Origin of the sequence: Anaerosolibacter sp. (assembly GCF_029240175.1) — a bacterium.
GTDB lineage: Bacteria > Bacillota > Clostridia > Peptostreptococcales > Thermotaleaceae > Anaerosolibacter.
Genome location: NZ_JARBTM010000010.1, coordinates 57,672 through 98,753 on the forward strand (window position 1 = coordinate 57,672; position 41,082 = coordinate 98,753).

At 37.4% G+C, this 41,082-nt stretch carries 45 protein-coding genes (1 of these 45 cut by a window edge); 3 read left to right on the top strand and 42 right to left on the bottom strand.

All coding sequences use genetic code 11. From position 1 onward, the window contains the following. From murA to K0R93_RS08925, 18 genes are all read right to left on the bottom strand, one after another. Window positions 1-290: the 5' portion of a UDP-N-acetylglucosamine 1-carboxyvinyltransferase gene (murA, locus tag K0R93_RS08840; RefSeq protein ID WP_300300109.1), read on the bottom strand. Its footprint begins 964 nt before the window's first position; only the first 290 of its 1,254 coding nucleotides appear in the window; the start codon lies at window positions 288-290; its stop codon lies off the left edge, out of view. A gap of 162 nt (window positions 291-452) precedes the next feature. Then, window positions 453-1,559, bottom strand: coding sequence for an undecaprenyldiphospho-muramoylpentapeptide beta-N-acetylglucosaminyltransferase (murG, locus tag K0R93_RS08845; protein ID WP_300300111.1), 1,107 nt, complete (start codon window positions 1,557-1,559; stop codon window positions 453-455). A 4-nt stretch (window positions 1,560-1,563) separates the two neighbouring features. Continuing rightward, a complete protein-coding gene (gene spoVE / locus K0R93_RS08850) occupies window positions 1,564-2,667 on the bottom strand; it encodes a stage V sporulation protein E (protein WP_330685113.1) in 1,104 nt (367 codons plus the stop codon). After that, window positions 2,667-4,031: a UDP-N-acetylmuramoyl-L-alanine--D-glutamate ligase gene (gene murD, locus K0R93_RS08855; protein ID WP_300300114.1), complete on the bottom strand. Its 1,365-nt coding sequence runs from the start codon at window positions 4,029-4,031 to the stop codon at window positions 2,667-2,669. The genes spoVE and murD overlap by 1 nt, the downstream gene beginning before the upstream one ends. Window positions 4,032-4,066: 35 nt before the next feature. Continuing rightward, window positions 4,067-5,038: a phospho-N-acetylmuramoyl-pentapeptide-transferase gene (gene mraY, locus K0R93_RS08860; protein ID WP_300300116.1), complete on the bottom strand. Its 972-nt coding sequence runs from the start codon at window positions 5,036-5,038 to the stop codon at window positions 4,067-4,069. Window positions 5,039-5,042: 4 nt separating this feature from the next. Continuing rightward, a complete protein-coding gene (locus K0R93_RS08865) occupies window positions 5,043-6,440 on the bottom strand; it encodes a UDP-N-acetylmuramoyl-tripeptide--D-alanyl-D-alanine ligase (protein ID WP_300300119.1) in 1,398 nt (465 codons plus the stop codon). Further along, a complete protein-coding gene (locus K0R93_RS08870) occupies window positions 6,437-7,900 on the bottom strand; it encodes a UDP-N-acetylmuramoyl-L-alanyl-D-glutamate--2,6-diaminopimelate ligase (protein ID WP_300300121.1) in 1,464 nt (487 codons plus the stop codon). The genes K0R93_RS08865 and K0R93_RS08870 overlap by 4 nt, the downstream gene beginning before the upstream one ends. Window positions 7,901-8,106: 206 nt before the next feature. Continuing rightward, window positions 8,107-10,101, bottom strand: a complete 1,995-nt coding sequence (locus tag K0R93_RS08875) for a stage V sporulation protein D (RefSeq protein WP_300300123.1) — start codon at window positions 10,099-10,101, stop codon at window positions 8,107-8,109. 33 nt (window positions 10,102-10,134) lie between these two features. Further along, window positions 10,135-10,632, bottom strand: coding sequence for a cell division protein FtsL (locus K0R93_RS08880; protein ID WP_300300125.1), 498 nt, complete (start codon window positions 10,630-10,632; stop codon window positions 10,135-10,137). Between the two features lie 29 nt (window positions 10,633-10,661). Continuing rightward, window positions 10,662-11,597: a 16S rRNA (cytosine(1402)-N(4))-methyltransferase RsmH gene (gene rsmH, locus K0R93_RS08885; protein ID WP_300300127.1), complete on the bottom strand. Its 936-nt coding sequence runs from the start codon at window positions 11,595-11,597 to the stop codon at window positions 10,662-10,664. A gap of 57 nt (window positions 11,598-11,654) precedes the next feature. Then, complete coding sequence (mraZ, locus tag K0R93_RS08890) at window positions 11,655-12,086, bottom strand: division/cell wall cluster transcriptional repressor MraZ (RefSeq protein ID WP_300300129.1); 432 nt, start codon at window positions 12,084-12,086, stop codon at window positions 11,655-11,657. A 327-nt stretch (window positions 12,087-12,413) separates the two neighbouring features. After that, window positions 12,414-12,551: an aspartyl-phosphate phosphatase Spo0E family protein gene (locus tag K0R93_RS08895; protein ID WP_300300131.1), complete on the bottom strand. Its 138-nt coding sequence runs from the start codon at window positions 12,549-12,551 to the stop codon at window positions 12,414-12,416. A 202-nt stretch (window positions 12,552-12,753) separates the two neighbouring features. Next, window positions 12,754-13,488, bottom strand: coding sequence for a prolipoprotein diacylglyceryl transferase (gene lgt, locus K0R93_RS08900; RefSeq protein WP_300300133.1), 735 nt, complete (start codon window positions 13,486-13,488; stop codon window positions 12,754-12,756). A gap of 85 nt (window positions 13,489-13,573) precedes the next feature. Further along, window positions 13,574-14,863: an EF-P 5-aminopentanol modification-associated protein YfmH gene (yfmH, locus tag K0R93_RS08905; protein WP_300300135.1), complete on the bottom strand. Its 1,290-nt coding sequence runs from the start codon at window positions 14,861-14,863 to the stop codon at window positions 13,574-13,576. 1 nt (window position 14,864) lies between these two features. Continuing rightward, entirely contained in the window at window positions 14,865-16,145 is a 1,281-nt protein-coding gene (gene yfmF, locus K0R93_RS08910; protein WP_300300137.1) for an EF-P 5-aminopentanol modification-associated protein YfmF, read from the bottom strand. Between the two features lie 106 nt (window positions 16,146-16,251). After that, complete coding sequence (locus K0R93_RS08915) at window positions 16,252-17,439, bottom strand: hypothetical protein (RefSeq protein ID WP_300300140.1); 1,188 nt, start codon at window positions 17,437-17,439, stop codon at window positions 16,252-16,254. An 84-nt stretch (window positions 17,440-17,523) separates the two neighbouring features. Further along, window positions 17,524-17,988 (bottom strand): YhcN/YlaJ family sporulation lipoprotein, encoded by a 465-nt coding sequence (locus tag K0R93_RS08920; RefSeq protein ID WP_300300142.1) that lies wholly within the window; start codon window positions 17,986-17,988, stop codon window positions 17,524-17,526. A gap of 22 nt (window positions 17,989-18,010) precedes the next feature. Next, complete coding sequence (locus K0R93_RS08925) at window positions 18,011-18,214, bottom strand: hypothetical protein (protein ID WP_300300144.1); 204 nt, start codon at window positions 18,212-18,214, stop codon at window positions 18,011-18,013. A gap of 171 nt (window positions 18,215-18,385) precedes the next feature. Between K0R93_RS08925 and ychF the strand changes: the two genes are divergently transcribed. Further along, window positions 18,386-19,480 carry a redox-regulated ATPase YchF gene (gene ychF / locus K0R93_RS08930; protein ID WP_300300147.1) on the top strand — a complete coding sequence of 365 codons (1,095 nt, stop codon included), beginning with the start codon at window positions 18,386-18,388 and terminating at the stop codon, window positions 19,478-19,480. Between the two features lie 32 nt (window positions 19,481-19,512). Here ychF and K0R93_RS08935 read toward each other — a convergent pair whose 3' ends face one another. The 19 genes from K0R93_RS08935 to K0R93_RS09025 all read right to left on the bottom strand — a co-directional run bounded on the left by K0R93_RS08935 (window position 19,513) and on the right by K0R93_RS09025 (window position 34,040). Further along, the gene (locus K0R93_RS08935; protein WP_300300149.1) at window positions 19,513-20,502 is read right to left on the bottom strand and encodes a CAP domain-containing protein; all 990 of its coding nucleotides are present in this window, start codon (window positions 20,500-20,502) and stop codon (window positions 19,513-19,515) included. 44 nt (window positions 20,503-20,546) lie between these two features. After that, entirely contained in the window at window positions 20,547-20,693 is a 147-nt protein-coding gene (locus K0R93_RS08940; RefSeq protein ID WP_300300151.1) for a hypothetical protein, read from the bottom strand. Continuing rightward, on the bottom strand, window positions 20,680-22,035 hold the full coding sequence (locus tag K0R93_RS08945) for a CapA family protein (protein WP_300300153.1): 1,356 nt from the start codon (window positions 22,033-22,035) through the stop codon (window positions 20,680-20,682). Before K0R93_RS08945 ends, K0R93_RS08940 begins: the two co-directional genes overlap by 14 nt. A gap of 157 nt (window positions 22,036-22,192) precedes the next feature. Continuing rightward, window positions 22,193-22,861 (bottom strand): deoxyribose-phosphate aldolase, encoded by a 669-nt coding sequence (deoC, locus tag K0R93_RS08950; RefSeq protein ID WP_300300155.1) that lies wholly within the window; start codon window positions 22,859-22,861, stop codon window positions 22,193-22,195. Between the two features lie 20 nt (window positions 22,862-22,881). Beyond that, on the bottom strand, window positions 22,882-23,445 hold the full coding sequence (gene pduL / locus K0R93_RS08955) for a phosphate propanoyltransferase (RefSeq protein ID WP_300300222.1): 564 nt from the start codon (window positions 23,443-23,445) through the stop codon (window positions 22,882-22,884). Between the two features lie 174 nt (window positions 23,446-23,619). Then, window positions 23,620-23,925, bottom strand: a complete 306-nt coding sequence (locus tag K0R93_RS08960) for an MTH1187 family thiamine-binding protein (protein WP_300300157.1) — start codon at window positions 23,923-23,925, stop codon at window positions 23,620-23,622. 4 nt (window positions 23,926-23,929) lie between these two features. Continuing rightward, the gene (locus tag K0R93_RS08965; RefSeq protein ID WP_300300159.1) at window positions 23,930-24,508 is read right to left on the bottom strand and encodes a flavodoxin family protein; all 579 of its coding nucleotides are present in this window, start codon (window positions 24,506-24,508) and stop codon (window positions 23,930-23,932) included. A gap of 109 nt (window positions 24,509-24,617) precedes the next feature. Next, a complete protein-coding gene (locus K0R93_RS08970) occupies window positions 24,618-24,959 on the bottom strand; it encodes a rubredoxin-like domain-containing protein (protein WP_330685118.1) in 342 nt (113 codons plus the stop codon). A 100-nt stretch (window positions 24,960-25,059) separates the two neighbouring features. Further along, window positions 25,060-25,320: a YkuS family protein gene (locus tag K0R93_RS08975; protein ID WP_300300164.1), complete on the bottom strand. Its 261-nt coding sequence runs from the start codon at window positions 25,318-25,320 to the stop codon at window positions 25,060-25,062. Window positions 25,321-25,525: 205 nt separating this feature from the next. Next, on the bottom strand, window positions 25,526-25,699 hold the full coding sequence (locus tag K0R93_RS08980; RefSeq protein WP_300300166.1) for a hypothetical protein: 174 nt from the start codon (window positions 25,697-25,699) through the stop codon (window positions 25,526-25,528). Between the two features lie 109 nt (window positions 25,700-25,808). Continuing rightward, window positions 25,809-26,348: a hypoxanthine phosphoribosyltransferase gene (hpt, locus tag K0R93_RS08985; protein ID WP_300300168.1), complete on the bottom strand. Its 540-nt coding sequence runs from the start codon at window positions 26,346-26,348 to the stop codon at window positions 25,809-25,811. Window positions 26,349-26,460: 112 nt separating this feature from the next. After that, window positions 26,461-27,000 carry a cob(I)yrinic acid a,c-diamide adenosyltransferase gene (locus K0R93_RS08990; RefSeq protein ID WP_300300171.1) on the bottom strand — a complete coding sequence of 180 codons (540 nt, stop codon included), beginning with the start codon at window positions 26,998-27,000 and terminating at the stop codon, window positions 26,461-26,463. Window positions 27,001-27,259: 259 nt separating this feature from the next. Then, on the bottom strand, window positions 27,260-27,595 hold the full coding sequence (locus K0R93_RS08995) for a YkvA family protein (RefSeq protein WP_300300174.1): 336 nt from the start codon (window positions 27,593-27,595) through the stop codon (window positions 27,260-27,262). Between the two features lie 115 nt (window positions 27,596-27,710). Continuing rightward, window positions 27,711-28,439 carry an ABC transporter ATP-binding protein gene (locus K0R93_RS09000; RefSeq protein WP_300300176.1) on the bottom strand — a complete coding sequence of 243 codons (729 nt, stop codon included), beginning with the start codon at window positions 28,437-28,439 and terminating at the stop codon, window positions 27,711-27,713. Beyond that, window positions 28,433-29,206 carry an ABC transporter ATP-binding protein gene (locus tag K0R93_RS09005; RefSeq protein ID WP_300300178.1) on the bottom strand — a complete coding sequence of 258 codons (774 nt, stop codon included), beginning with the start codon at window positions 29,204-29,206 and terminating at the stop codon, window positions 28,433-28,435. The genes K0R93_RS09000 and K0R93_RS09005 overlap by 7 nt, the downstream gene beginning before the upstream one ends. 3 nt (window positions 29,207-29,209) lie before the next feature. Then, complete coding sequence (locus K0R93_RS09010; protein WP_300300180.1) at window positions 29,210-30,100, bottom strand: branched-chain amino acid ABC transporter permease; 891 nt, start codon at window positions 30,098-30,100, stop codon at window positions 29,210-29,212. Window positions 30,101-30,112: 12 nt separating this feature from the next. After that, a complete protein-coding gene (locus K0R93_RS09015; RefSeq protein WP_300300182.1) occupies window positions 30,113-30,991 on the bottom strand; it encodes a branched-chain amino acid ABC transporter permease in 879 nt (292 codons plus the stop codon). Window positions 30,992-31,041: 50 nt separating this feature from the next. Continuing rightward, window positions 31,042-32,223 (bottom strand): ABC transporter substrate-binding protein, encoded by a 1,182-nt coding sequence (locus K0R93_RS09020; RefSeq protein WP_300300185.1) that lies wholly within the window; start codon window positions 32,221-32,223, stop codon window positions 31,042-31,044. Window positions 32,224-32,453: 230 nt separating this feature from the next. After that, the gene (locus K0R93_RS09025) at window positions 32,454-34,040 is read right to left on the bottom strand and encodes a DEAD/DEAH box helicase (RefSeq protein ID WP_300300187.1); all 1,587 of its coding nucleotides are present in this window, start codon (window positions 34,038-34,040) and stop codon (window positions 32,454-32,456) included. A gap of 171 nt (window positions 34,041-34,211) precedes the next feature. On the opposite strand from K0R93_RS09025, the gene K0R93_RS09030 reads away from it, so the two are divergent. Continuing rightward, a complete protein-coding gene (locus tag K0R93_RS09030) occupies window positions 34,212-34,691 on the top strand; it encodes a hypothetical protein (protein ID WP_300300190.1) in 480 nt (159 codons plus the stop codon). Window positions 34,692-34,741: 50 nt separating this feature from the next. Here the strand turns inward: K0R93_RS09030 and K0R93_RS09035 are convergent, their stop codons facing one another. Next, entirely contained in the window at window positions 34,742-36,298 is a 1,557-nt protein-coding gene (locus K0R93_RS09035; RefSeq protein WP_300300192.1) for an ABC-F family ATP-binding cassette domain-containing protein, read from the bottom strand. A gap of 312 nt (window positions 36,299-36,610) precedes the next feature. Further along, on the bottom strand, window positions 36,611-37,921 hold the full coding sequence (locus tag K0R93_RS09040; RefSeq protein WP_300300194.1) for a hypothetical protein: 1,311 nt from the start codon (window positions 37,919-37,921) through the stop codon (window positions 36,611-36,613). A 220-nt stretch (window positions 37,922-38,141) separates the two neighbouring features. On the opposite strand from K0R93_RS09040, the gene K0R93_RS09045 reads away from it, so the two are divergent. Then, on the top strand, window positions 38,142-39,083 hold the full coding sequence (locus K0R93_RS09045; RefSeq protein ID WP_300300196.1) for a hypothetical protein: 942 nt from the start codon (window positions 38,142-38,144) through the stop codon (window positions 39,081-39,083). A gap of 106 nt (window positions 39,084-39,189) precedes the next feature. Here K0R93_RS09045 and K0R93_RS09050 read toward each other — a convergent pair whose 3' ends face one another. The 3 genes from K0R93_RS09050 to K0R93_RS09060 are packed head-to-tail and all read right to left on the bottom strand — an operon-like array spanning window position 39,190 to window position 40,765. After that, window positions 39,190-39,585 (bottom strand): GNAT family N-acetyltransferase, encoded by a 396-nt coding sequence (locus K0R93_RS09050; protein WP_300300198.1) that lies wholly within the window; start codon window positions 39,583-39,585, stop codon window positions 39,190-39,192. A gap of 48 nt (window positions 39,586-39,633) precedes the next feature. Next, entirely contained in the window at window positions 39,634-40,467 is an 834-nt protein-coding gene (gene hisJ / locus K0R93_RS09055) for a histidinol-phosphatase HisJ (protein WP_300300200.1), read from the bottom strand. Window positions 40,468-40,507: 40 nt separating this feature from the next. After that, a complete protein-coding gene (locus K0R93_RS09060) occupies window positions 40,508-40,765 on the bottom strand; it encodes a hypothetical protein (protein WP_300300203.1) in 258 nt (85 codons plus the stop codon). Window positions 40,766-41,082: the final 317 nt, after the last annotated feature.

Sequence of the window (41,082 nt, forward strand, 5' to 3'; positions counted from 1 at the left end):
AAAAATATGGAAGATCTCATTTCACGAACCAAGCCCTCGGGGATCTCATGGGATGACAATGTACTCGTATCAATAGTTATTACGGAATCTTCAAAGCGAATCTGACATCCAATAGATCTTAATATTTCAATCATCGTATGAACATCTTTTAAGTTAGGACAGTCTGTCAGCACACTTACTTTTCCACTCAATACCGTGGCCGCAAGTATAGGTAGCACTGCATTTTTTGCGCCACCAATGCGTATTTCTCCTTGTAATCTATTACCACCATGTATCACAAATTTACTCACATATTTCACCTCCGAGAAGTCCTTAACATTTATGCAAATTACCTGTATTGTAGCATTCATTTGACTTAAAGAACAAAACACAATATATTACTCATAATATGCATAATTCTAGGAGGTGTTACATTAACTTATTTACCTTTCGTTGTATCAATCATTTACCAATTACTCATTTATAAGCTTAAGAATATCCGCATAGATTAAATCTGTAGCATTGGCCTTTGATAACGCCTTGCTTCTCCCTGACATTTTTGTTAACCTTTGTGGATCTCTTATAAATAAGTGTAATAAGTCAACTATATTCTTATCATTTAAATCTTTTTCAAGCAATAATACTGCAGCACCATTTTTCTCGAGCACCCTTGCATTATATTCTTGATGATTGTTTGTCACATGGGGAGAAGGTATCAAAATAGAGGGTAAGCCCATGGCAGTAATTTCTGCTAGTGTTATGGCTCCCGACCGACTTATGATTAGATCTGACGCCCCCATCAACTTCGGCATATCATGAACATAAGGTAGTATTTTAAGATTTATACCGTGAGATAGGTTTGCATCTTTAAACTGTGCCATCATTTGATCATAATGTCTCTCTCCCGTAATATGATAAAAGACTATTTCTTTTCGGTCACTAAATCGTTTCATTACCTGAAGCATTACTTCGTTGATTTTTTCTGCACCCCGGCTACCACCAAAAGATGTGACAACAATCTCATCATTTTTAATTCCCAATTCATTTCGGAATACATCTCTATCAAAATGAATAAATTCCTTTCGTACTGGATTTCCTGTAATAACAAGCTTGCTGCTATTTGCAAAGTATGTACTGGATTCTTCAAAACTAATCAATATCTTATTTACAAACTTACTGAGTATTTTATTCGTTACTCCAGGTATTACATTTTGTTCGTGAATTACAGTTTTAATATTCATCAACGATGCTACGAAAACCACAGGACCGCATACGTATCCGCCTGTTCCTATGACAATGTCTGGCTTAAAGTTTTTAATGACGGTTGCCGCCTCCTGAAGACCCTTAAAAAGGTCCTTGACTGACTTCACTGTATCTATAGATAATTTTCTCTGAAAACCACTGACAGTAATGGTTTTTAGCTCATATCCTGCTTTAGGTACCAAATCGCTTTCTAAGCCTTTTTTTGTACCAACAAACAAGATATCACTGTCTTTCATGCTGCTCTTAATTTTATTAGCAATTGCAATTGCAGGATAGATATGCCCACCTGTTCCTCCACCTGTAATAAGTACCTTCATTTCTTCAGCTCCTATCTAAATTTGCATATCTCGAGATATTTAACATTACTCCTATGGCGGTCATAAAAATCGCCAATGAAGTTCCACCCCAGCTGATAAAAGGAAGGGGTATACCTGTTACAGGCATAGAGGATGTTGCAACAGCAATATTAATGATTACCTGTACAGCTATCATAGCTGTAATGCCAGTAGCTACGAGACAACTAAAAAGGTCAGGTGCATTAATAGCAATGCGGACGCCTCTCCAAATTAAGAGTAAGTACAAAATAATTACTGCCACACAACCAATAAAGCCTAATTCTTCTCCAATAATGGCAAAGATAAAATCATTTTGGGGTTCAGGAATGTATAAGTATTTTTGAATGCTTTTTCCAAGACCTACCCCAAACAAACCTCCTGATCCAAGGGCAAGAAGGGATTGAATTACCTGATACCCTGTATCCCTGGCATCAGCAAAGGGATCCAAGAAACCAGTCAATCTTCGCATTCTATAAGGCTCTGCCAAAATCATTACAGCCAAAAGACCTATGCCCCCTGCACCCATAAAAGTTAAATGACCCCATCTCATCCCTGTCACAAACATCATTGCAACAATTATTGCTGAGATTGTAACTGCGGTACTTAAGTTTGGCTGGAGAATAATTAATCCAAAATAAAGTCCTATAATCCCTAAATAAGGCACTACACCCTTAAGAAAATTTTTTATCTTCTCAGGATTTTTAGATAGGGATGCTGCAACAAAGAAAATGGAGCAAATTTTCGCTATTTCAGAAGGCATTACTGTAAATCCGCCAATGCCTAACCATCTTTTTGCACCATTATATTCTATTCCAAGGGGCGTTAAGACCAAAATCAACAAGACAAGGCTTAGAATAAACCCTAATGGTGCAAGCTTTTTATATCTCCAATAATCAAAATTCATCGTGAACAGCATTCCACAAAGACCAACTACAGCCCAAAGCAAATCTCTTTTTAGAAAATGATATCCATCTCCTAGTCTGAAATATGCATAGGCATAGCTTGCACTGAATACCATGATGATCCCTATGACAACAAGAATAAGCACTGTGATCATTAGGGTAAAATCGCTGGATTTCCGTTTGGTCATTATAGCGACCTCCTCAAACTTTCTACACAATCTTTAAAATGTCTTCCTCGATGTTCATAGCTCTCATACATATCCCAGCTTGCACAGGCTGGAGATAAAAGCACCGTATCTCCCTTGATAGATTGTTTATAGGCCTGCTTAACTGCTTCCTCCATACTGCCTACCATTGTGCATGAAACAAAGCCAAGTTGTTCCGCTGTTTCTTTAATTTTATTAGCGGTTTCACCTAATAAAATCATATGCTTAACCTTACCTTCAAAGGCCTCAATGAGTTCATCAAATTCACTTCCCTTATCCATTCCACCGGCAATTAAAATAATTGGTGTTTCCATCCCTTTTATTGCAGCTATTGATGCATCAGGATTGGTACCCTTTGAGTCATTGATGAAGCAAACACCCTGGATTTCAGCTATAATCTCAGTTCGATGTTCAACACCTTTGAAAGACTTGAGTGTATTGGCAATACTTTGAATATCAATACCACCCCAATACGCTAGTGCAGTAGCCGCTAGTGCATTTTCCAAATTGTGGTTTCCCGGGATATTTAATTCCTTCGTACTACAAACAACCATTGGTTCTTTTCCTTTTTCCTTTACAACAATATCTCCATTTACCACGAAAACACCTTGATCAAAACTAGACTTACGACTAAAAGGAATGACTTGAGAAGTTGTTTTACTTGCCAATGCGTATGTTTCCTCATTATCAGCGTTCAATACAACAAAATCACATGCCTCTTGATTTTTGAAAATATTTGCTTTCGCGGCTATATAATTCTCCATCGTCTTATGTCTATTCAAATGATCTGGTGTGATATTTAATATTGCAGCAATATGAGGTTTGAAATCTATGATGCTTTCCAACTGAAAGCTGCTTACTTCTGTTACCATAACTGCCTCTTTACTTGCTTCTAATGCCTTAGATATGGCGGCTACCCCTATGTTTCCTACCACATAGGTTTCTTTTTCTGCATTATGAAAGATCTCACCAGTCAATGCAGTTGTCGTAGTTTTGCCATTTGTACCTGTGATGGCGATAAATTTCCCCTTACACAATCGATAAGCGAGCTCTAACTCCCCAACGATAAGAATTCCGTTTTCTTTTGCTTTATGTATAAATGGTAAATCAGTGGGTACACCAGGGCTTAGTACAAGAATATCATATTGAGTTACATCTTCCGGGTGACCTCCGAGGATATATCTTACATCATACATGCTTAAAGCACTTATGATTTCACGTAACTGTTCTTCATTTTTAACATCATTTACTGTGACCTTTGCACCCTGTCGGATGAGCGTATTTACCGTTGGTATGCCAGAAGTAGCTAATCCCACAACCAAGACTCGTTTATCTTTTAATATCATCAGATGCACCTGCTTTCATCTATATTATGTTTATTCTAATTTAGCCCAAAAAGTCCTACAATACATAGTAAAAGCGTAACAGACCAAAAAACAACAACGACCTTTGTTTCCTTCCAACCGGATAATTCAAAGTGATGATGTAATGGACTCATTTTAAATATTCTCTTCCCTGTTAGCTTAAAGGAAGCGACCTGCATCATCACGGATAGCGCTTCAGCAAAATAAATTCCACCTACAATTGGAATAAATAAAGTTAAGTTCATTAAAATAGCTATGGTAGCAATAGCGCCTCCCAAGGCCATTGATCCCGTATCTCCCATAAAGACTTTAGCTGGATGGGCATTAAACCTAAGAAATCCTAGACATGCACCGGTCAATGCACCACAAAAAACAGCTATGCTTGGAAATCCCCAATTCATGGCAACAAGGCTAAAAAATGAAGAGATGATAAGGGTAACACCCGCCGCTAGTCCGTCCAGTCCATCTGTTAGATTTACACCATTTGCTGTAGCCACGACAACAAAGGCAATAAAAGGAACATAAAGTAATCCTAGATCTAAATATTTACCTGCACCCTCCACAAAAGGTATTAATATCTTCGTACCTGAAATCGAAGCATCGGCTTGATATAATGCAATCAGTACTGCAACTACAATTTGGCCCAATAATTTCTGATAGGCTCTCAATCCCAAATTCCTTTTCAAAACGACTTTAATAAAATCATCTATAAATCCAATAAGGCCAAAACCAATCGTTGCAAATAAAACCATATATAAATCTTTGTTTAGTGTTCCTGAGGTCAGGGCTGTAATCGTAATTGCAGCAATCATGATCAATCCACCCATGGTTGGTGTACCGGATTTGGCCATATGCGACTTTGGACCTTCATCCCGTATGCTTTGCCCAACCTTTAGTCTATGTAACAATGGTATTGCAATTGGTCCTAAAATCAACGTGATAAGAAATGCAATAACAATTGTTACCACAAGCTGTGAGTACTGTATCATTTACTTAGCTCCTCTCTTGTATATACTCAACAATCTCTTCCATTTTCATCCCCCGAGATCCTTTGACAAGGACTGCATCTCCGCATTTTAAAATCTCTTTCAGTATTTCTATAGCTCCATGATTGTCTTTGCATATGAATATATATTTCTGATCAAAGCCATGTTCTTTAGCACCTGCAGCAATATATCGGGCACTATTACCTACAGCTATGAGCATGTCAAGCTTGTGTCCATTCATAATTTCCGCACCTACTTGATAATGCCCTCTTTCAGTATATTCACCCATTTCCAGCATATCACCAAGACAAGCAATTTTTCTATTTGCAATCATTTTATCTAATACTGAAATAGCAGACATCATTGAGTCAGGACTAGCATTATAAGCATCATTGATTATTTTAATCCCTTCACTTGTTGAAAGGATATTTAATCGCATCTTGCTTCCGCCAAATTCTTCGAGCGCCCCTTGTATCAAGGGTATATCCACATTCATTTCTATGCCGATGGCAATAGCGATCAAGGCATTATAAATATTATGTTTCCCTGGTACCTTGAGTTTAAAAGTGTACTTATGGGAACCTATGGAAAGATCAAATTGGCTTCCATATTCGCCTAAGTCCTGAATGTTTTCAGCAATATAATTATACCTCCCATGGACACCAATGTAAATTATTTCAAAATGAAATTCTTTGTGTTGTAGTGTTCCCAAGTGTACATCATCACCATTAACGATCAGTCGACTACCTTTATGAAAATAGTTCGTAATCTCCATCTTCGCCTTCATAATGTTTTCTTGAGACCCTAAATGCTCAATATGAGATAATCCAATATTGGTAATTGCTGCTATGGTAGGCCTTACTAGCTCTGCTAATAAGCTTATTTCTCCCAAACCACTCATGCCCATTTCCAAAACTGCGAGTTCATGATGATTTTCAAGATCAAATATTGTTAAAGGAAGACCAATGTGATTATTGAAATTGCCTTGATTTCTTAGCACTTTATACCTTTGAGACAGTACAGCATAGATCATATCTTTAGTCGACGTCTTTCCCGTGCTTCCAGTTACACCAATCACAGGAATTTCAAATTTACTCAGATAGTATTTTGCCAATGATTGCATAGCTTTCAACGTATCGTCCACAAGAACAACACATTGATTTTCGTCCATTGCTACTGATTCATATTTTGATCTAGCACATAGGACTCCTCCTGCCCCGTGACGGAGCACATCTCCTATAAAGCTGTGACCATCAAAATGCTCACCAATCAAAGGAACAAACAGCTCTCCTTTTTTTACTTTCCTTGAGTCTATAGCAATGCCCTGAATGAAAGTTTCAGGATCTCCAAAAATAAGTTCACCATTCGTTGCTAGCACGATTTCTCTTATTGCTAATGCAATCATTCGATTTCCTCCCTCAGTATCTCCTGAGCTATTTTTTTATCATCAAAATCAATGGTTCTATTTCCAATAATCTGATACGTCTCATGCCCTTTTCCAGCAATAAGCACAATATCACTCTTTTCGCTCTTACGAATTGCTTCTCTTATAGCTTCTTTTCTATCTAGTATCATTTTATATTTGCAATTGGTCCTTTTTATGCCTATTTCTATATCATTTAGAATGGATTGCGGCTCCTCAGTCCGTGGATTATCGCTGGTAATCACACAATAATCCGAGAGATTTCCCGCGATCTCACCCATCATAGGTCTCTTTGTTTTATCTCGGTCTCCACCACATCCAAACACAGTAATGATCCTACCCGTTGCGAATCCCTTTATTGTTCTTAAAACATTTTCTAAAGCATCTGGGGTGTGGGCATAGTCTACCACAATGGTATGATCCCCTATATCAGGGACTAACTCAAATCTTCCAGATACACCGTAAAAAGATTCTAACCCATCCTTTATCTGATCAAAGCTAAAGTTCAATACATAACATACCCCAATGGCAGCCAATGCATTATATACTGAAAACATCCCTGGTGTCTTTATTTTAACGTCTCCACTAAACAATGGCGTTACCAAGGTAAACTCCGTTCCCTTAGGTGATGTTTGAATGTTTTTTGCATAAATGTCAGCTTGCTCATTCACACCATAGGTAAGCAGTTGGGTTTTTAATCCTTTAATTTCTTCTGCAATTTCTTTTCCATAAGTATCATCGACATTGATAATATTGGCCATGGTAGTCTGATAAAACAGCTTTGTTTTCGCTCGCTTATAGCTCTCTGTATTTCCATGAAAGTCCATATGGTCAGGTGTCAAATTCGTAAACACACCGATTTGAAAAGCTACATCTGCTACACGACCAAGCTCAAGGGAGTGGGAGGATACTTCCATGGTGCAAGTATCTACTGCATTCATCTTCATCTCATGAAAAAGTCTATGTAGTTCTAAGGATTCAGGCGTTGTGTTGCTGGCAGTATATTCTTTATCTAAAATTTTATAGGATAGGGTACCTATCAACCCACTATTTACATGGTTTTTCTCCAAAATATCCTTGATCAAATGAGTTGTTGTGGTTTTTCCATTTGTTCCTGTAACACCGATGATACGCATATCATTAGATGGATTTCCATAGAAGTTTGCCCCTAACTTTGATAAAGCTTTTCTTCCACTTTCAACTTTTATAACGATTGTTTCAGGGCCTACCTCCACATCCTTCTCAACAACGATTACCGCTGCTCCCTTTTCTATTGCCTGGGGAATATATTGATGCCCGTCGGTTTTTAAGCCTTCTATACATACAAATATATAGTCCTGATCAACCTTTCTTGAATCATAAGCAATCCCATGAATTTCTTTTGTCTTATCTCCGATAAAATGGATGATATCCAGGTCCTTAATAACATCTATCAGTTTCATAACTTCTCTCCTTACTTGTTTTTCTTTATTACCTATTATTGACTATCCAACAAAATCGTAAACAAACCCATTAAAAGGCAACTAAAACAAAGTGGTATTACTCTGTTCAAGTTGCCCTTATCCATGCTTTTGTCTTATTATAACATATTTTCTAGATAAATTTTCTTATACACATTTTTTCTCATATCATATAATCCCACAATTTTTTATTGGTTAGCTTCTTTTAAGTATAAAATTATGATGGATTTTTCAGGCACCTTTGCTCCTGGTTTTGGAAACTGATCTACTACTATAACTTGAGGATTTTCAACAGTCACTGGCTCTGTGTCAAATTGAAGACCTTGCTCTGATAAGGTTTTGGCAGCATCCTGTAAAGATAAATTTCTTATTTCAGGAACGACTACCTCTGCTTTGGCATAGGCTTCGGCTTCTTTCTCATTGTATTTCGGTTCCACATCTAAATATCTAAGACTGTCTCGCAGAATATCATGGACAGCAGGTGCAGCCGTTAAGCTTCCAAAGTGAACGCCCTGAGGTTCGTCGACAACAACAAGAACCGCTAGTTTAGGATCGTCTATAGGAGCCAACGCCACAAAGGACGAGTACACCTTCCCCTTCGCATATCTACCGTTTTCGATTTTATCTGCAGTACCTGTTTTCCCTCCAATTCTATATCCTGGAATGTAGGCACTTTTCCCTGACCCCTCTGTTACAACAGTTTCCATAATAAGACGTAATTCATTGGCTGTCTTATCTGAAAGAACTTGACGTATCATTTTAGGCTCAAATCGATGAATCACATTGCCTGTATTATCAACCAATTCTTTAACAATTCTAGGTTTCATTAACTTTCCATCATTACCAATGGCTGAAATCCCGTTGATCAACTGCATAGGGGTTACGGAAATACCATGACCAAAAGAAATTGTAGCCAATTCAACCGGACCTACATTTCCTTGACTTTGAACGATGGAGCCGCCTTCTCCAGGCAAATCGATACCTGTTAATTTCGTGAATCCAAAAGCTTCAATATATTTATAGTATTTTTCAACACCTAATCGCTGACCTACCTCAATAAATACAGGGTTACATGAGTTTTGTACCCCCTGAGCAAATGTTTGGGACCCATGAGGTCTATAATAGCGCCAGCATCTTATCTTTTGACCTGCCACAGTGATAGAACCTGAACAGTAAAAAGGTGAACTTGGTTCTATTACACCTTCTTCTAACCCCGCTGCCGATGTAATCAGTTTGAATGTAGATCCTGGCTCATAGGTATCACTAATAATAGGATTTCTCCACATTTCATTCCAAAGTTTTTGCTTACCACTTGTATCTAATGCTTCATATTCCCTCTTTGCGCCTTCGTCCAAGGGAATACGAGGTTCATTGGGATCAAAATCTGGCTTGCTGGTCATGGCTAAAACATCGCCCGTTTTTGGGTCCATGACAATTGCCATAACTTTTTTAGCCTTTGTCTGTGACACAGCATTATCAACGGCTTTTTCAACAAAATGCTGGATCGTTTCATCTATAGTTAATACAACGTTCAACCCGTCTTCTGGTTCATAGTACTTCTCTGTTCCATAGGGAAGCTGCCTACCTACTGCATCTGTATTTTTGATCCATCTTCCAGGAAGACCGCTTAGATATTTATCGTATTCTAATTCAATACCAACAAGGCCTCTATTATCATCAGTAGTATGCCCAAGAACATGGGATGCAAAATTACCAAAGGGATAGTATCGCCTGTTATCTTCAGCTACCCAAATCCCTGTAAGTTTTGCTTTCCGTATGGCATCTGCCTTCTCTTTATCAATCCACTTTTCAACCTTGATCAAACCAACGTTCTTCTTTAAGATTTTATTCTTTATTTCCTCTTCATCTTTTTCCAAAATACTGGCCAAATCCTTCGCAATCTCTTCACCTTTTTCCGATCCCATTACCTCTGCCGGCCTAGCCCAGACTGTATCAGTACTAGCACTTATAGCTAGTTCCTTCCCATTACGATCATATATAATTCCTCTTTTGGCTGGGATTGGTATATCTCTTGTTTGCTGTATATGGGCCAATCTCCGATAATTTTCACCATTTACAATTTGTATCCAACCGATTCTAAAAACCAATAAAAACAATACGATACTAGATGCAAATAGCAGTACGATTAGTCTTTTTTTGTGGATGATATTGGGTGACGACAATTTTGTTGCCTCCTCTACTTTGGAATCTAAGCATCAATCCAATAGGGAGTAAATCTTATGGAAAGTATCTTTTACTCCTGCTATCATGCTGTGGTCTTTCTCAGCTGCGACTTCTTGCATCACTTCTTTTGTTTCTTCTACACCCATAATATCGGGACTTTCTATGTTCAAAAACACCATTTGACTTTTCGAAGGATACTGCATTCCTAGCTCTGCTATGGCTCTTTCTTCAACAATTGTGCTCTTTTTAAAGGTTTCGGCCTGTACGCGATAATTCTCTATTTGGCCTTCTAACTGTTTTATCTCCGTTTCTAAAGCATGTACTCTATATCTTGTCTCCGTAAGAGAAACATAGCCTAAGAGAATAGCTACACAAAGACTAGCCACTATCACAACGCTGAAGATAATTTGAAGTTTATGACCAGCCCCCATTTTCTGACGTTTTTGTGCGTTTGAGGGTTGTTTTTTTATTTGTTCATTTTGAGCATCTTCCAATGCGTAGTATTCGTGTTTTCTTTGTGCTACTACCAAATTTATTCACTCCTTTTTTATTTAGAACCCTAAACTTTCTCGGCAATCCTAAGTTTTGCACTTCGAGACCTAGGATTAATTTCTAATTCATTTTCAGATGGCAGGATAGGTTTTCGTGTGATTACCTTCAATGACGCCTTCCCATTACATCTGCAAATAGGATACTCAGGCGGGCATTTACAGGCTGTACTCAAATCTCTGAACGTGTTTTTAACAATTCTATCCTCTAATGAATGAAAGGTAATGATACAAATTCTGCCTCCCACATTTAACCTTTCAGTGATATCATGAATAGTTTGCTGTAATATACCCAACTCATTATTGACCTCTATCCGAATGGCTTGGAAAGTCCTCTTGGCCGGATGAGGTCCATCTCGCCTTGCAGCAGCAGGGATAGCCTTCTTAATAACCTCCACCAGTTCGCCTGTGGTTTCTATAGGTTTATTGTTTCGTTCCTTTATAATAAAGTTGGCAATTCTTTTTGCCCACTTTTCTTCTCCATATTCATAGATGATCCGCGTAAGTTCTTCCTCATCATACTCATTCACAATATCACTTGCGCTAAAATCTTTCGTAACATCCATTCTCATATCTAGAGGTGCATCCTGCATATAGGAGAAACCTCTGCTGCCTTCGTCTAGTTGATAAGAAGATACACCTATGTCCATTATCATTCCATCAATTTTAGGTATTCCTAGTTCATCCAATACTTCTTTTATGTTTGAAAAATTACTATGCACTAAATGCTTTTTATTACTATACTTTCCAAGTCTCTCTCCTGAAACCCTAAGTGCTTCTTGATCTTGGTCAACTCCGATAAAAGTACCATTGCTATCCAATTTCTCGCAAATTTTCGAAGCATGTCCAGCACCGCCAAGAGTTCCATCTACATAAACACCCGTTGACTTAATATTTAAACCGTGTATTGTTTCATGAAGTAAAACAGAAACATGTTCAAAGCTCACAAAACCACCTACTTTCGCATCATTATTCCTAGTCTTTCCTGTAGTGAGATCAATTATTTAGATTCCTAATTGTGCCATCTTTTCCGCAATGTCATCATAGCTAAGGTCGGCGTCTTCGTTATAGCGATCCCATTCTTCTCTACTCCAAATTTCTACCCTTGTTGAAACTCCGATTAATATTGTATCTTTATCTAATTTTGCGTGTTCTCTTAGATTTGGCGGTATTGTAATTCTCCCTTGCTTGTCCAGTTCACATTCGGTCGCTCCAGATAAAAACAATCTTACAAATGCCCTTGCATCCCTATTGGTGAGCGGCAATTGTTTTAGTTTATTATCAAAGTTCTTCCATTCGTTTTCGGGGTACACAAACAAACAGTTGTCTAATCCCTTCGTCACAATGAACTTTTCACCCAGTTCATCACGAAATTTAGAAGGAATAATGACCCTGCCCTTCACATCAATGGTATGAAGATATTCACCAATAAACATAAATCCTCACTCCATCTTAGGGATTTCCCACCACTTTCCACCACTTTCTACCACTTTTTATTAATTTCTGCAATGGTTTTGAAATTCCTTCTTTTAAAATGGTTTTTTTCATCTTTTTTTCTAGGTCTATGGGACTAAAAATCGCATATTGCTATCGCAACTGCTCATGGCGCCAACGAAATTTATTCGAGTAAGACTCTCTAAATTTGCGTCGCTTAAAATCCCTCAACATACTCACCTTGCATTAGCTGCATCCCCCATAGTAAAAAATTCTCTGTAAAACAAAAAACCTTTAGATCCACAGACCTAAAGGTTTTAAATAAATTCCTATTGATTTTCTTTATAGAAAGCTGCAATTAATTCATCAAGTTCAACACTTACGCTATAAATAGTCTCATAATTATCCCCGTTGGCAATAAGTGTATTTAGCTTTTGTCTTAATTCCTCGATATTATACTTTAACATATCCACACCCCATTACATAATAAAGGATTGTGGTAGATAGTGGTGGTACTACTATCATAATATAATTGGATAAACTTGTCAATGACGTAAAATGACATTTTTATTGCAATTTTATTACAATTCTACTTTTTTTCTATCTGTTTCGAAGGAATTCTCGATTATTTTCAGAAGGTTTCGACTACAAATCATGATTTTTCAACTATCATTCGACACGTTTCCCTTTTCTCTTTGCAAACAAAATAAAACCAAAAACGACAATTGTAATCAAGCTCACTAACTGAGCTGTCCTAAATGGTCCGATCATGAGGCTATCTGTTCGTAATCCTTCAATGAAAAATCTAGCTACAGAATATAATATTCCATATAAAAATAGTAATTCTCCCTGAAACTTTTTGCGTTTATCATACCACAACAAAAACCCACATACCATAAAATTCCATAAAGACTCATACAGAAATGTAGGATGCACTTTTATACCGTCAACCATGATTCCCCAAGGGAGATCTGTTGGTCCGCCGTGGGCTTCCCGGTTAATAAAGTTCCCCCATCGGCCGATGGCTTGACCTAAAATGATACTTGGTGCAACTATATCAGCCATTTTCCAAAAATCAATTTTGTGACGTTTACAAAAGAAATATCCTACGGCTACACCAGCAATCACGCCCCCATGAATCGCTAGTCCACCCTCTCTGATGTTAATCATTCTCAGAAAATCACCCTGATAATAACTCCAATTAAAAATAACATAGTACAACCGGGCACCTACGATGGCAATCGGCACAGCAATCAAAACCAAATCAAGAATTCGTTCCTCGCTAACATTCTCTTTTTTTGCTCTATGTATGGCTAATAGGGTAGCCAGTACAATACCTAGGGAAATTAATATACCATACCATCGTATGGACAAACCAAACAACTCAAAAGCTACTGGATCCATATTACTCACCTCCATAAAAGATTAGGTTGCCAGCAGCACTGACAACCCCTCAATTTATTATAGTAAAATTTCACTGCAAAATCAATTACTTTGGACGAATCACTGATATTACACATTTATCTGAATCAAAATGTTTTCTAAAACGTTCGCTAACTGTTTCAAAGCTAATCTCTTTTAATATCTCAATATAGTCTAAAAGACTGATTCCCTTAAAGTAATAGGGTACAAAAGTATTTGCAATAAACTCAATAGAGTTGTAATACCCTAGGTGCTGACCCATTTGCTTTTTTCGTATCCGATCAAAATCATCCTGAGATAAACCTTTCTCTTTCATCAGAGCAATATGATCTAATATCTTATTTAATACCTCGTGAGGATTCTTTGATTCTCCTCCCAGCATCGAATGTCCATAATCAATTTCACCAGTATATTCGTGCTCAAATGAATCATTGATGAGCCCCTCCTCATACAACTTCATAAACAATTCAGAACTCCTGCCAAACAGCATTTCCAATATGATTCTTGTGGAAATATCCTTAGCAAGCAATTCCCTGCCATGCAGTCCATTGTCAACATCCTTAAAGGCAATATTAAACAGTGGCATTGATACTGACAGCTTTTCCTCAATCTCTTTTTTTACGATGGCATCTGGCTCGTTTGGATATATTCTTTGAATCAACGCTTCTTCTTTTTTCTTACCATTGTTCAGCGTCTTATCAACAAAATCAAACACTTCATCTTTGTCTAATGCACCTACGATAAACACAATCATATTTCGCGGCGTATAGAAGGTATTGTAACAGGTATATAGATCATCCTTTGTAATCTTATGAATACTTTCAACTGTACCCGCGATATCTATCTTTACTGGATGTTCATGATACATCGCCTTTAAGGCGTTAAAAAACACTTTCCAGTTAGGATTGTCCTCATACATTCTAATTTCCTGGGCGATAATACCTTTCTCTTTTTCCACACTCTCATCGGTGAAATAAGGCTCCCTAACAAAATCCAAAAGAAGCTTTAAGTTTTCATAAAACTTGTCCGTTGAAGAAAATAGATAACATGTAGAAGTAAAATTTGTGTACGCATTAACGCTGGAACCTAACTCAGAAAATTTATCAAAAACACTTCCTTCAGGCTGTTCAAAGAGCTTATGCTCTAGGAAGTGGGCAATACCGTCTGGTACACAGATTTCCTCTCCCCTCGAAGCAATCTTGAACTTACTATCGTTAGACCCATAATTTGTAGCAAAAACCGCATATTGCTTTGTATATCCCTCTTTTGGCATAAAGAACACCTTTAAACCATCGGACCGCTCTATAGAATATATGGTTTCATGGAGAAGCTCGCTGCTCGTTGTTTGAATCGTCATGCTACCTGCCCTCCTTTTTGTCTCGAAGAAAATAAATAGTGTCCAATTCGATCTGTTTGCTCGAGGCTATGATGGCTTCCTTTGTTACCTTCCTAACCTTATCTATCATCTCATCAAGACTATCTGGATTATTGCTGACAACCTGAGTATAGTAAAAATCTGCCATCATACTTGGCGTATCTGTCATTGAACGCATTGAGGTAATGATTGAATTCTTAGCGCTTTCAATATCCTCTGTGGTAAACCCTCCATTTTTCATCTCTTCAAGCTGCTTCCCAACCAGTTCCACTGTTTTATCATATTTATCGAATTCAATACCTGAGCTAATCATCATCAAAGACTTAAATTTTTCAATTCTTGAAAAAATATAATAGCACAAGCTCTCTTTTTCTCTAATATTTCTAAACAGCTTAGAGTTAGGTCCTCCACCTAAAATATTCGAAAATACTACCAGTGGATGATAAAGTTCGCTTTCAAAGGGTAGGTTTGTTCTATATCCTAAAGTTAATTTCCCTTGAGAAACGTCCATTTTGTCTTCCACTTTCTTTACATCAGCAGGACTCCTTTGGATTTCTTCTCTTTCAACAAAAAGTTTGTCTCCAGATACGAAGTTTAGATGCTGCCTAACCATATTCTCGACTGTCGCTTCATCCATATCTCCCACAACAAAAATATCAACTTTCGAAGTGCCAATAATATTTTGATAATGCTCATATAAGGACTCAGCAGATATTTTTTTCAAGTCCTCAACATTTCCGTATTCATATAAGGAGAATTTTTCATCAGAACACATTTCCTCAATACAACGGTCGAGGGCATAACTCATTTTATCATTTATTCTACCTTCTATTCGCTCTTTTAGATTATCTTTTTCTTGTTCCACATATTGAGTATGAAATTTCCCTTCTTGCAAGTGAGGCTTATGGATAATTTCATTTAAGATAGACAGTCCTTTCTCAAATACCCCCTTCTCTTCTAGATACTTATCATTGGCTAGCTGGAGGGCAAACTGGATAATGTTTCTTTCTCCCTTTTTAGAAACATCACTACTAAGGGATGCCCCATACAAGTTTTCTAATTCTTTTGAAACAGCCATAGAAGTGGTAAACCGCTCAGTTCCACGAGGTAATACCATGGTAAGCAATGCATTCTTCGTTACCTCTTCCTTTTCTAGCGGTCTTTGTAGGTATACGCGAATCAAATTGGTTTTGAATTTATCAGTCTTTATAACATGCAGATGCACGCCCCGCCCTAGCTCAATCGGTGCTAATCGTTTCAGCAATTTCATCCCTCCACTACTTTTTATCATTTTGTTATACATTCATCGCTATTATTTATTATGGATATAATTTACCATAATATTCATTTTACATTCAAGCAATTCCTCTCTATTCTTGAACATTTAACAACCTGATTCTACCTTCTAATTCTTCAATGACTAAATCCTCAGTACCCCATCCATCTATGTAATTCATATGGATACCCTGTTGTTGTTCTACTTTTTTTATAAATTTGCGTATATAACTTTGATTTTCAATTTTATCCAAAAAATCATGGATAGATGTGAGATAGATCTTTCCCACACCATATAGTCTCAACTGCTGAACAGCTTCATCAAGACTTTTTTCTCCTTTTACCACATCTAAGGTGATAACTTTCCTGCTTTCTATCCCCTGCTGCATAAAGTAGGTCTTCACCCGTTCCATGAACAACAGCTCTTTCCTCATATTTTTTGCCCAATTTTGTGATTGATTGCCTCGAACATCTCCTCCTGCCATTAATATGATACCGATATCACCCATAGTTGTTTCCTGCTCCATATCTACAACCCTTCTTACGACCGCCTTTGCTATCTTTTCGCTATCCCAAAGGGAATTCCCATGACGCACCATGGTTTTGCTTCGTATTAAGAAAGGCATAATCTTATCATTTCCAGCAGCAATCTCTTCCAGAGATTCCCCAATACTAATTGGTTGAACAATTACCTTGTCGTAACTTTCTTTTAATATAATCTGATCCATTATTTCATAGTAATAAGGCCTCGCTTCAGCATAAGAAATATATACATCATAATGGGGTGTTAAAAGTTCTATAAGTTTTTCTTGAATCTGGGCAGCTTTTTCTTGATATCTGCTTATATGAAGATGTTCATATGCTTTTTTATATTGATATAACTTCAAGGGAATTGTTATTTCTTTAAGTCCAGTTATTTCTTTCCTATGTCTATGCAGGGCTGAGGCTACATCATAGGTCGCAGGTTCTCCATCAAATACCAGCAGAACTGCAGTATTCTCATTATTTCTCCTCCCTTGTAACTGTTCATCCATTTGATTTTTCATGGGCATTGCACCAATACCAAAGTAGGCTAAAAGTATCCCTATAAATATACCTATAATTATCCTCTGATAATAGCGCCAGTTACCTATGTTTGGGTTTATCATAAGCACATAGGTCCATACACTCATGAATACTATGGCTATTTTCTCATATGTACCTTGAAAAGCTAAATATATGAATATAGCCATACCGTACATCAGTGACAATAGAAAATGTTTTAGGGCAACGCCTTTCGTCATAGCTAATCCCTCCCATTTTATTCTATTGTTGCATTTACATAAATATGAAAAAGAATGGAGCCATAAAATAACTCCATTCTTTTCTTACCTTGCTTCTCTCATTTTAGTTAATAAATCTTGTATTTCATCAGCCATCCCTGTTATAGAATATCCTTGTGACATATTTTGTGAAACACGGCGGATTCTCTCTACGAGTCCTGAATCAGCAGTTATATATACTCTATCAATCTGAGTATCTACGCTTTGTACTTTTCTTTCAATATCTTCCCTTAATCCCCTGCTTATATTTTTTGTGTTATTTTGGTTCATTTTTAAACCAATCAGAGCAGTGCCATCCGTTACAACAGTGTATGAGTTTTTTACTTCTGTAAACTTGTCAATCTCACTGGTAATACGTTCAGCTCTCACGTTTAAATCATTTACATCTATTCTTCTTTGTGCAACACCCTCTTCGTTGTTATACGGTACAGGTCTGCGTGCTGGCTGACATCCAAGGACAAGAAGTCCCACCATCAACAGTGCAAAAATAAATACAATTTTCTTTTTCACGTCTAATACCTCCTAATCCTCATTAATGTATGGCATTAAATATTGCTTTAATCTCTTCTTGCTTGGCATTAGGCAATTTGATTTTTAATTCTCTAATCATTTCATCATCTATCGTTGGTCTTTCTGTTTCTCCTAAGATTCTGGCACAAACATTTCTGCTAAGATGAGAATCTCTATGATTATCAACATAATATAAAATTTCCTTGATTTGTTGTTTTCTATCCAAATTTATCACCTATCCTTTGTCCATTTATAAATAGTATAAGTAGATACAGTTTTAGATATTCTAAATGTAAGCAAAGATAATTTGTTAATTTGTTGAACTAAATCCTTATATCAGTTATAATTTGTCTGTATGTAATTAGACCAAAGAAAGTTTTGAAAGGAAGATTGTTTAATGAAATTAGGTATTGTAGGTTTACCGAATGTTGGCAAAAGCACTCTTTTTAATGCAATCACTAAAGCTGGTGCTGAATCAGCCAACTATCCATTTTGTACCATCGAACCCAATGTAGGTGTTGTATCAGTTCCTGATAAACGATTAGATGTGCTTCAACAATTGTATGATTCAAAAAAACTTATTCCTACCGCTATAGAATTTTACGACATCGCAGGATTGGTTAAGGGTGCTAGCAAAGGGGAGGGTTTAGGTAATAAATTTTTATCTCATATTCGCGAAGTAGCAGCCATCGTCCATGTAGTAAGATGTTTTGAGGATCAAAATATCGTTCATGTGGAAGGCAGTGTTGGTCCCCTTAGAGATATCGAAACCATTAATCTTGAATTAATATTCTCAGATCTAGAAGTCATTGAGCGTAGAATCCAGAAAACACAGAAAATGGCCAAATCTGACAAATCTGCTCAAGCAGAATTGAATCTACTTCAATTAATTAAAGATACTCTTGAAAGTGGAAAATCTGTAAGAACTCTCGACCTTTCTCTGGAAGAACAAGAATTTGTTAAGAGCTTTGGCTTACTTTCTTATAAACCAATTATTTATGTGGCAAATGTCTCTGAGGAAGATTTACTTGAGCATGGGGGAGACAATAGCTTGGTTCAACAAGTAAGAGAACATGCACAAATGGAAAATGCTGAGGTTGTTGTGGTATGTGCAAAGATCGAATCTGAAATCTCAGAACTTGACGATGAAGAAAAACTTGAATTCCTGCAAGAAATTGGCTTAGAAGAATCAGGACTTGATTTGCTGATCAAGGCCGGATATAAATTATTGGGACTCATAAGCTTTTTAACAGCGGGCCCTCAAGAAGTAAGAGCATGGACCATTCGTAAAGGTACAAAAGCTCCACAAGCAGCAGGAAAAATCCATTCAGATATTGAGAGAGGCTTTATCCGCGCAGAAACCATTGCCTATGACGAACTTGTGACTGCCGGAAGCATCAGTGCCGCTAAGGATAAAGGTCTCCTCCGCCTAGAAGGCAAGGATTATGAAGTGAAGGATGGAGATGTTATTCTCTTTAGGTTTAACGTATAAAAAAGCAATGGCTTAAAAGCCATTGCTTTTTCTTATTTTCTTTTACTAATAAACATTTGTGTATATACATATCCATATTTTTCACTTGATCGCACACCGATGCCGATATGAGTAAAATCGGGACTAAGAATATTCTGTCGATGTCCGCTCGAATTCATTAAAGCTTCATGGGCTTTCTCTACACTAGAGTTACCTGCTAAGTTTTCTCCAGCGGTTAAATATTCAATACCAAAATTTTTCATCATATCAAATGGACTGCCATAGGTTGGTGAATAATGGCTGAAGTAATTTTTATCCACCATATCCTGAGATTTAATCCCGGCTACCCTTGCTACTTCTAAGTCTACAGTCAGGGCAGATAAACCATTTTTTGTTCTTTCACGGTTAACCAAATCTACCATCTGCTGCTCTTGACCACTCAATTTATTTGTGGTTTGCGGTGCTGCAGGAGCTGCGCTCTGAGTTCCTTGATTTCTTTGGGTTTGTTGCGGCTGTTGTGCCGTTTGTCCAGGTTGTTGACCTGTTTGGCGCTGCTGGGGTGCTTGTTCAGGCTGTTGACCTTCTTGAGGTTGCTTTACCTGCTGCGGTGGCTGTACTTTTGGAGTTTCTTGAGCCTGCCCTTCTTTTACCACTGGAATTGCATTTTCCCCATTTACGCATCCAACTTGATTATTATCAAGCTGAACCACATACCAATCCCCAACCTGTCCTAAAACTTTTGTTACATCATCCCTTTTTAAATTTCCAATCGTACCAAAATTATTACCTGCTCCAGCCTTAACATCGGCTGCATCCGCTGTAATCCTACAATTTCGCACTTGCCCAACTTCAAATATTGAAGATTGATTCGTCTCCAAAGCTTGTCCGTTTGGATTAGGGTTTTGTTTTGGTGTCTCAGCATTCTGTTGTTGATTTGTAGATTCTTGCTGAGGTACTGTAGGTCTACGCTGAGGTTCTACAGTAGGAGCACAAGCTGAAAGCACCATGATCATTGCCAAAATTAAGATCATATTTTTTTTCATTTTTTATCACCTCAATACTATTATTTCCGTTATAGTAACTTTGATTAATTTAAAAGTACATCAAGACTATAGCAAATAATAGCATAGATGGTATCATCCTCCAGTTTGAAATTGAGTCCAAAATTGTCCAATCTTTTATCGTAATCGATTAGGTACTTAGAATAATTTTGCATCACGCTAACCATCCGCATATTGAAAACTCCATTTAAAAATTCTGCTCATCAAGTGAAGAGGCTTATAAATGAACAATGATTTAAGTATACTTTTTTCCCCTCTGTGAACCGTTACAATTCCTTGTTCATAATCAAAGGATAGCTGCTCATTCTTCTTTATCATCGTAGCAATATTCTTTTGTCCATCGTAATCAAAATCATACTTTAGAAATCGAGAAACTTTTTCAAGCTTTTCGGCCCGTGTATCTTTATAAGTCAGATTATTTCCACCACTGTCATGAATAGGTATATCCGGCGATGGGTCAGGTAATTCTCTCTTTATATATTTTACATTCCCTACAACGTCTCCACTCTTGAGCACCCTTGTATTCCATGGTTGAGAAATTGTATTTAACAGTTCAATAACTTCCTCACTTCCTGCACCTTCAATAGGCGTAGGCTGGCAATGATTTATCTTTACAGGCACAACATAAGAATTAATGATTCCGTCTTGAGTAACCTCTAAATTAAAAATCATTGACTTTCTGCTTAATTGACTTGTGGAACTAAACACAAAGTTTCCCAAACTATAGACAATTGGTTTATCCTTATAGAATTCAATGCCCTGTAACACATGGGGATGATGCCCCATAATTACATCTGCCCCGCTATCAATCATCAGCCTTCCAAGTTTTATCTCATCTTCCTCAGGATATTGGGCCAATTCTTTTCCCCAATGTACAGATACAATCAAAAAATCCACTTTTTCCCTTGCTTTACCAATTGTTTCGGACACATGTTTTATATAATGATCGTAGGCACTTAAGATTCCAGGTCTCTTATCCGTTGCATACCAGCTCACATCATAGATTATCCTTGAAAAAGCCAGTAATCCTACTTTCATCCCTTTCTTTTCCCAAATAATTGGCTGCATCGCTGCTTCAAGATTTTCCCCGCCGCCAGCATATTTAATTCCGTATACATCTAAATGCTCCAATGTTTGTTTGAATCCTTCTTGTCCATAGTCCAAAATGTGATTATTTGCAATAGACACACCATCCACCCCAGCATTGACCATACCCTTTAAAGTTTCAGGTTTGGACTGGAATGAATATTGTTTATTTACATCTATTTGGCCCCCTGTTCCCACCGAGGTTTCTAAGTTTCCCAGTACAATATCGCTAGCGCCTAAAATCGACGCTACCTTTTCCCATGGATAATCTACACCATAGTCCTCTATATATTTACCAACTGTACCATCTAGCAATATATCTCCTAATAAGGATATGCTTACCACATCCCGAGACTGAACTTGTCCATAAACTGTTTGAGCGAAGCATACTGCAACTATCAAAACAATCAATATTCCCTTTTTAATCATAAATCCTCACTCCAGTATCATTAAGCTTAACCGCTTTTTGCATATTTTACGATTCCTATATACTTTTAGGGCTGACGAAATTTTAATATACCATCTATTTCCAGTATAAAACAATGAGGCGATGATGAAAAGAAAAAAGAATGGTTTTCACCATTCTTTAATAACCATTATTTCCTGTATCCATACCATTTACCACAGCCACAGAAGCGCTTACCCCTAGACGGCTGGCACCTGCTTCAATCATTGCAATTGCTGTTTCATAATTTCGGATGCCCCCAGAAGCCTTTACCCCTAACCGATCTCCCACAACACTTCTCATGAGCTTCACATCTTCGATGGTTGCTCCACCTGTTGAAAACCCAGTCGAGGTTTTTACGAAGTGGGCGCCTGCTTCCATAGACAACTGACATGCCTTAATCTTTTCTTCCTCAGTTAACAAAGATGTCTCAATGATCACCTTCAAAAGAACATTCTTTTGCAAAGCATCCACAACACTTTTTATATCTTCTTTGACATAATCGTATTCTTTATCCTTTAGTGCACCGATGTTGATTACCATATCAATTTCATTTGCACCGTTCTCAATGGCGATTTGGGTTTCATATGCCTTAGCCTTCATGTCCATAGCCCCTAGGGGAAAACCTACAACAGCTGTTATCTTTACATCGCTCCCCTGCAATCGTTCCTTGACTAGAGGCACATAGGCAGAATTCACGCATACGGAATAAAATTCATACGCCTTTGCTTCATCACAGATACGCATCACGTCTGTTTTCAGTGTCTCAGGCTTCAATATGGTATGATCAATGTATTTGGCAATATTCATGGAAATAACCTCCAGCCATATTATAAAATTTCTGCAACATCTCCGTTTTTTAATCCCGCAGCATTTCCTTCATCAATATCTACATGCATTTCAAGGGCATATGTTTCATGTACTCTCACAAGTACATTATCAAAGATCAATCCTCTTCTACCCTCAACTCTTACACAGACAACTTGCTTATCCACCAATCCCATTCTATCAGCATCAGAAGTATGCATATGAATATGTCTTGCAGCGGCAATAATTCCTTTATCTATAGTAACTTCACCCTTAGGTCCCCTGATTACGGCACCAGGACTTCCAGCAAGGTCACCAGAATCTCTTACCGGCGGTGTAACACCTAATACAAATCCATCCGTCAAGGATATTTCAATTTGTGTTTCCCCTCTAGCTGGTCCTAATACTCTTACACCTGCCAATGTTCCTTTAGGTCCAACAATGTCCACCTTTTCATTGGCAGCATATTGTCCCGGTTGAGATAAGTCCTTCATCTTTGTCAACTCATAGCCTTCTCCAAAAAGAATATCAATGTGCTCCTTGCTCAGATGAAGATGTCTGTTGGACAATCCAACAGGTACTTGCATGTTGTTCATAAAAATCCCTCCTATATTTATATATCATTGAAATTAAATATGTTGTATACATAATACGCATATATTATATCTCGATGGTCCTAAAAAATCAAATGAATATATCATACTATCAGTAAGATAATCTAACGTAAACCTGTTCAAACAAATAGCAAGAGTACTCTCTTGCTATTTTGTCAATTTTTCTTGAACTGCATTCACTTTTTCTGCCATTGATGCATTTTTATCCCTACGATCATCAATCCTTATCGTAGTAGATACCCTTAAAGCACCTTCCTGAAAAGGCACCTCATGCATCTTTCTAATGGTTTGAAGTATTACATCTAACTCACCTTCCATGATGGTACCCATAGGCGTCAGTTGATATGCAATACCATGCTGTTCTTGAAGTATTCTATGACAAGCAGCAACATAATGACTTATACTTGTTGTTGCAGTCCCTAAAGGCACAATGGTAGTTTCAACGATTGCCATCTTCTCACCTCCTAAATTCCACTAGTTCTTTTCCAATATTATATGCTCTATCTAGGATGTCTCTTCGCTCCCCAGTAAACAACTCATCCGTATTATCCACTAATAAATTATGTACATATTCTGTATTGATGGCTTTAAAAAATAAATCCATCACCATCGTTGCTCCTACAAAACCACTCTCTGGCTGTTTTGCACCTCCAGTACAGACAAATACACCTTTTCGTGCTCTGTTTTTATCGATAGAGGGCTGGTTGTATACATACTTACTTGACCAGAAAGCTTGACAACGATCAATCATCATTTTCGTGATTCCAGAAACAGAATTAAAATACAGGGGTGAACCTATTATGATGATATCTGACTGATTAAATTTTCCGTATACTTCTGACATATCATCCTTTATAAAGCATGCACCTGTTTTACCGCATGCATTACACGAGATACAAGGATTTATGGTCATCTTACCCAGTGCTATCTTTTCAATTTCAATTGTTTCAGTAGATAATCCACTTATCATTTGCTCAAGAAGGATATCTGTATTCATTCTAATTCTAGGACTCCCTAGCACAACCAATGCTTTCACTCAATCTGCCTCCCTAGCCTAATCATTTTTACTATTCTATCTTACTATAAAAGGATTTTACTTCCAAGGCATCGTCCTAATAAAAAGAAAAAAAGAGCACCAAGTGCTCTTACTCTGCTCCCCATTTTCCTTTTTTCATATGAATCTCTAACTCAGCAACAATCATTTTTCTTAATAAAATAGCTTGCTCTTTTGCTTTATTAAATATGGCTACACAACCAGGATCTAAGTCATCTTCAATGCCTGCATCGGCGATATCTTCAACTTCTTGAAGGACATTGTAAAGCTCCATATGTAATCCATTGCTAAATTCAGAACGTACAACTTTTGTTATATCTTCCTCTTTTAATTCAACAAACTTTTCTTTTGGCGCTCCACATTTTGGACACTTTTCAGGTGCCTCATCTCCTGTATGGATATAATTACAGACTTCGCACTTAAATAACTTCATTTTCATCATCCTCTCCTGACAATTTCATCATTACAAGTATATACTTATCCATTTCATTTATGCTTCAAACATTTTTCATATATAATTTTTTCTAACGGACCTATCGAATAGAATCGATTCTATTTACGATTTCATCCTCACTTAATTCATCAGCATTTAACATAACAACAAATTGATTATTAGATGGTACTCTTTCACTTGTCATGGTAGGGGGATGTGCATACCCGACATTTTCAGAATACACAAGGGCATCAATCGGCTCATCTGCAGCGTTATAATCTGTTACATAATACCCCTTATTTCTTAGTCTATTTGCAATACTATCCAATCCGCCTTGAACAGCTATTACTTTACTGTGCATGCTATAACCTCCTGAATATCTCATTTTTCTTTAGTTTTCTCATTTTTTCAACAGATATTCAGAAAGTATATTATCCTTATAAAAATCCTATATATATTCAATTGAAAAACGTAATTTTCTATATACACAAAAAGAATCTCCTTCTAAAACTCAATTTCCTTAGGAGATTCTTTGACTCTTTATTCCAGATACGTATGTAGTACGATTAACCCATTGCCTGTTCTAGCTTATCAAGATGCTGCAAAGGGAACATTCTTAGCAACTCTTTGAATTGATCTACCGTAAGTCCTTGGGTAGTTGTATAGATTTCAATTTTTTCATCCACATTTGCACTTCTAAATCTTTCTTTGATTTGATCAAAATTTACAGCGGCTTCCATCATATCCCTCCTTTGTTTATATTGCTATTTACAATATTAGTATAGGAGTTCAAATGTATTTTTATTCTTCCTTGTCTATTTTGGTAAGCACGCATATTTGATGTACAATTTACCTCTCGTATACTTCTCTCTTTAAGATTGCCACATAGGGCAGATTCCTATATTGTTCGGCATAATCTATCCCATAACCTACAATAAATTCGTCTGGTATATCGAATCCTTTATAATTCACATTTATGTCTACTTTACGTCTTTCAGGCTTGTCTAAAAGCGTGCATATTTTCAAACTATTTGGCTTTCTAGACAGTAAATTGTCATATAAATAGTGCAGTGTTAATCCAGTATCAATAATATCCTCAACCACTAGTACGTCTTTTCCTTCAATACTATCATCTAAATCCTTTATGATCCTTACAACACCTGAACTCTCTGTGGATAAGCCATAACTAGATACCGCCATAAAGTCAATCTTCACCGAAGTTCCAATTTTACGCATTAGATCACTCATAAAAACATTGGCACCCTTCAAAACACCAATCATCAATAAATCTTTTCCGTGATAATCCTTCGAAATCTGATCTCCAAGCTCAGTTATTTTCTCATCTAATTGAGCTGGGGTAAATAAAATTTCCTTAATATCGTTTTTCATAGGTTTCACCTCACTAATATTACTATGGTCATTATAGCATATTTTTATAATACATGTACATTTTTCTAACTTATATTTTTATTGTTCGTACTTTTCAACAAAATAAAACCATCTATTGAGATGTTTTTTTGAATTCAACATATTTTAATTCTGATTCTAAATATCTTGCCAAGGCATAGATGACATCGGATAAACGATTTACATATTTAATTAATATATCACTTACCGCTTCATGTCTGCTCAAGGTCAAAATCCTTCTTTCTGCCCTTCGACATATGGTTCTAGCAACGTGCAGTGCTGCACTAGCTTTATTACTTCCTGGAATAATAAATTTATCTATCTTATCTATCTTCTCAAGATACGTATCAATGATTTTCTCTAGACTGCCAACATGATCCTCGTGGATCTTCTCTGGAAATTTTTCCCGATCTTTCGTAGCAAGTTCTCCAGCCACATCAAACAGTTCCCGCTGTATGTTATATAGTATCTCAACAATATCTATATCCTCCACAAAGTTTCTCGCAAATCCTATGCTGGAATTCAGTTCGTCTACAGTTCCATAGCTTTCCACCCTCAAACTATCCTTATCTACCCTAGTGCTATCGTATAAGCTGGTTTGCCCTTTGTCGCCTGTCTTGGTATATATTTTCATAGATTCACTACCTCCTATGATTTCTTTCATAAATATGATACCCAAATATATTCCAGTTACACATGTCAAGCATATAAAAAAGCATCTAACGATGCCTTCGCTAGGGGAACCTAGTTCCCCTTCGACGGCTGCTAGGCAGCCTGAGCACCCCTCTGACTACGGCATAGGAATACTTCCCCTGCACCCCTGATTTTTAATTTAATAGGAAAGTAGAACTTTCCTATTAAATTAAAAAATAACATCCCTCAAAAGGGATGTTCTACTCATCATCTATCTTATAGTCCACATCATCAATTATCTTTTCCTTGTCAAATTCCTTAGAAATTTCAGAAGGAAGATATTTTTCTAATTCGTCAGAAATACGGGATATGATATATGTGATCAACACAGCATCATCGATAAAACCCAATCCCAGTACTGGATCTGGAAGTATGTCAAAGGGGCTTACCACATAAACAATACCTAACACAACCATAATTTTTTTCCAAATCAATGTTTGAGGATCTTTGAGATATCTGGGCAAAAGGCCAATTTTCCTAATTAGTATCCATGCTGCTCTCAGCCAGGTTTGTTTATTACTACGGCCTCTACTCATTTGTTCGCCTCCCCTCTAACACTATTTTAGCTTAGGATGTGTTAGTTTTCAACGAATTATTTCACGAATAAATTTCCCTACATCATTTTTATAATATTATACTGACTAAATCGAACTAGTCATTAGACCTATAAGACTTTAAAGTTTTTCCAAGATAAGCTTCCTGAATGGAAGGATCTTTAATAAGTTCGCTTCCTGTGCCAGTTTTCACGATTCTTCCTTGCTCCAACACATAAGCTTTATCAGCAATCGATAAGGCCTTATATGCATTTTGTTCAACCAACAGTATGGTTTTATTTAACTTCTTAATATCCTTAATGATTTCAAATATTGTCTTAACCAGCAGCGGGGCAAGTCCTAGCGAAGGTTCATCCAGCAGTATTAGATCTGGATTACTCATCAATCCCCTGCCTATTGCCAGCATCTGCTGCTCTCCTCCACTAAGCGTTCCTGCTGGCTGATCGACCCGCTCAGCCATTCGAGGAAAAAGTTCAAATACTTTTCCCAAGTCCTTTTCAATCCCATGCTTATCCTTTCGTAAATAAGCCCCCATCATCAAATTGTCCTTTACAGTTAGATTGGCAAAAACAAGTCTGCCCTCGGGAACCTGGGATATTCCTGCAGCCACAATTTTATAGGGTATCTGAGGTAGACTTTTTCCCTTAAATGATATTTTCCCTTCCTTTGGTCGAATGATCCCTGATAGGGCATTTAAGAAAGTTGATTTTCCTGCCCCATTTGCACCGATGATGGATACAATTTGCCCCTGTTCAACATTTATATTTACACCTCTCAAAGCATGAATCCCGCCATAATATACTTGTAAATTTTCTACCTTTAGCAATGCTCTTCCTCCTCTCCTAGATAAGCTTCTCTCACCTTCGGATTCGTTTGAATATCTTGAGCAGTGCCATCTGCCAATTTTTGTCCAAAGTTTAATACCATGATTTTATCACAGACACCCATGATCAAATCCATGTGGTGCTCAATAACAACAATGGATAATCCAAAGTGTTCCCTAATTTCTTTAATCAGCTCCATCAATTTTATTGTTTCATCCGGGTTCATTCCGGCTGCAGGCTCATCTAATAGGAGCAGGCTGGGATTCAATGCCAACGCGCGAGCAATCTCCAGCCTGCGCTGCATGCCATAGGGTAAATTGGACGCGATAATATTTTTTTGGCTGCTCAATCCCAAAATCCCCATGAGCTCCTGGGCTTTTTCATGGAGCTTTTTTTCTTGCCCCTTAAACTTATGATCTCTTAACAAAGCATTTACGATACCATAGGTAGCATTGTCATGACATGCCGTCAATATATTCTCATAGGTGGTTAACTTCTTAAACAGTCTGATATTCTGAAAGGTTCTTGTGATTCCGCGCTGTGCAATTTTATGGGGTTGAAGATCATGGATTGGATCTTCCTTGAAGTAGATTTCACCTTGAGATATCTTATAGATTCCTGTAATAAGATTAAAAATAGTCGTTTTTCCAGCCCCGTTAGGTCCGATAAGACCAAATATACTGTCCTTTTCCACTTCAAAACTCACATTGCCTACGGCTGTCAATCCCCCAAAGGTTTTTGTTACATTCTTAAACTCTAGTATATTCATTTTTTATCTCCCTCCCATACCTTGGTGTTTCTTATCTTTTTTCACGAATCGGAAGAGAAAGCATTTTATATTCGTGGGTGTGATTTCATATCCTCCCATGAGTCCCTGGGGTCGAGATATCATGATGAAAATCACAGCTGCCCCATAGACTACCAATCTCCATTTATCAAAACTTCTTAATGCTTCAGGTAAAGCGGTTAATATTACCGCACCTAAGGCACTTCCCGAAATACTGCCCAGACCTCCGAAAATAACAATAATCGTCAATTCTGTTGATTTAATAATCTGGAACATCTTTGGCTGCAAAAAACCTAGGTAGTGCCCATATAAACCACCAGCTACCCCTGCATAAAGGGCACTAATCATCAATGACTTCATCTTATATTTGAAAACGTCAATGCCGATAATCTGAGATGCCAGTTCTTCCTCCCGAATGGCAATCATATTTCTTCCGTGCCGTGATCGAATGAGAAATGCTAAAAAGACAATACCAACCACATCAATAATGAATACGTTTAATAGGCTTGTATGTAATGGAATACCCGGCCATCCCCTAGCACCGCCAAAATACTGAACATTATCTAGAATCAGGCGGATAGCCTCCCCTAACCCTAAAGTTGCAATACAGAAATAGTCTCCCTTTAAGTTTAGTGTCAGCTTTCCTATGATTAAGCTGGCCAAGGCTGCAGCCAGACCTCCAACTCCAAGTGCTACCATAAATGGCAGGTGAAAGTGAATCGTCATCACTGCAGTTGTATAGGCTCCTATCGCCATGAAGCCGGCATGGCCAAAGGAAAATAATCCTGTAAATCCTGTTAATAATGAAAGTCCTAAAACAGCTAGAAGATTTATACCCGATAAGATCAAGATACCTTTAATATAAAACCAGTTCATCGTGCTCCCCCCTTATGCCTTATCCTCTGTGGTTTTTCCCATTAAACCTATAGGTCGAACAATCAAGATGAAGATTAATAATGCAAAGGCAATCAAATCCCTATATTGCGATGAAATATACCCCGAGGTGAGCGTTTCTATAATTCCCAGCAATATTGAGCCTATTACCGCTCCCGGCAAACTTCCCAAACCGCCAAACACTGCGGCAATGAAGGATTTCATTGTTATAAACCCTATTTGCGGATACACTGTATATTTCATACCGAATAGTACACCTGCAATCCCTCCGAGAAGACCACCTAGACCAAACACGATCATAATAATTTGATCTGTATTCACACCCATGAGAGCACTTGCCCTTACGCTGTAAGCAGTTGCTCTGATAGCTGTGCCTACCTTTGTCTTCTCTATGACATAGATGAGCGCAGCCAAACTAATCGTCGAGATGACACACATAATCAAGTCCAATCTTCCTATGGACAAGTTACCCACAGCAATTGGCTCGGGAGAGAATATTCTTGGATATGTCTTAAATGTAGGCCCAATCGTTGCAACTACGATATTTTCGAGAAATATAGAAGCACCCATAGCCGAAATAATAAAATATAAAAACGGCGCATTTCTTTTTCTCAAAGGACTATATGCTATTCGTTCAATCACTAGCGCCAAAACACCTGTACCTACGCCTGCAAGCCCAAAAGCTATCAGGAATGGCAGTTTAAAAGCTGTAAGCAGAAAGAATCCTATATACGCACCCATCATGATAACACCGCCATGAGCAAAATTGCTAAAGTTCATGATGCTATATACCAAAGAATATCCTACAGCCATCAACGCATAGACACTGCCTATGGACAATCCATTGATTATTTGCTGCATAAATGCTGTCATTGACTTCACCCCTTATTATTGAATAAGAGAGAGGGGTTGAGCCCTCCCTCTTACTTCGTTGAATACTTTTGTTGGAAAACATATTCTCCATTAACCATTTTAATAATTGCTGCATCCTTTCCTTCTGGATTATGGGTATCTTTACTAATGGTTATTTGCCCTGTAATCCCTTTTACACTTGAAGTCTCTAAAGCATCCTTAATAGTTATAGGATCTACACTATTTGCCTTGTTCACTGCTGCTTCCAACAATTTAACAGCATCATATGCCATATAGCCGTTCAATTCCACAGCAAGACCATATTTCGCTTTATATGCATCTTTGAACCCCTGCACCTCTGGGTCATTAAAGTCAAGATGATTAACGATATAGCTGCCTTCTATGGCATCCTTTGCCATTTCAATCAAAACATCAGAAGGCCATCCATCACCGCCCATAAGCACTGCATTAATTCCCAACTCTCTCGCTTGATTGGCACTTAATGCCACTTCTTTAAAGAAGTATGGCATAAATATGATTTCTGGGTTTGCCTCTTTGATCTTACTTAATTGAGGTCTGAAATCTACATCACCAGACTTAAAAGCCTCTTTGGCAACGATTTCCCCACCCTTCTCAACGAAGGTTTTTTCGAAGAATTCAGTTAATCCTTGAGAGTAATCATCTGCCACATCATATAGAATTGCAGCTTTCTTTAGATTAAGAACATCTACAGCATAACCTGCAGCCACAGCCCCCTGATAAGGATCTATGAAGCATACCCTAAAGTTAAATGGTTTCACATTGCCATCTACCACAGTAACCTTCGGATTTGTCGCGACGGTGGCAATATCCGGCACCTTCATTTCCTCCAACACTGAAGAAATAGCTATGGCCTGACCACTGGCGTTTGGTCCAATGATTGCAGCAACCTTATCTTGTGATGTCAGTCTCTTTACAGCGTTTACAGCCTCAGCAGCATCACCGCGGGTATCATATCCAATAACTTCCACTTGTTTTCCTAGAAGGCCTCCCTTAGCATTGATCTCTTCAAACATCATTTTCACAGTATTCAATTCACACTGTCCCCATACTGCCTGATCTCCAGTTAACGAACCAATCCATCCTACTTTAACAACCTCTGCCGATGCAGGTCCTGCGGTATTTTCCTGTGCAGGCTTAGGGGTACATCCAGCTACACCTAAGGTTACCACCAATAATGCTGCCAGGACGATTAAATAAATCCTTCTTCTCATCTTCTTCCCTCCCCAATTATACTGAAACTTTTGGTAACGAGTGAATGATAGGAAATTCTTTTCTCAACTTCACTTGTATATTCGCTAAGTTTCAATTTGTTAATAGATATTATGAAAAGTGGACAAATATGAAAGAATAATTTTTTATCGATGAATTTTGTTTATTTTAATAACTCAATATGTTAATGATTCAAAAATAGAAAAAAAAGATAGGGTTTTCCCCTATCTTTCTATCTGCCGCTAGCCGGCTCTGCATTTACTTTTTTTCCTCGAATACGCATTTTGTTCATACGCTTAATAACTCGGTCAGCCTCTTCGACTGGCACTTCTACGAAAGTATACTTATCAAATATATCAATAGTACCTACACGATTTCCTGGCAAACCAGCTTCATTAGCAATAGCACCTAATATATCTCCAGCCCTTACACGATCCCTCTTGCCCACATTCATAAATACTCTGGCCATACCAGCCTCTGAAGCACCTGTGTTTTCTAATGGATCTTCAGCGCCTTCCATGATATTAATTTTGTCTCTTTCCATCAAAAGCTTGGCCAAAGCAGCTGCAACATCAATGGAACTATATTCCTCCGTTAATTTCTCTACGATACCGGCATATTCAGTCAAATGACCTTCTTGTATCGTCTTAATAATTCTATTTGAGAAAGTCTCCCTTTGTCTCTCTGCAATATCAGTAAGGGAAGGCACAGGCTTTCTTTTTATTTTGGTCTTAGTAAACCTTTCGATAGTCTTCAAAAGACTGAGTTGTCTTCCAGTTACAAATGTATAGGATATCCCAGTTTTTCCAGCGCGTCCCGTTCTTCCGATTCTGTGCACATAGTATTCGATATCTTCAGGGATATCATAATTGATGACCAAATTCACGTTGTCCACATCTATTCCTCTTGCTGCAACATCCGTTGCAATCAATACTTCAATGGTTCCTTCTCTAAACTTCTTCATTACCCGATCTCTTTGACTTTGCTTCAAGTCACCATGAATACCTTCTACGAAATGTCCTCTACTTTGAAGACTTTCGACCAACTCATCTACACCTCTTTTTGTTCTACAGAAAATAACGCATAAACCCGACTTTTCCATATCTAAGAGCCTAGATAAAACTTCAAGCTTATCTTTTTCTTTTACCTCAAAATAATATTGTTCAATAAGCGGAACTGTAAGTTCTTGATGAACAACCTTTATTTTCTTAGGACTCTTTTGATAATTTTTCGCTAGATTCTCAATCTCTCTTGGCATAGTCGCTGAAAATAGAACCGTTTGTCTATTCTCAGGGGTTTCGTTTAAAATACTCTCAATATCTTCTAAAAAACCCATATCTAGCATTTGATCCGCTTCATCTAATACGACGATTTGAATATCTTGAAGTTTGATTGTTTTTCTACGTATATGATCCAAAAGTCTTCCTGGCGTTCCTACTACGATTTGAACCCCTGCTTTTAATGCCTTTATTTGCCGCTCTATAGGTTGTCCCCCATAAATAGCTAAGGTTTTTACCCCATGCATATGCTTTGCAAACTTGCGTATTTCATCGGCAACCTGCATAGCAAGTTCCCTTGTAGGTGTCATAATCAAAGTCTGAGGATTTCTTGATTTTACATCCAATGCATTTAGTATAGGCATACCAAAAGCAGCTGTTTTACCTGTTCCTGTTTGGGCTTGGCCAACAATATCTTTACCTTCAAGCATATCTGGAATCGCAGCCTTTTGGATAGGTGTAGGCTCCTCAAAACCCAAATCATCGATGGCCTTAAGTATTTCATTTCTTAAACCTAATTCTTTAAAAGTTATCATTTCCATATTTTCTCATCTCTCCTAATTTCTATATCTTTTATCTATTGATTACCCGTTATTTCACGTTATATAGTAATATTATTCTCCTCTCACCAATTTTTTATCCGATTTCGTACAAGCAGTTATATTGTACTATTATTGTTCATATACTGAAGCACAAGGATTGGAGGTCTATTTATGTATCTAAACATACCGGACAAAATGAAACGCAAAACAATTCCCGTTCATCAAAAAATTAATGCCTTTAAAGTCATGTCATTATCAAAGCAGTTTGAAAGAATATTTAAAACGGTCTTTTCCTGTAGGATATTTACGAATCCACAAGAAAACGCATGGTCTTTTACATATCACTCCCAATGGGATATCACAATTACCTTGAGCTTTCACGATCATTATACGAAGCATTATTCCCATATTACCATAAAGGAATTCAATATACCACATATTTTTCGGGAAAAAGGCTTAGATAAAGAACTATTATATGTAATTCTTAGATTCGTAGAGAACCTAGATTTTGATATACTAACATTTTCTATAGATTCAAAGGCCAATGCTTGGCTATGCTCAAACTTCAATTTCAAAGAACTTAACTATCACGAAATGTTCTTAACCCTTAAGCCTAAATTCATCATCAAATCTAATATTACCAATGATTAGATCGTCATGACAAAGCCTCGAGCATAATGTTCGAGGCTTTGTTATGACAATTAAACAATTTTATTGCTCCAGCTTTCCACATTCCAAACATCTGTAATCCAGTCTTGATAAAATTCTGGTTCGTGGCATACAAATAAAACCGTTCCTTTAAAATCCTTTAATGCCTTTTTCAATTCCTCTTTTGCCTCCACATCCAGATGATTCGTTGGCTCATCTAGGATCAAGACGTTACATTCTCTTTGCATCAGCTTACTCAATCTCACCTTTGCTTGTTCTCCACCGCTCAGAACTTTCATCTGACTGGTTATGCGGTCGTTACCTAACCCAGCCAAGGCAAGAGCTTGCCTTACTTCAAATTGGGTAAAGCTAGGAAACTCACTCCACAACTCTTCTAGGGCAGAGCGATCATTATCATAATTAGATTCCTGCTCAAAGTAACCCGGAATCACATAATCTCCCTTTTCAACCCTACCGTCATATGAAGTAATGAATCCCAGTAAGGTTTTTAACAGGGTTGATTTTCCAAGACCATTACATCCCACGATGGCAATCTTCTGTCCTCGTTCCAAGCTGATATTTAACGGCTTTGTTAAGGGTCCATCATATCCAATCACCAGGTCTTTGGTTGTAAAAATAAATCGTCCAGGGGTTCTAGCTTCCTTAAAGAAGAATGTGGGCTTTGCTTTCTCCCTTGGTTTTTCAATTATTTCAATTTTGTCCAGTCGCTTCTGGCGGCTGTTTGCCATTCCACGCGTAGCAACCCTAGCCTTATTTCGGGCAATAAAATCCTCCAGCTTTGCAATTTCTTGCTGCTGTCTATTAAATGCATTGATTTGCTGTTCCTTTTTAATTTCGTATAGTCTCATGAAGTCGTTGTAATTTCCTACATACCTTGTTAGTTCTTTATTCTCCACATGATAGATGATGTTTACAACTTTATTTAGGAATTCAACATCATGGGATATAAGAACAAAACTGTTTTCATAATCCTGTAAAAATCTCGTCAACCAATCAATATGCTCTACATCTAAATAGTTCGTAGGCTCATCTAGAAGTAAAATCGTAGGCTTTTCAAGCAGCAACTTTGCCAAAAGTACTTTTGTACGCTGCCCACCACTAAGATCCTGTACTTCCCTGTCAAAACCAATGGCACCCAGTCCTAATCCATTTCCGACCTCTTCTACCTTGGCATCAATCATATAAAATCCGCTAGATTCCAGTGTATTTTGGATATCTCCCATATCTTCCAGAAGCTTTTCTAGTTCCGTTTCATCTGCGTCTGCCATTCGGTCACCAATTTGGAGCATTTCTTCCTCAAGCTCAAATAAATATTTAAAAGCATCCCGTAAAACCTCTCGTATTGTCTTTCCAGGCGTTAACACTGTATGCTGATCCAAATAACCTACCTTTACACGATTAGACCAGATGACTTTTCCCTCATCGGGGGTCAACTTTCCAGTAACAATATTTAAAAATGTTGATTTTCCCTCACCATTTGCACCTATCAATCCTACATGTTCGCCCTTTAAGAGCCTGAAGGATACATCTTGAAATATGGCACGATCACCAAAACCATGGCTTATATTTTGAACTGTCAAAACACTCATCGTTTTTTCTCCTTTGCTCTTCAATATACATACCTTTCTATTTTATAACAAATACCTTTCTATTTTATAACAAAATCATGCAAAGTTCAAAATAAAAAAATGAGTTTTTTTATTTTTCTACAAAAATGCATCTAACGATGCCTTCGCTAGGGGAACCTAGTTCCCCTTCGACGGCTGCTCGGCACCCTGAGCACCCCTCTGACTACGGCATGGGAATACTTCCCCTGCACCCCTGATTTTTTATTTAATAGGAAAGTAGAACTTACCTATTAAATAAAAAATTTGCAGCAGTAATCCTGCTGCAAACCTCATTTACTTTCTCGGAGCAAATAATATTCCCCTCCGCTTTCTATTTAAATACTCTTCGATGATCTCAATTCTTTCTTCTAATTTTCTTACTTCTGATCTTATCTGATCTATTTCACTATTCTGAGTTGTATTATTTTTTATTTCATTTTTAACTGATTCTTTTACTTCTTTCCCTTGTCTTTTCTCCATTGAATCCAAGATATCTTTCAACCCCCTTAACTCTTCACTCATCATATTGGATGGGCTTCCATCCTTTTCTTTTTTTTTTGATTTTAGCGGAATCTCTGTCGCTTGATCTAAAGAACCAAATCCAATAAAAGAAAAAGCAGGAAATTCTCTACCAAAGGAATAATTTAACTGATAATTTCTCTTCAAGTTTTCATCATTACTTAAAAATTTATAGTGCACAAAAGTCTGTTCCTTCGATGCTTTCCATAAATAAGGTACACTCCATGTATTGCCCATATCCATTGTAAAACTGCTGACTACTTGATCATACTCTGTCCATACAACCCAGAGTTTGTTATCATTATATACAAAAGTCGGATAAGAACAATTTGCTGGATTTGAAACATATTCCTCCGTCATTTTTGTTATTTGATTTCCTTTTATCTTATAGCCTTCATATCTAACAACTAAATTTCCTTCCACATATTCGCTATAGGTCAAATGAAAATTTGTTTTATTCGTCATGAGTATGTCTAAATACATCTTATAATTTGTTCCAAAAGTCAACTGGGTAGAAGCACTCCATTTTTTATTCAGCGTGTCAAAGAACTTTAAAAAAATTTGTTCCTCATTCCCTATTTGATTATAGTAACATAGCATTAAATGATTTTTATCCATAGACAATTGAAAGGGATTTAGCACCTCTTTTCGTCCTATATCTTCCACTTCATAGGTACTCCACGTCTGTTTCTCATATAGGTGATGATAAATTCTATATCGTCGATCGCTTTCCCCACTGGCAACGCAATATAAAATATGAACGGTCTTTTCATAAGCTGTTATATTCAGATTAAGTATTTTTGTAGGATTTGCCTCAACCAATGTGCTGGTGTGCCAGCTGCTATTTGTGTAGTCAAGTAATAAAATACTTCCATCTTTCTTTTGACAGACCACATAAAGGGTATCATCTTTATCAATGGCCACATCAAATGCTAAAGAACAGTCCTCAATCAGCACTGTCTTTTCTGTGTTTCCCAGCGACTTATCAAAGTATACCAATACAATTTTTTCTTCACTCCATAGGAAGCTGTATATATTTCCAAAACTGTCACTTACTAATACACTTGCTTGATTTACAAAGCCCATAACCTCACCACCTCATAAAATAATATAGCCTATCAGGTTTTACGTCCTCTTATCCATCCTAGTATCCTATTTTTAAGCTAATCCCTTCATATCACCATATTCGGACTACTTATAAAATATGACAAATTCCATAACAGCAGTAACATAAAACGGCCTATAGAATATACTGGCATTAGAAATAGATATTTCTAAATATTATTGATGATAAGGAGGTAAGCATATGGCAGGCAACCATAATAATGATGTATTAGGTCTTTCCATTACTGATAGATGCTGTAGAGGTACTACCGGCTGTGATTGGGATGGCACTCTTCGAAGAGTTGTCAATGAACCTATCTATGTTCAAAAGGTATATGATGCAGCCTTATTCAATCTTCAAGGCTTAAGGACTGCAGCAAATCAGGTATTTTCTCCATCCCTAGGTGAAGGTGCAAGAATCATTAGAATACTAGACATCCGCTGTAGAAAATTCTTTAACCCTGCAAACATTAATGACGCAAGAAACCTACGGGCAATCCCCACAACAACAATCTCTGGCGGCGAGGTTGTGGAAGATGGCTGCGGTAACCCTGTACGTGTGATCGGTCCTGATGGAACTGCATCCGAAACATTAGTCTATGCAAATACACAAGATTGCGATGAAGAAGGAAGAGGTACACCTATCTTTGGCACACAAAATGTTGAAATCGTTGGAAGTGTTATCGTAGAAATCGATGCCATATTTACAGATGATTGCGACAAAGAGTGTGAAGTAACGTTAAGTGCAACCATTCCAATTGGTTCAGAGCAACATCCACTATTACTCACTAACTTCTTCGAATTGTGTCTTCCATCTGTAATTGATACAGCTTTCTTGCCAAGATTCACAGAATTCTGCAATATTAGCTGTGAAACAAGATTGGCAACCAACAGCATTTCAAGGGATATCGTGATTGATCCAAGGACCGGAACAGTTAGAGCGAATCTTTTGATCGCATTATGCGTAACTTGCGAGAAAAAAATCATTGTTCCAGTACAATTGTGTGTATTATCTACTGGATTCCCTGTACTTTCTGCTGAGACTGCGCCTATTTGCTCAAGCTTCCCACAACTATTCCCAGATCAAATTGACAGACGTCGCCCCTGTGCGCAAGAAGCTGAAATTGAAGTTCAAACAGAATAGTTAATAAGTAAAAAACACTCAAACGAGTGTTTTTTACTTAAGCTTTATTGGTTTTTTGCTCTGCAGACTGGAGCTCTAAGACAAATTACGACTTCCTTACTGGAATCTATTCCCATTTAAATAATGAGATGAAACCATTGTTTTCCCTTGAGAGACCAAATTTATTGTAAAAATCCTCTTCTCCTGACTTAGTAATCAGTATGGGATTTAACTTGTTTTCTTTGAGAAATGCCAGTAATTCCTCCATAATTTTTGTTCCAACTCTCTGTCTCTGATAATCTTTATGTACAAGCAATCGCAAAATATATGCATGCTTGATTCCATCAGAGAGAACCTGAACAAAGCCAACCAGTTTACCATCCTCACCTCGTGCTGTGATCCATCCCCAAGATAACGCCAATGTTTTATCTAATTTTTCCACTGGGTTTATGGCCCATCCTATGGTCTGAAGCAATTCATTTAATTCAGTGGTATTTATATCTGCGTTCCTCTCAATTTTCATGCTATTCTCCTCTCCGCAATTATTGTTTTGTTCAAGCTCTCTATGATGCTATATTCCTACCTTTTCCCATATACCATTGTTTAAAATCACAACTTCCCTATAACCAACTTCTTTTAAATATGAATAAGCCAAATCAAAACATCCATCTATATACTTTACAGAATGGGCATCTGAATTAACCATAACATCTATGCCTTTCTCTTTACATGCTTTGAGAATCCATTTACTTGGGTAGGGTTCCTTTATATAGCCTCTAGTAATGCCCCCTGTATTTACTTCTACAATTGTCCCATACTGCTTTACAACATCTAGCAATATATCCACTTGATCAATATACCACTGTTCCTGTTCAGAAAAATATCTTCCATCGCCATTATTTTTCTTTACCACATCAAGATGCCCAAGAACATCAGGCTGATGCAGCTCAATCATTTTGATTAACTGTTTATAATAAGCGCATACCAACCTCTTTATATCTCCATCAAAATATTCATTCAATGTTCTTTTGAAATCGTCATCACTGCCATCTACGCTATAGTAGGTATCGTTGCAATGATCACTGAAAAAGTGCACGGAACCAATGTGATAATCAATATCATAGAGATTAAATATATCTCTGACATCCCCGTCAAAATAGTCTATCTCCAAACCAGTATATATTTCGATTCGATCTTTATATTCTATCTCTAACTTACGAATCGTATCAAGATACTTGACTACATTTTCTTCCTGCATCGTCCATACACTATCAAAGGGAATAGGTGCATGACTTGAAAATCCAATGACTTTAAAACCCTTTTTTATGGCTTCTTCGACATAATCCCTTGCCTCCCCAATGCCGTCACAGAAATCACAGTGCATATGATAATTTGATAAGTTCAATTCTATTCCTCCTTAATGAAGTATACTAAGTAATTGAAAATTATAAATTAAGCAATATTCCATAAGCAGTATCATAATCCCTTTTATGCACATAAACGTAATATAAGAATGAGTACTCCGATGTTTGACTAGAATTACCCGTTCTCACCCTTCCTGATCCAAGCATAGGTACACCGCTATTATTGACGATCTTATGTTTATATGGAATATTATTGGTAGCGAGTATTTCACACACTTTACCAAACCGCTGTACGGATTGCCCTACAAAAACTTCTTTTTGATTCCATATCATGATCATGAATTTACCTCCATCTTGTTAAATCTATAATTGCTTAAATATCATTCTAAGGTTATGCCGCAAAGGATAAATTGATGCGACACAAATGTCACATAGGTCCAGATCAAGATTGAGATCGAGTAAAGACGGTAGGGGCGCGGGTTTCAATCTTGATCTCGATCTTGATCTGCGGCATTTATGCCGCATCTCTCTACAATTACGTATTACTATTAACATCCTGCTTTGCCGCAATACAAAAAGATTTGAGGCTTTGTTTCTATAAAGAACTTTTCTATCACATCATCATTACTGAAAAGAATATGTAGAATTTCTTTACC

Coding starts and splice junctions, on each gene's coding strand:
- murG (WP_300300111.1), bottom strand. CDS start 1,559: ATGAAGGTACTTATTACAGGTGGAGGAACAGGTGGGCATATCTATCCT.
- spoVE (WP_330685113.1), bottom strand. CDS start 2,667: ATGACCAAACGGAAATCCAGCGATTTTACCCTAATGATCACAGTGCTT.
- murD (WP_300300114.1), bottom strand. CDS start 4,031: ATGATATTAAAAGATAAACGAGTCTTGGTTGTGGGATTAGCTACTTCT.
- mraY (WP_300300116.1), bottom strand. CDS start 5,038: ATGATACAGTACTCACAGCTTGTGGTAACAATTGTTATTGCATTTCTT.
- K0R93_RS08865 (WP_300300119.1), bottom strand. CDS start 6,440: ATGATTGCATTAGCAATAAGAGAAATCGTGCTAGCAACGAATGGTGAA.
- K0R93_RS08870 (WP_300300121.1), bottom strand. CDS start 7,900: ATGAAACTGATAGATGTTATTAAGGACCTGGATATCATCCATTTTATC.
- mraZ (WP_300300129.1), bottom strand. CDS start 12,086: ATGTTTATTGGTGAATATCTTCATACCATTGATGTGAAGGGCAGGGTC.
- K0R93_RS08895 (WP_300300131.1), bottom strand. CDS start 12,551: ATGTTAAAGTATAATATCGAGGAATTAAGACAAAAGCTAAATACACTT.
- lgt (WP_300300133.1), bottom strand. CDS start 13,488: ATGGATCCAGTAGCTTTTGAGTTGTTTGGTTTGTCCATACGATGGTAT.
- yfmH (WP_300300135.1), bottom strand. CDS start 14,863: ATGACGATTCAAACAACGAGCAGCGAGCTTCTCCATGAAACCATATAT.
- K0R93_RS08915 (WP_300300140.1), bottom strand. CDS start 17,439: ATGACGAAAGGCGTTGCCCTAAAACATTTTCTATTGTCACTGATGTAC.
- ychF (WP_300300147.1), top strand. CDS start 18,386: ATGAAATTAGGTATTGTAGGTTTACCGAATGTTGGCAAAAGCACTCTT.
- K0R93_RS08935 (WP_300300149.1), bottom strand. CDS start 20,502: ATGAAAAAAAATATGATCTTAATTTTGGCAATGATCATGGTGCTTTCA.
- K0R93_RS08940 (WP_300300151.1), bottom strand. CDS start 20,693: ATGCGGATGGTTAGCGTGATGCAAAATTATTCTAAGTACCTAATCGAT.
- K0R93_RS08945 (WP_300300153.1), bottom strand. CDS start 22,035: ATGATTAAAAAGGGAATATTGATTGTTTTGATAGTTGCAGTATGCTTC.
- deoC (WP_300300155.1), bottom strand. CDS start 22,861: ATGAATATTGCCAAATACATTGATCATACCATATTGAAGCCTGAGACA.
- pduL (WP_300300222.1), bottom strand. CDS start 23,445: ATGCAAGTACCTGTTGGATTGTCCAACAGACATCTTCATCTGAGCAAG.
- K0R93_RS08960 (WP_300300157.1), bottom strand. CDS start 23,925: ATGGCAATCGTTGAAACTACCATTGTGCCTTTAGGGACTGCAACAACA.
- K0R93_RS08970 (WP_330685118.1), bottom strand. CDS start 24,959: ATGAAGTTATTTAAGTGCGAAGTCTGTAATTATATCCATACAGGAGAT.
- K0R93_RS08975 (WP_300300164.1), bottom strand. CDS start 25,320: ATGCACAGTAAAGTAATAGCTGTTCAAGGCGGATTGGATAGTATTGCA.
- K0R93_RS08980 (WP_300300166.1), bottom strand. CDS start 25,699: ATGGAAGCCGCTGTAAATTTTGATCAAATCAAAGAAAGATTTAGAAGT.
- hpt (WP_300300168.1), bottom strand. CDS start 26,348: ATGAAAAACGATATTAAGGAAATTTTATTTACCCCAGCTCAATTAGAT.
- K0R93_RS08990 (WP_300300171.1), bottom strand. CDS start 27,000: ATGAAAATATATACCAAGACAGGCGACAAAGGGCAAACCAGCTTATAC.
- K0R93_RS08995 (WP_300300174.1), bottom strand. CDS start 27,595: ATGAGTAGAGGCCGTAGTAATAAACAAACCTGGCTGAGAGCAGCATGG.
- K0R93_RS09005 (WP_300300178.1), bottom strand. CDS start 29,206: ATGAATATACTAGAGTTTAAGAATGTAACAAAAACCTTTGGGGGATTG.
- K0R93_RS09010 (WP_300300180.1), bottom strand. CDS start 30,100: ATGAACTGGTTTTATATTAAAGGTATCTTGATCTTATCGGGTATAAAT.
- K0R93_RS09015 (WP_300300182.1), bottom strand. CDS start 30,991: ATGACAGCATTTATGCAGCAAATAATCAATGGATTGTCCATAGGCAGT.
- K0R93_RS09020 (WP_300300185.1), bottom strand. CDS start 32,223: ATGAGAAGAAGGATTTATTTAATCGTCCTGGCAGCATTATTGGTGGTA.
- K0R93_RS09025 (WP_300300187.1), bottom strand. CDS start 34,040: ATGGAAATGATAACTTTTAAAGAATTAGGTTTAAGAAATGAAATACTT.
- K0R93_RS09030 (WP_300300190.1), top strand. CDS start 34,212: ATGTATCTAAACATACCGGACAAAATGAAACGCAAAACAATTCCCGTT.
- K0R93_RS09035 (WP_300300192.1), bottom strand. CDS start 36,298: ATGAGTGTTTTGACAGTTCAAAATATAAGCCATGGTTTTGGTGATCGT.
- K0R93_RS09040 (WP_300300194.1), bottom strand. CDS start 37,921: ATGGGCTTTGTAAATCAAGCAAGTGTATTAGTAAGTGACAGTTTTGGA.
- K0R93_RS09045 (WP_300300196.1), top strand. CDS start 38,142: ATGGCAGGCAACCATAATAATGATGTATTAGGTCTTTCCATTACTGAT.
- K0R93_RS09050 (WP_300300198.1), bottom strand. CDS start 39,585: ATGAAAATTGAGAGGAACGCAGATATAAATACCACTGAATTAAATGAA.
- K0R93_RS09060 (WP_300300203.1), bottom strand. CDS start 40,765: ATGATCATGATATGGAATCAAAAAGAAGTTTTTGTAGGGCAATCCGTA.